This window comes from Candidatus Nanopelagicales bacterium (genome assembly GCA_018003655.1).
GTDB lineage: Bacteria > Actinomycetota > Actinomycetes > S36-B12 > UBA10799 > JAGNDY01.
Map to the genome: position 1 here is coordinate 1 of JAGNDY010000002.1, position 57,671 is coordinate 57,671.

The window sequence follows — 57,671 nt, forward strand, 5'->3', positions numbered from 1 at the left end:
ACATCGTGTTGGCATGTGCGGGTGACGTAGTGACCCAGGAGACGATCGCCGCCGCGCAGATCCTCAAACAACGACTGCCCGCCATGCAGGTCCGGGTGGTCAACGTCGTGGACATCATGGCGCTGCAACGGCCGAAGGACCATCCGCATGGGATGAGCGAGTTGTACTTCGACGAACTCTTCACCGACACCGTCGATGTGATCTTTGCGTTCCACAGCTTCCCGGGCGCAGTGCATTTCCTGGTGCACGGTCGACCCGACGCGGATCGCTTCCGAGCACGCGGATTCATCGAGCAGGGAACCACGACGACGCCTTTCGACATGGTGGTCCGCAACGAGGTTTCGCGCTATCACCTGGTGATGGACGCTCTCAATAACGCCAAGCGAACCGTGAAGGGTGCTGCCGAACTCAAGCAGTGGTGCATCGACCAGTTGGCGCGGCACGAGGAGTACGTCGTGGAGAACTTGATGGACATGCCGGAGGTGCGGGACTGGTCCCTCGACTCGGACATCGCAGGCTGACGGTGACCACGCGCATCGCAGTAGTGAATGCGGGCTCGAGCAGCCTCAAACTGCAGATCCTGGACGGTTCGCAGGAGGTCGCCGCACTGACGCTTGAGCGGTGGTCGGCGGATGCGGCCCCGGAGGAACTTGAGGAGTTCATCGATACCGCTGGTGAGCTCGAAGCGGTTGGCCACCGAGTGGTTCACGGCGGCTCCGTCCACAGCGGACCGGTCGTGCTCGACGACGCTGTGGTCGACTACTTGGAGTCGCTGACGGACCTGGCCCCGCTGCACCAACCCAAAGCCGTTGCTGCCATTCGGGCACTGCGCGCGTTGCTACCCGAGGTACCTCAAGTCGCCTGCTTCGACACGGCATTTCACTCCACGATCCCGGCGGCGAATGCCACCTATGCCGTGCCCTGGGAGTGGACCCAGCGCTGGGGTCTACGCAGGTATGGATTCCATGGGCTGTCGCACGCCTATGCCAGTCGCCGTGGTGCGGAACTCGCGGGGCGCGACGTTGCCGACGCTCGCATTGTCACCTGTCACCTCGGTGCCGGGGCCTCGCTGTGTGCGGTGCGAGACGGCGCCAGCGTCGACACAACGATGGGCTTCACGCCGCTGGAAGGCCTGGTGATGGCAACGCGCAGCGGGTCGGTCGACCCGGGCATGGTGCTGTGGCTGCAGGAACACGCAGATCTGACCGTCGACGACCTTTCGGTCGGCTTAACCCGCGAGGGCGGCTTGGCGGGGGTGTCCGGTGTCGGTGGTGACCTCCGTGATGTCAGTGACGCAGCGTCCGCCGGCTCCGACCGGGCGGGCCTGGCGCTGGCGGTCTACGACCACAGCCTCGCGAGCCTCACCTCGGCGATGATCACGTCCTGCGGCGGTCTGGATGTCTTGGTCTTCACCGGCGGAGTCGGCGAACACTCAGTCGAGCGCCGCGGGCAGCTGGTGGCTTCACTGGCGTACTTGGGCATCGAGCTAGACGATGCCGCCAACCGCGCGACGCAGTCCGACGGCGTGATCAGCAGCACCGCGTCCAGTGCGGCTGTGGTCGTCGTGACAGCACGCGAGGATCTGCAAATTGCCAGCAGCGTTGAGCAGCTGTTGCTGAACGGCTAGCCCTGTTCGTCGCTGCTTCGCTCGGACGAGTCGCTGACGCCCTCGGAATGCTTCGGTTTAATGACTGTTCCTGCGTGGGCAACGGCTGTCGGGTCCTGCCGAGTCTTGATCAGGCTGGCAATCGCCGTGATCGTCAAAATCACCACGATGACCGCCAGCGAGGTCAGTGTCGGAATCTTGGGAACGCTCGCCCAGGTCTCGTGTGCCCAGGTGAGAACCAGCTTGATGCCGATGAAGACCAGAATCACCGCAAGACCCAATGACAGGTAGACCAACCGATCCAGAAGGCCCTTGAGCAGGAAGAACAAGGCACGCAGCCCGAGCAGCGCAAACGCGTTCGCTGCGAACACCAAATACGGATCCTGGGTGACACCAAAGGTGGCCGGAATCGAATCGAGGGCGAACAGGAGATCGGTCGAGCCGACTGCGATGACGACGAGCAGCAATGGTGTTGCTGCTTTGACTCCGTCGATCTTGGTGAAGAACGCGGTGCCGTGATAGTCGTCGGTGACCGTGAAGCGCTTACGCGCCAGCTTGGTCACCAAGTTCTCGGAGGGTTCGGGATCCTCATTGCGGTGTCGGGCCAACTGAATCCCGGTCCAGATCAGCAACGCACCGAAGATCACAAAGGTGAAGGAGAAGTACGCGAGCGCGGCCGCACCAACGGCAATAAAGATGGTGCGGAACACCAGCGCCAAGATGATCCCGAACAGCAGCACCCGCTGTTGCAGGGCGTCCGGAACCAGGAACTTAGCGAAGATGATGGCGAAGACGAACAAGTTGTCGACCGACAGGCTCTTCTCCACCAGGTACGCGGAAAAGAACTCGGTGCCAGCGGTCGTGCCTTGCCACCAGAAGATGACGATGCCGAACACCACCGCCACCGCGATGTAAAACACCGACCACCAGGTCGCCTCTCGGATTCCGACGTGGTGTGGCTTGTGGCTTATCGCAAAATCGAGCGCGAGCAACCCGAGGATCACAACTACGGTGGCGACCCAGATCCAGATGCTCACGTCGAGTCTCCTTCGTCGTTGCGTTTGTCGAACTCATGCTCGCCTTGACTGTCCGTCGGCCTTGCCGGGTCAGACTCGGCACCACCGAGGTGCCGTAGCCCCGAACCCGCGCCTCTGACGGGCCGCTCGGGGTGGGAGCCTGCTGCCGCCTTAGGCGCCATCGTTGGGTGGCGCTTCACTGCGACGATGGAAGTGATCGCGGTGACGGCAAGAATAGCGACAATGACTGCGAGCGATGTAAAGGCTCCTATCTGGGGCACGCTCAAGCTCGTCGTGCCGTGGAGGGCCTCCAGAATCAGCTTGACCGAGATGAAGCAGAGGATGAGCGCAAGACCCTTGTGCAGGTAGATCAAGCGATCGATGAGCCCGTTGAGCAGGAAGTAGAGCTGCCGCAGTCCCATCAGCGCAAAGGCGTTCACGGCAAAGACGATGTAACTCTCCTGCGTCAGACCGAAGACGGCTGGGATTGAGTCCAACGCAAAGAGCAGGTCGGTGGTCCCAATCGCCAGCACGACTAGGGCCATCGGAGTGATCACCCGATGACCAGCCACGCGGGTGATCATCTTGTGACCGTCGTAGTCGGGCGTGGACGGAAGCCGCTTCTCGGCAAACCGAACGATGGCGTTGCCGTCCGGGTCTGGCTCCTCGTCGCCGGAGAACCACACCTTCCAAGCGGTCCACAGCAGGAAGGCTCCGAAGATGAAGAAAACACCGATGAACGCCTCGATGATGGCGGCGCCGATGATGATGAGAATCGTCCGCAGCACCAACGCGATCAGGATGCCGATCAGGAGAACCCGGTGCTGGAGTTCGGCCGGAACGGCGAAACTGGCGATGAGCACGACGAAGACGAACAGGTTGTCCACGCTCAGCGAATACTCGGTGACGTAGCCGGCAAAGAATTGGCCAGCGATCTCCGCACCCTGGACGTAGTAGACGCCAATTCCGAAGACGATTGCGGCGGCGATGTAGATGATCACCCAACGGGTCGCCTCGCGAACGGTGAAGGCGTGCGGGCTGGCGTCGACCAGGATGAGGTCAAGCGCGAAAACTAGGAGGACGCCCCCGATGGTGAGTGCCCAGACCCAGACGGGAACGTTCACCCGTGGCCCGCCTCGCGCATCTGCCGCAGCTCTTTTTTGAGGTCCGAGATCTCGTCCCGGTAGCGACCAGCTAGCTCGAACTGCAGCTCGGCCGCTGCCGCGTGCATTTGTTCGGTCAACCTGGTGATCAGGTCGACCAGATCACGAGCGGGCATGCCGTCGCGGTCAGCGACCGTGACGCTCGTGGCGCTGTCGCTTGCCTTCGCCCGGGATCGCATGTCACCCCCGGCAACGCGACCGCGCGAGCGACTGCGTCCCGATCCCCCGAGCAACTCCTCGGTGTCAGCGTCTTCACGAGCGAGTAGGTCGGTGATGTCGGCGATCTTCTTGCGCAACGGCTGTGGGTCGACGCCGCGCTCCACGTTGTAGGCAGTCTGCTTGGCTCGGCGACGGTTGGTCTCATCGATTGCTTTGCGCATCGAATCGGTGATGGTGTCGGCATACATGTGAACCTCGCCGGAGACGTTTCGCGCGGCGCGACCGATGGTCTGCACCAGGCTGCGTGCAGACCGCAGGAAACCCTCTTTGTCGGCGTCCAGGATCGCGACGAGGCTGACCTCGGGTAGATCCAGGCCCTCGCGAAGCAAGTTGATGCCGACGAGGACGTCGTAGAGTCCCTGCCGAAGTTCGCGCAGCAGTTCCACCCGGCGCAAGGTGTCCACCTCGCTGTGGAGGTAGCGGGCGCGTACTCCGTTCTCCAGCAGATAATCAGTGAGGTCCTCGGCCATTTTCTTGGTCAGCGTTGTGACGAGAACCCGCTCCTTGACGGCGACCCGCGTCTGGATCTCGTCGAGGAGGTCGTCGATTTGGCCCTTGGTTGGTTTGACGATGATCTCCGGGTCGAGCAGGCCAGTCGGTCGGATCACCTGCTCAACAACGTCGTTGTCGACCTTGGCCAGTTCATAGGGACCTGGGGTCGCGGACAGGTAGATCGTCTGGCCGATCCGGTCGACGAACTCCTCCCACCGCAGCGGCCGGTTGTCCATCGCGCTCGGCAGCCGGAACCCGTGGTCGACCAACATCCGCTTGCGCGACATGTCGCCCTCATACATGCCGCCAATCTGCGGCACCGTCACGTGCGACTCATCGATGACGAGCAGGAAGTCCTCGGGGAAGTAGTCGATCAGGCAGTTCGGTGCACTCCCCTGCTCGCGACCATCGATGTGACGCGAGTAGTTCTCGATACCGGAGCAGAAACCGACTTGCTGCATCATCTCAATGTCGTACTCGGTTCGCATGCGTAACCGCTGGGCTTCCAACAAGTGGTTGCCCTTCTCCAGCTCGGCCAGGCGACCTTCAAGCTCCGCTTCGATGGCGGTGATCGCGCGTTCCATCCGTTCCGGACCGGCGACGTAGTGCGAGGCGGGGAAGACGTAAAGCTCACTGTCCTCAGTCAGGATCTCGCCGGTCACCGGCTGCAGGGTCATCAGCCGTTCGACTTGGTCGCCGAAGAACTCAATGCGGACTGGATGCTCCTCGTACACCGGGAACACCTCGAGGGTGTCGCCACGAACTCGGAACGTGCCTCGAGTAAAGGCGAGGTCGTTGCGGCTGTATTGGATCTGTACCAGTCGACGCAAGATCGAATCGCGATCGTATTCTTCGCCGACACGAACCCGCACCATCCGATCGATGTACTCCTGCGGCGTCCCCAGACCGTAGATGGCACTGACGGTCGCGACCACGATGCAGTCCCGACGGGTGAGCAGCGCATTGGTCGCGGAGTGCCGAAGACGCTCGACCTCCTCGTTGATGGAGGAGTCCTTCTCGATGTAGGTATCGGTCTGCGGGATGTAGGCCTCGGGTTGGTAGTAGTCGTAGTAGGAGACGAAGTACTCGACCGCGTTGTCAGGCATGAGTTCGCGGAATTCGTTGGCCAACTGCGCCGCCAGCGTCTTGTTGGGCGCCATGACCAGCGTCGGGCGTTGGAGTTTCTCAACCAACCAAGCCGTGGTCGCGCTCTTGCCGGTTCCGGTGGCACCTAGCAGCACGACGTTCTGGTCATCCGCCTCGATCCGGCGGGCGATCTCCGCGATTGCCGCTGGCTGGTCGCCGGCCGGTTCGTACTCGCTAATCACCCGAAACGGGGCAACGGTTCGTTGAAGGTCGGTAACGGGCCTCGCCATGGCCCAACGCTACCCCGCCAGCCCGGCCGTGCCCCACGCCGTTGGCTCGACAACGTCCGCTGTGGCCCGGGGCCGCTCACCCCTATTCCACTTTGCTACCGGTACACGCCGTGTGGCGTCCCTTTCACAGCCGCCTACCGGCGTGTGCCGGTTGCAAAGTCGGGTGGGTTGTTGCTGCAACGCTGACCGTGACGGTTTCCACAGCTGAGAGATGGGCGGCAGCTGGCACCACACATTCGCTGGACGCTGTTGTGATGCCCTCAGATGCCGCCGCTTTCGCAACCACCGACCTGCTGATCGACCTATTTGGCGGCTTGCCATTCCGCGGGCGCGACGCGCAGCTTCGAGGTGTGCGAAGGAAGCGGCTTGACGCAGCCGCAACCATTGGGCTGTTGGGCCGAATCAGTCGAGACGTCTACGTGGTCAAGCAGCTCACAGACGGTGGGGACGACGACCAACTCCACGAACGGGCGCTCGCGATTCAGTTGGCGATCCCGGGGGCGGTCATCAGCCACGAATCCGCGGCTCGTTTGCACGGCCTGGACTTCCGGAGACGTTGGCGCCGCAGGCACGAAGGAGATCTTGTGACTGCGACGGTCCCGGGAGGGAGCCATCTCGCGCGCGACGGATACCGCACGGTTTCGGCGCGGGTTCCGCAGCAGCAACGCGTCACCATCGACGGGATTGTGACGACGGGCCCGGCACGGACCGCAGTTGATCTTGCCAGACAGTCAAATTTGGGCGATGGCCTTGCCGTCTGCGACTCCGCGATGCGCAAGCTCGTGCTTCGTGCCGCGTTGACCATGAAACTCGACGATCGTGTGGCAGTTCACCGAGATGACCTCCGGACGCGGGCACGGGAAAGCCTCGAACTCGTAGCCAGAGACATGCCCAGGTGGCCGGGCATTCGCCCTGCCCGGCGAGCAATTCTGGAGGCCGACCCGGCGTCCGAGTCACCACTTGAGTCCGCTTCCCGTGCGGTGGCGATCACTGCGGGTCTCCCGGCGCCGAAGGTCGGGTGGCCCATAACGCTACCCAACGGGCGCACGGTTTGGGGTGACCTCGTTTGGCTTGAGGAGCGTGTTGTCGGCGAGGCCGACGGCGCGTTGAAGTACACGTCGCGAGATGACCTCATGCGCGAGAAGCTGCGCGAGGACGCATTGAGGTCCTGCGGCTGGACGGTCGTTCGTTGGACCTGGAACGAAGCAGTCGTGGAGCCCCATCTCCTCGTCCGCAAACTCCACCGGGTGCTTTAGCAGCCGGGTAGCGCTCATCGCAGCCGATGCGTGCCGACGTGACCCCACCACCTTGCTACCGCAACACACCGGAACGGAGCGAGTTCAACCCCAGTCGCCGGTGTGTTGCGGTAGCAAAGTGGAGCAGGGGTGAGCGGGCGAGGACCACCCGACGGGCGTGGGTGGAGGTAGCGTGGCGCGGGTGCGGAGGCTTGGAGCGCAGGAGTGCGAGGCGATGGCCGAGGCGGCCGCTGGTCACTTGCACGCCGCCCACACCGCTCAGGTGATGACCGGTGACCGGATCGCGATCGTGGTGCCAGCCGAGGGAACGCCGCACGAGGAAGCTGCTGAGATCCAGGCACACGTCCTCGGGCTGGTCATGGGTGCTTTGCGAAGCGGGATCATCCCGGTGATGGTGAATCCCGCTCTGCCGCCAGAGGCTCGCGAGCAGATAATCGCCGATGCCGAAGTGTCGTTGGTGATCGACGACGCGGACTCCCTCTTCACACTCACGAGCACCCGGACAGACACCCCACCGGCTGAGCTTGCACCGATACCACTCGGTCGACCGATGCACTACACGTCCGGAACGACGGGACGATCGAAGGGGGTCTGGAGTGGAATCTGGGACGAGCAGACCGCCACCACGGCTTGGGCAGATGAACAGCAACAGTGGGTGTTCACTGGTCAGGATGTGACCCTGGTTCACGGCCCGCTCGCCCACAGCGGGCCCCTGCGGTTCGCCATGCTGGTGCTACTCGCGGGTGGCACCGTGTTGCTGCCCGGAGCTTTTGACGCCCAGCGCATCGCGGACTGCCTCGTCGAGGACAGGCCCACGCACGCGTTCGTCGTGCCCAGCCATATCCAACGGTTGATGGCCTTGCCGGGCGGACCGCCACCGTCCCCGTACCGCCTACTGACCCACGCTGGCGCGGCGTGCCCGGCCCCGCTCAAACAGCAGATTCACGACTGGGCCGGAGTCGACCGAACGTGGGAGTTCTACGGCTCCACCGAAGGCCAGTTCACCGCATGCAGCGGTCGTGAGTGGGAACAACGCCCAGGAACGGTCGGTCGGGCTCGCGCCGGACGAACGCTCACGATTCGCGATGGCGTCATCTGGTGCCAAGTTCCGCGATGGTTCACGTTCGAGTATTGGAACGACCCCGAGAAGACCTTGAGGGCCTGGCACACCAACGACCAGGGTGGTCGTGAGTTCTCCGTCGGTGACCTCGGTCGCCTCGACCAGGACGGCTACCTGTGGCTCGTCGGCCGCCGCGACGACCTCATCATCACCGGTGGTGTCAACGTGTACCCCGCGCAAGTCGAAGACGTCCTCTTGGCACATCCGTCCGTCAGCGAGGTCGCAGTGTTTGGGATCGAGGATGAGCAGTGGGGTCAGCGCGTTTGTGCGGCCCTCGTCCTCCACGAGGACCCCGCCGCGAGGAGCATGGAGACAGCGGCGACCGAAACCGTGTTGCGATCCATCACCAACCACGCAGCAGGGCATCTGGCCGGGTACCAACGGCCAAAGAGCTACTACCCGACGAGCGATCTGCCCCGCACTGAGTCGGGCAAGGTGCGCCGCACCGAACTACCGGAGTTCCTCGGCCTCGGTTAGGAGAACAGCGGCGGCGCAGCGTCAAGACGCCGCCACTGTCGAGATGCGGTCCCACACCCGGTCAACGTGGTCTGCAAGATCCGCCAGCGTGCCGGAGTTGTCGATGACCTCATCCGCGATCGCCAAGCGCTGCTCGCGGGTCGCCTGCGCGGCCATCCGTGCGCGGGCATCCTGCTCCGTCAGTCCCCGAACCAGCAAGCGCTGGACGCGCAGATCATCAGGACAGTCAACGACCACCACTAGGTCGTAGGCATCAGCCAAGTTCAGCTCGGTCAGCAGCGCAACATCGTGCACAATCACCGCGCCATCCGGTGCATCGGCGTACATCTGCAAGGTGCGCTCACGAATCAATGGGTGCGTGATGGCATCGAGTCGCTGACGCGAGGCCTCGTCGGCAAATGCAACGGTGGCCAAGCCTGCGCGGTCAAGCGAACCGTCAGCCTGGATGACGCCGTTGCCAAAGGCCTCGGCCAAGGCAGCAAGACCTTGGGTGCCCGGTGCCACTAACTCACGCGCGATCGCGTCAGCATCGATGACATAGGCGCCCCGCGCCGCCAACAATTGGGCCACCGTCGACTTCCCCGAGCCGATTCCACCCGTCAGGCCGACTCGTACGTTGCCCATCGCTACGACCCGGCTGCCCGCTTGGTCACAACCCGGAAGACCGGCCGTGGCAGATGTCGCAAGGTCGACATCAACGGCCGGACACCCGCGGGTGCCCACACCAGCGAGGAACCCTTTCGCAAGGCTTTGACGGTCTGTTCGGCGACGACCTCCGGCGTGGTGGCCAACGGCGCGACCGGCAAGCCCTCGGTCATCTTGGTGTGGACGAATCCAGGACGAACCACCAAAACCTGAATCCCTGATCCCACCAGCGAATCAGCCATTCCAGACGCCCACGCATCGACGCCCGCCTTGGTGGATGCGTATACGTAGTTGTCCAGTCTCGATCGCTCGGCCGCCACCGATGAGAGCACCACCAACGAGCCATATCCCTGGGTGCGGAAGCGCTGAACCGCGATGGTGCCGGTGAGGATCGCGCCGGTGTAGTTGACGTCCAGCAACTGCCGGACGCCGTCGAGGTCCTGCTCGCAGTCCACCCCGGTACCCAACAGACCGAAGGAACTGATGACGCAATCCACGGAGCCACCGGAGAACGCTGTGTCGAAGGCCGGCTCATATGTCTCCTGCTTGGCTGCGTCAAACTGCACAGCGACCACGTTCAGGCCTGGGTGTTCGTGCGATAACGCCGCTATCGCCTCCGCAGCGGAGTCCACGGAACGAACCGCCAAGAAGACGTCGGTCAACCGTCCGTCCTTCGCCAACTCGCGCACGATCGCGAGGCCAATCTCGCTTGTGCCTCCAAGCAACATGATTCGTTGCATCGCACCCAAACCATCGCGCATGTCGTGTCCCACTCTCATAGCTACCGAGATCCCCTAGATACCGAGCCGAGTGGCCAGGTCTGACTGCATCCGCCTCGACGGGTCGTAGCGGTCCCGCACTGCTTGCCACTGCCGGAGCTGCGGGTACATCGTGTCGACCAGGTCAGGCCGCAGCCGCGAGTCCTTGGTGAAGTAGATCCGGCCACCGGCCTGCGCCACCTGCTCGTCGAGCCGATCGAGTACCCGTCCGAGGCCCGCGACCCGTGCGGGGATGTCGAGCGCGAGCGTCCAGCCGGTCATGGGGAAAGAAAGCGGGGCCTGATTGCCCGGTCCGAAGCGTTTGAGGACGGTCAAGAACGACACGCCCCCGGTCGCCGCGATGGTTCGTAGCGCGCGGCCGATGAGTTCCGAGCCCGAGTCGGGGACGACGAATTGGTACTGCAGGAATCCGGGGGCACCATAGATGCGGTTCCAGTCACCGACCATGTCGAGTGGATGGAAGAAGCTCGCCATCGACGTCAACTGCGCGGCGGCGGTCTTCGGAGTCTTGCGGAACCACAGTTCGTTGAACGCCGCCACCGACAGCTTGTTCAGCGACCTACTCGGAAGGTTGATCGGGAATGCGACTGGATCGCTGATCGACATCGCTAGGGGATCAGCGCGGCCCGGAGTGTCAGCGGCCACCGCGTGATCGCCGTGGCTGATCAGCCCGCGCCCGAACCGCGAGCCCTTCGCCAAGCTATCCACCCACGCGACCGTGTAGGGCACGGACTTGTCGATCTCCATCATCCTCGACATGACGTCGTCGAGGTTGGCTGCGCGCTCGTTCGTGGCCTTGATCAGGGACGACTCGATCGGCTGCAGCTGCACTCGTGCGCGGGTGATCACACCAGTCAGGCCCATGCCCGCCACGGTCGCCCAAAAGAGCTCCGGTTCCGATTCCGGCGAGCAGTTCAGCACGGTGCCTGCCCCGGTCACCACGGTCAGGTCCACGACGTGCTGGCCGAAGCTGCCAACGGCGTGGTGGTTCTTGCCGTGCACGTCGGAGGCAATCGCGCCGCCTACCGTCACATATCGAGTCCCCGGCGTGACTGGCACGAACCAGCCTTTTGGCACAAAGGTTCGGATCAGGTGATCAATCGACACCCCAGCCTCAACGTCGACCACCCCGGTCGTCGCGTCGAATCCGAGGATGCGATCGCACCTGGTGAGGTCAATCGTCGTGCCGCCGGCCACTTGCGCCGCGTCGCCATAGGAGCGGCCCAGGCCTCTGGCGATCACCGAGCCCTCGGCTTGCCCGACGACGTCTGCGACGTTGCGGTAGTCCTCTGGGACGACGACGTCAGAGGTGACTGGCGCTGTCCGGCCCCACCCCGCGATGAGCCTGCGGGAATGTCCGGTGACGGCAATCTCGGTCATCTCGCGGCCACCTGCGCTACGAACAGTCCGACCCAGATCAATCCGAGGATCAACAGCACCGGATCAGCCAGGACAACGTCCTCGGGTGCTTCGGCGAGGGCAGCGTCAGCATCTCGGGCGAATCGCATCATCGCCAGGGTGAACGGAATGATCGACAAGGATGCCCACGGGCCTGCCAGCGGATGGGCACGGTCGATCTCCAGTGCCCAGAGGACATACCCGACCAGGGCCACCGAGCCGGAGATCGCTATCAACGTGCGCAGGTATCCCGGGGTGTAACCAGCCAGTGATCGTCGGGTGATCTGCACCGACTGGTCTTGGGCCATGATCTCCGAGTACCGCTTACCTACCGCCATGAACAGCGCTCCGAATCCGACGACGACCAGGAACGCGTTGGAGATCACCACACCCGTGGCGACACCACCAGCGATAGCTCGTAGGAGAAATCCGGCGGCGACGCTGGCGACGTCGAGCACTGCCTCGTGCTTGAGACGCCACACATACGCTGCCTGAAGCACCAAGTAGCCCGCGATGATCGCGGCCAAGCGTGGGTTGCCAAGTAGCAGCGGCAAGACCAGCGAGATCAGTGCCAGCACCGCGGCAACGACACCGGCGGTCCGCGGCGAGACGATTCCAGCCGCGATTGCACGGTTGCGTTTGGAGGCGTGCTGGCGGTCGGCCTCCACGTCTAACACGTCGTTGGTCATATAGGTCGCGGAGGCGGCGCAACAGAAGATGAAGAAGGCCAGCAGCGTCCACAGCAGTGCCTTGGGCTGCAAGATGACACCAGCCGCCACGGGTGCGGCAAACACCAAGACGTTCTTGACCCACTGTTTGGGTCGGGCTGCAGTGAGCAGTGCGCGCGCGCGAGTCATGACGTCCTTCGGAGGACCATCCAGAGATTCCAGGAGAAGACCTCTCGGAAGCCAGGAACCAAGGTGATCCAATTCGCCCAACTCGGGTAATACCGCGGACGCGCCTCCACCAGTTCCGCGTTGCCGAGGCTTTTTGCCCACTTGAGCCCGTCAGCGACCGAAACGCGGTAGAGGTTCTCGTCGACGCGATGCTTGCCGCGGTGTCCGTGCTTTCGCTCAAAACGGCGAAACGCATGCTCGGCACCGAGGTAATGGTGGGGAGACATCTCGTGCCCACCCCACGGCGATAGCCAATTGGTGTACGAGATGACGGCGTAGCCGCCGATCTTCGTCACGCGCATCATCTCGTTGCCAAATGCCGCTGGATCAGGAACATGCTCAAGCACGTTCGACGCGAGCACAATGTCAGCACATCCAGACCGAAAGGGCAGAGCGAGGCCATCGCCCGCGATTGGCAACGCGCGGTCCGACGTCGCAAACTCCAGCATTGACACGTCGGGGTCGAGTCCCGCGTAAATGCTTCCTGCGTCAACAAAAGCGTCGGCGAACTGAGGTCGGCCAGCGCCAATATCCAGGACGACAGCACCGTCGACGCTCCGGTGGCGCTCGATCCCGCGGATCGTGTCAGCCGCGAGGGTCGAGTAGAACACCTCTGGCTGAGTCTGCTCTAGCCGGAACGCCTTGAATAGATCGACCGAGCGGCGAATGCCGTCGCGTCCTACCGTTTGTCCCGCCACGAGACGCCACCCTAGCCAATCGCCGGCCAAAGCCTGGCAAATCGGCCCTATCCCGCGACCTCGTCGAATCCCAGCAACCAATTCCCATCGGTGCGCGCCTGCTACAGCGAACAATGGGCTAGCGTCTACCTGCGCAGCAAGAAGCCCAGCCGAATGTGAGCCTCATGTCCTTCTCCAGCCCAACGACTGACCTGCCAAAGTCTGGGGCAACGCAGTCAGGCACCGGTCCGACCGCGTCAGCGCTCACCTACGAACCGTCACTTGATGGTTTGCGGGCGGTGGCCGTGCTTGCAGTCATGGGTTACCACTTCACTCTGCCGGGGATCACGGGTGGCTTCCTTGGTGTGGACGTTTTCTTCGTCCTCTCCGGCTACCTGATCACCTCGATTCTGCTGCGTGAACACCAGCGACAGGGCGCTATCAACTACGTCGCATTCTGGGGTCGCCGAGCGCGACGGCTTTTCCCTGCGCTGTCGGTGATGCTCTTGGGCGTTTGCGTCTATGCCGTCTTCAGCCCGGCTCTTGAGCAAGTGACCATTCGCGGTCAGGGAATCGCAACGCTGTTCTACGTCAACAACTGGTGGATCATCCTGTCCGGCCAGTCCTACTTCGATCAGTTCCAAGCTCCCTCCCCACTGATCCATACGTGGTCGCTGGGGGTTGAAGAACAGTGGTACCTGCTTTTTCCCGTGCTTCTCGCCGGGCTTCTCCTGTGGCGTTTGCGCGCGGACGGCCGCCTGGTTGCCGCTCTTGGGACATTGGCCGTCGCCTCGACGCTGTGGACGGGCTTTCTCGCCAACGGCGGCGCGTCGGCAGACCGGCTCTATCTCGGTACCGACACTCGCGCCCAGGAATTGCTGGTCGGGGCAACGCTGGCAGCGTGGGCGCAGTGGCGTCGTGCGCAGGGTCAAACCGTTTTGCCCGGGTGGGCCAGGCACAGCGGCGCGTGGGGACTGGCCTTGCTGGGAGCTGTTGTACTCGCATTCTTCCTCGTCAGCGAAACGGACCGCGGACTGTTCTACGGCGGCATGCTCGCCTTCTCGCTGGTTGTGGCCGGGCTCATCGCCGTGTGCAGCACACCGGGATCCAACCTCACGAACAAGACGCTGTCGTGGGAGCCTCTGCGCAAGATCGGGCTGATCTCCTACGGCCTCTACTTATGGCACTGGCCGCTGCTGGTCATCTTGACCCCGGCGCGCGTCGGTGTGGACGGCCTCTTGCTGTTCGCGGTACGGATGGTGTTGACGTTCATCCTGGCGATCGCGTCATATGTCTTCGTTGAAATGCCTATTCGGCGGGGCGCGTTGAAGCGCAAGTTCGGCAGCCAGGGTCAAATTGGAATCGCATTCGCATCGGTCGCAATCCTTCTCGTTGCGGTCATGGGCTCAACGGCAATGGGTGCCCGCGAGGCAGCCAATAATCCGGAACTGCTGAACAACAAGACCAAAGACATCACCTACACCGGGATCGGTCCCAGAGTCTTCATCATCGGCGATTCAGTGCCGTATGGCTTGCGTGAGAACTTTCCCCAGCAGGGTATGCAGTTCGCAGTCGGTGGCGCGACCGAACTCGGGTGCGGCCAATTCCCGACTACGTACGTGCTGGCCGGAAGTGACGAGGAGTCAGATCCAAAGTGCTACCAGTGGGTAGACAGGCGCGGCGAACTGCTCGACGCTGCCAACGCCGACCTGGCCGTGCTCTTCCTCGGTCACTACCAGCAATACGACATTCGGATCAACGGTCAGGTCGTGCGCCAGGGAACTCCCGAGTACGAAGCCTGGCTGACGGCACAGATCGAACGCGCGATTGCCGATTTGCGACGTGGCGGTAAGAAGGTCGCGCTAGTCAATGTCCCATGCCACCGCACCGTTGAGACTGCGACCAATCCGAAATCCATCGCAATGAATGACGACACCAGGGTCGCGTGGCTCAACGGTGTCATCGCGAAGGTGGCTGCCCAAGACGGCAACGTCCCGGTGGTCGATCTTGACGCGTGGGAATGCGGTGCCGGCAAGGATCCGGAGAACATCGACGGCGTAGCGATGCGTGTCGACGGTCTTCACTACACGCCAGAGGGTGCTGATCTGGTGTGGAGTTTCCTCCAGAGCCAATTCCTCCAGATCATCGGAAGTGAGCCTGTCCCAGCCACGACCCCGGCACCGGACTCAGCCGGTAAGGCTAAGGATCGGGCCAAGGCGAAGAAGAAGACCAAGGCCGCCGCCGCCTCCTGACAGCCAAAATCTCGGCCCATCCTGGACGAGATCACCAGCGAGATAGTGCCCGCCGATTGCTGCTTCGACTACTCAGTCACGGTCTTGCGCCCGCTGCCGTCCTTGGCGAATCCGAAGACGGCCGCACCACCCACGGCGATCACCAGTCCGCCAATGAGCACTGTCACGGCTTGGACCCGGCTCTGCGCTGCCGCCGGGCCGCAGGCGAAGGACTGCACTCCACTGGTTGGTGAAGCCGCACTCCCACAGTCGAGTTTGGCGCCATCCGTTGCCTGGACAGTGACCGGTACATAGAACAGTCCCCCGGCAACGACCCAGAGAACCGCACCAATAAGGATGGCCAATTTCGCCCCACGGCTCAACTCCCTCGGAACCGGTTGCGATCCCGGCACCGGTTGAACGGTTTGGCCTTGTTGGCCTTGCTGGCCAGCGATATCCACGTCCACGGGGCAACCTTACGACGAAATCCGAGTCAGTACCCGCCCCGCGCCGGTTTGAGCCGTAGAGTGCAACTTCGAACGGCGAGAATTGCCAGCAGCACACCAGGAGGGTTCCGCAGTCATGTCCCTCCTGACCCGTCCCCCGATCGACGACGGCTCAGCCCCAGACGAGCAACGCCGGAGCCCGTTCACCGACCTGTTGTCGCGTTTCAAACAGCGGTGGCAGTCCAGGCGAACGATCGGACCGGCAGAGCGGCTCAGCTACTTCCTGTTGGCACTCGCTGTGGCTGCACCAATCATGCTCAGTCAATTGGGCCTTTACACCCCTGACATCAAGATCGAGGTCTACCTCAACCCGTGGCATCGATTCGCGCTGGACCTTTCGACGTGGCTGCCTGACCCGCAGGCTGGGGCGGGCAACTACAACCTCGGGCTTGCTCCAGTCGACTTCGCGATGGGGATCCTGCACAGTCTGGGATTCTCGCCCGAACTGTCGATGCGGTTCACCAAGCTCGTGCTCGTGCTCTTTGGGGCCTGGGGTGCTGTCCGGTTCCTGCGTGATGTCACCGCAGACAGGGCCTCAACGATTACCCGGGTCGCCCTCGCCGTCGTCTACGTCGCGAACCCGTACGCCATTGTCGGTGCCTCCCAACTGGCCATCCAACTGCCCTACGCCCTGCTGCCTTGGTTCCTGATCGTCGTCAACCTCGCTGTCCGGCGGGGCGGTTGGCGCTGGCCCGCGCTGGCCGCACTGATCTTCTTCTCGATGTCGGGAATGAACACCGGTGTTGTCCCGATCATTCAGTGCGTCGTCATCCCAGTTCTCGTGGTGTGGGTCAGTCGGATCTGGGGCATCGACTGGAAGACAACACTGCGGGCGCTCCTTCGGATCCTGCTTCTGATTGCGCTGGTGTCGCTCTACTGGCTGGTTCCGGCCGTATTTGCGTTCGGTGCGGCAACCAACATCGTCGACAACACCGAATCGATTCAGACCATCAATTCGGTGTCCTCGTTCGCCGAGGTTCTGCGTGGCCTGGGTATGTGGACCATGTACGGGCAGAGCCCTGTGACAGGTCCCTGGCAACCGGGTTTCATGCCCTATCTGAACAACCCTTTCGTGATCATCGCGTCATTTGTGTTTCCGCTCATGGCCTTGGTGGGCCTCATTGTCAGCCGCGGGCGCGTGCGACTACTCGCATTCGGGATGGCCCTGAGCGCAGCAATCCTGATGGTCGGCCTCTATCCACCGGATAACCCGACACCATTCGGCAGGGTCCTGAGCGCGGCATTTGATTTCTTGCCGGGTGCGATTGCGTTCAGGACAACCAACAAGGCTGGGGCCGGGCTGGCACTCGGGCTGTCCATCCTGGTGGCGCTCGGAATTGGCACCCTGGCACCGCGTTGGCGAACGTTCGGGCAACGCTCGTTGGCAATCGGAACCTCGTTGGTTCTCGTTGGGCTGGCTGCCCAGCCAGCTGTCGTGGGCGAGTTGTATACCGGTCGCTGGGATATTCCGTCCTACTGGGCCACTGTCGGCGCCCGACTCGACGCCGGGTCGGCCCGCAGCAGGGTCTGGTGGCTGCCCGGGCAAGTGCTGGCACGCTACCGCTGGTCCACCGACAGCTACGACGATCTGCCCTTCAGCATCCTGAACACTCGCCACTCCATGCTGCGAACCGCTCTACCGACGACTTCTCCCCACCTGTCCAATTTCCTCGCTGCATCCGACATCGGACTGCAGTCGGGCTCACTGAGCCAAAGCGCCGTCTCGGATGCTGGTTGGTATCTGGGAGTCAGCGACATACTGCTGCGAAATGATTTCGATTGGGAGGCTTTCACCGGCGGCCGGCCGTCCATCGTCCAGCCCAGACTCGACACCGATCCCGGTCTGACCCAGGACGGGACGTTAGGTCGACCCGGCCAAAACGTCATCAGTCCGCGCGAATTGGCCAACAACCCACTGACCCGATTCGACGCAGACACTCCACCATTGCATTTCTACAAGCAGACCGCGGCGGGGAGCATCGTCCGATCCGAAGATCCGTCACGGACGGCCGTCATCGACGGTGATGGCTTCGCTTTCAGCGGCGCCGCTCAGTTCGGTGTGCTGACTGGTCAGCGCCCGTTCACCTATGCCGGCGACCTGACTTCGGAAGAATTCGCGCGCCAACTCGGCACCGGACACGAGTTGGTCTTCACCGACTCGAATCAACGTCGGAACATCAACCAGACGGTCCTCCTGGGTGCCCTCGGCCCGATCCAGGGCGCTGGCCAGCCGCTCACCAGCGCCACCCGAACCCTGTGGCCATCTACGCCCGCCCGCCAAGCGGTCCTCGATTGGGAGGGTGCGTCTTCGGTCACACCGTTCGGTTTCAATGACCCCACGATGCCGTTCGGCTCCCCCCAGTTCGCTTTTGACAAGGGCCTGAACACCGCCTGGCAAATCGGTGATGGCTTCACCAACACGGTGGGTTCCGGGGCCACTGTGCGCTTCGCTGCGCCCCGAACCATCCGCGGCATATCGATCGCCAACCTTCCCAAATCGGGCGCCGAGAGCTTCCGGATCTCGGCGGGGACGGCATCCCAAACGGCCAAGGTGGACGCGACCGGCTTCGCCAGCGTCGACCTGGGTGGCGTCGAATCTGATCAGGTCAAGATTGAAGTCAATTCCCTCAAGCCCGGACGCACGCCGCCGGTGTTCATCAATCACATTTCAATCGACGGGGCCGATATCCTTCCGGTCACCAAGACGTCGTCGCAGTTGTCAGATCTGGTCGGCGACGCCGTCCAGAAGAACAGCAGCGAGATCGCTCGCACGCCGATGACGGTTCTGCTGGAACGGGACGCACAGGGCCCGCTTGCGGACGACGATCTCGAGCCGACGCTTGAGCGGAACATCATGTTCCCGGCCGTCCGAAAGGTCGAGGAGTATGGCGTTGCCGAAGGCGGAGGCACCGGAAAGCCGGACAAGAAGGGATGCTTAACGGCATCGACCCTCAATGGCCAGCCCATGCGGGTAAAGCCGGTTGGCGGCAAGGCAACGGAGGCACCGTGGTTGTTCACCGGCTGCGACTCGGTCACCCTGAATCCAGGTACGAACCGCCTGCGGTCGGTCAATGGTGTCGTCATCAACTCGTTGGCCATGAGAGACCCAAAAGCGTCCGCCCAACCACTAACTCCCCCCACCTCGGCCACGTCGGTCGTCACCTCGACGGCGACTGAGACCACGGCGAAATTCGATAGCAGCGACAGGCCGCAGTTGGCTGTCTTCAGCCAGACCCTCGGCCCGGGATGGAAGTCGACCCTGGATGGACAGCCAGTCAACCCATTCATCGTCGACGGACACGCTGCGGCCATCGCGCTTCCCGCAGGCGGTGCTCACGAGGTCACCCTGAAGTACGAACCCCAGGGCTCTGCCGTGTGGTCCCGATACATCTCGGTCATTGCGTTGGCGCTGTGCCTCCTTCTGTGGCTGGCTCCAGGCAGGCTGCGCCGCGTGCGCGCAGTGACTGGGGCACCCACCGACCCACCAACCGCTACCGACGCGGCCAACGGCCGGCTTTGGACGTACCTGCGAAACCCATCCCGCGCCGCGATCGCGGTCAGCATTGGCGCTTTTGTGTTCGGCGGCTTGCTCATTGGGGTTGTGACAGCCGCCCTGTGCGCTGCCGCGTTCCTGTTTAACATCGGTTCGCGGCGGATCTTTGCAGCGGCCTTGCTGCTTCTGGCAGCCGCGCCATTCGCGTGGATCGCTGGCAATGTGTCCCAGTGGTCGTTGGCCTCGCCAGTGCTCGTGACCCGAAACCCGGCACCAGCCATCCTCACTGCTGTGGCGCTCGCCTTGGCGTTACTGGGAGTCCTCTGGCGGAAGCACCGGCCGTGACGGTTCGAGCGTGTGAAGTCTGCTCTGGCGAATCCTCGCTGGTAACACTGGACGACCAAGCGCACCTCTATCGGTGTGCAGACTGCGGACACGTCGAGCGGGATCTGGACCTGGCCCCGGCCTATGCCAGAAACGTCGAATACGGCGAAGGTCCAGGAGGCACCGTACGGATCGAGCTGACCTACCGCCGACTTCTGCACCGAGTGCCCGAGTTGTCTCCCCCAGGTGCCGTTCTTGAGGTTGGTTGCGGGCCAGAGGCATTGCTGGCGCGCCGGCTGGCCCGAGCTGGCTTTGACGTGGTCGGCATAGATCCAAACGTGTCGACAGGCGAAGTCGACGGAGTCCGACTCGTTCGTGCGGGCCTTGACGCCAGCACCGCCCGCGTCCTCAGCGAGGTCGCCAGCCATTCCTCAGCGGGCTACCGGGCGGCCACTGCGATCCACGTGCTTGAGCACATCGGTGACCTACACACGGCACTGCGCGTCCTGCGGTCACAACTGCAGAACGATGGATCTTTCTACGCCATCACACCAGCCGGTGACAGCAGTGCACTATCCCGAAATGGTTCCGCCTGGTGGATGCTCGAAGATCCCACGCATATTCGGTTTTTCTCCGAGCAATCACTGCGCATCGCACTGCAACGTGCAGGCTTTGGCAACATCCGCATCCGGCGGCTGGTCACCGACAGCATGGCCACCGACTCAGCGACCCTCATCCGTAAGCTGCGTCCTAGGACTCGACCCAAGGGCGTGCTCGATCAAACCAGCACAAGGGTGATATCAGTTGTAACCTTGCCCTTTGCCCTTGGAGCTCGCGTCGTGTCCAAACGATGGCGATCAGTACTTGAAGTTGTCGCCGACAGCTAGACCAGTCATGACCCAAATACCTGCACCGGGTTTCCGTACACCACTTTGTTCAGGCAGACAGCGTCTTTCGGGCTGGGCACGGAGAAATCCAAGTCCCCACCGAAGGCGCCAACCGAGGCATAGACGTCGTTCCACTGGTTGGCTTTGACGGGGATGTCCGTCGGTGCCGAACCCACGTTCACGGTCAAGACGGTGTCCGTCTTGGAGTAGTACTGCAGATAGACGACTCGCCAGAAGTTGAATGGCGTCGGGGTGATTGGAATCCTCGCCGTGTCGTCTACAAGCGTCCCGCAACCCGGTGACAAGCCCGTCGGAAGCTCCGGACCGTCGACTATTCCGGGCTTGAGGTGCCCGTCCGCTGCAACGACGGTCAACTTCTCGCTCCACGTCGCCCAGTGAGGCTGGCGAGGATAGATCTTGAACATTGACTCCTGCGTATTGAAAGGCAACGGGGCGACCACCAACCCGAAGGCAGCCGGTGGGGAACTGTTGAAGACTTGCGCCTGTGGGTTCGCAGCAAGGTCAGCCTGCAGATTGTCGGAGAAGCTACGCCCGGGGTTCACACTGAAGATGTCGCGATAGGCCGCTGCGGACACCAGCGTGCTGACGCTGAACAGCGCCACGCAGCAGCCGACAGCAACCGGATTCCCCAGGTATCGCCGCAGAGTCAGGGCTGCGGGATTTGATCGTCGCTCGCTCGCCGGGTCAATTCTCAGTCCGAAGAACGCGACTGCCAGCGTGCACGCCAGCAACGGTGCACCATCAGCGAAGTGACGGAATGTGTGGGTGACGCCCCAGCCCACCGTCGAGACTCGGCCAACTACCAGCGGGACGGTGGCAATCCCGACGAAGACAAACCACGGCAGCCAGACACGCAACCGCCGCCGACGCAGCATGGCTGAAATGACGACCAAACCGATAAGCAGGATGATCGAGAGGGCCGTCATGAACACGGGGGCGTTGCCATCCGCGTTCACATTCCCAAAAGCAAACCACCGCCAAGGCCCACCGGCGAGGATCCACCCGATTGTCTGGGTGTAGGTCCCGGCAAACGATCTGCCAGCGTCGACCAATGCAGGTGGTCGCAGAGGCTCCTGCGAAATGAAGGCAAACGCGGTGACGTACACAACGCCCAGCACCGCGAAGGCCGCCCATAGCCGCCGGTAGCTCCGCAAGGTGACGGTCAGTGAGTCAATAAACCCACCTCGGACGAACCAACCTGCGGTGATCAAGAACAGGATGAACGGAATCAGGACTGCCTTTTCAAGGAACAGCAGACCCGCGACTACCGAGAGGAAGGCTCCCAGCCAGGCTGTGTTCGAGTTCGTTCTCAGCAACTTCACCTGGAAGAAGATCGCCAGACCACCGAAAAGCCAGACAGGAATGACGGTCACGGCGACGACGATCCAAGTTGAGCTTGGGTAGGACAGTGCCGAAAGCATTGGCACTAGCAAGGCAACAACCGCCAGCGGACGCGGACCCACCAGACTCCGCAGCGCTAGCCAAGTGGTGACGCCGGCACCGGCGAGCAGCAGCGAGGCAAGAACAACCATTGGTAGCCAAGGAGTGCCACCCCCGATGGCGACGCCGAACCCGAACAGCAGAAGGGTCGCGGGCTGAAGGTGACCGCCATACGCCTCGAACATCCGCGCTGGGTTGACTCCTTCATTGGCGATCCGACTGAGCATGACCCAGTCGTCAGACCAGAAATACCCTCGCACGCCCACATAGATGGAGACAACGACCGCCGCAACTACAACGACTGCAGCAAGCCAATCGGCGAGCTGCAGTCGTTGTAGTTGGCGTCGAACCACGATTGATGGCTACTCGGCGCCGGAGAGTTTGTCGCGAAGCGCCTGGAGCGCCTCGTTGGCATCGCTGTCCAGCGCACCAGCAGCAGCGGCCTCGGACTTGTCTGAGGAGAAGCTGCTCGCGCCCTCGGCAGTGGTTTCGGCGGCCTCGGCATCGGCCTTCTTAGCCTCGCCGATCTGCGTCTTGTGCTGTTCCCAGCGCGCGTACGCGTCGTTGTACTGGCGTTCCCATTCGGTCCGCTGGTCTTCGAAGCCCTCTTTCCACTCACCGGTGTTGGGGTCGAAGCCTTCCGGCCCGATGTAGGCGCCGGCCTCGTCGTAGGAGGCGGGCATGCCGTAGAGGTACGGATCGAACTCGTCTACTGTCTCGGTTCCGCTGTCGTTGGCCTGCTTGAGTGACAACGAGATACGGCGGCGCTCGAGGTCGATGTCGATCACCTTGACGAAGATCTCGTCATCAACGGTGACGACCTGCTCTGGCATTTCAACGTGGCGCTCAGCCAGCTCGGAGATGTGCACCAGACCCTCGATGCCGTCGTCGACGCGGACGAAGGCGCCGAACGGCACCAACTTGGTCACCCGACCGGGGACAACCTGGCCGGTTGCGTGGGTTCGAGCGAACTGCTGCCACGGATCTTCCTGGGTGGCCTTGAGTGACAGCGAGACGCGCTCGCGGTCCATGTCCACGTCGAGAACCTCGACGGTGACTTCCTGGCCCACCTCGACAACCTCGGACGGGTGATCGATGTGCTTCCAGGACAGTTCGGAGACGTGCACCAGACCGTCGACGCCACCGAGGTCCACGAAGGCACCGAAGTTGACGATGGAGCTGACGACGCCGCTGCGGACCTGGCCCTTTTGAAGCTCGTTGAGGAAGTCGTGGCGAACCTGCGACTGGGTCTGCTCAAGCCATGCGCGACGCGAAAGGACGACGTTATTGCGATTCTTGTCCAGCTCGATGATCTTCGCTTCGATCTCGTCACCGACATATGGCTGCAAGTCGCGCACGCGACGCATCTCGACGAGGGAAGCTGGCAGGAACCCACGGAGGCCGATATCGAGGATTAGTCCACCCTTGACCACCTCGATGACAGTGCCCTTGACGACTCCGTCGGCTTCCTTGATTGCCTCAATATCGCCCCAAGCGCGCTCGTACTGCGCGCGTTTCTTGGACAGGATCAGCCGACCGTCTTTGTCTTCCTTCTGGAGAACGAGTGCCTCGACCTCGTCGCCCACGGAAACGACCTCGCTGGGGTCAACGTCGTGTTTGATCGATAGTTCTCGGCTCGGAATGACACCCTCGGTCTTGTAACCGATGTCGAGTAGGACCTCGTCCCGGTCGACTTTAACGATGGTGCCTTCGACAATGTCACCATCGTTGAAGTACTTGATGGTCTCGTCGATAGCGGCTAGTAGGGCTGCCTCGTCGCCAATGTCGTTGATGGCGATGGATGGGATCTCGTGGGCAGCGGTGACGTCAGTTGCGGTCATGGAGGAAAGGACTCCGGGATGGACATGAATCTCGTTGCGGAAAGTGGACAGTTGAAGGCTACCTGACGAGGGGCGGCCCGGGAATCCCGGACCGCCCCTCGTCAGACTTCGTGCAGTTGCCTATGCGGCTGGCGGTGCCCCCGAGGTGGAAACGGCGGTCGCCTCTTTCGACTTGGCTCCGGACTTTGCCATCAGCCAGCCGATGACGACCAGGATGATGCCGAGGATCAGGAACACAATCGGCAGAACGTTCATCACCAGGTTGAGCTGACTTGCCTTGGCGTTGATGTCCTTGGCCGCCTGCTCCAAGTACGCGGGCGAAGCCGATGCCTTGACCGACAATGCTGTCGCCAGGTCGGTCGTGCCGTCTGGGCCACGGAACGTCACGGTCGGCGTTGCGGCCGTGTCAACGATCTGGCCGGTCAGTGGCTCGATCCAGAACGTGGTGGTGTTCTCGTAGTACTGGCTGATCGTGACGTCTCCCGAGCCAGGGAGCTTGACGATCTTGGCCGGGACCTTCATCTCGGAGCCGGGTACCTGGGTCGGCGGGATCGCCTGGGTGAAGCGGTAGGACGCCACTCCAGCGTGGTCCTCCTTGGCCTCGAACACCGCAGGTGCCGTTGCCTGGAGTTGGTCATCCCAGATGTCGTATGTCTGCTCCTTGACGAAGAACGGGAACTTCAAAGGCATGATTCCGCTGAAGTTGACCGTCTTGCCGGCAACGTTGGCGCCGCAGCAGTTGGCCAACTGCGAATCAGTCTGACCGAACGCGTAGCGCGATTGGCTGGCGGTGATGAGACGCCCGTCGTCGGCATTGGTGCGGGAGAAGGTGTCGTAAACCGCGAGTCCGTCGGATTTTGCGGGATCCTGATCCGCGGCCAACACGTCACCTCGCGTGTACCGCGTGTTGGTCACAGGCGTGTTCGCCGGGAAGTAGGGGTCGGCTTTGCCAGCTGCGAACTCGGCGATGTTGAGTTGTTTAACGGCCACACCAACGCCTTCAGAGACGGTGTACTGGTCGAGCGGCGCTACAGCGGCGCTTGGTCCGACATAGAATCGGAACAGCGGCGCGAGGACGATGAGCATGAAGCCCAAGCCCAGCAGAATAAGTCCAAATACACGCTTCACGTCGTGCCTCCAGGTCGGGTCAAGTTAGCGTTGATGAACTTAGCGTAAAGAGTGGCAGTTATGCACCCATAGCGCCACATTCGGGCGTGGTGGATCATTTTTTCGGTGAATCCCTCGTGTCAACGCGCGTCATCTGCACTAGCAGGTCGTCAACCAAATCACTAAGGGCCGCGTATCGCGGCACTGCCTGACCGCCGTCAGGCGCGGAGCCGCCAATCAGAGCTACCCCTGTGCCGGCGGCCATGCCAGCTGCGATATCTGTCATTGCGTCACCAACCATGATCGCGTCGGCCGGATCGATCGCCCACGCCGACAGCGCCTGCTGCAAGAGGCCCGGCAAGGGCTTTCGGCAGTCGCAACTGCCTTCTACATGGGGGCAGGTAAATACGCCATCGACGTGTGCGCCCGACTCGGCCAGCAACGTCTGCATTCGATCGTGTACTTGCGCAACCGCGGCCTCGGTCACGACCCCAGTACCGATTCCCTGCTGGTTGGTCACGACCAGCACAACGAACCCGGCGCGATTGAGCTTTGCGATCGCTGGTGCAACCCCCGCCTCGAGTTCGAAGTCGCGAGGATCACCCACATATCTGGTCCGTTCGGGTGACACGTTGATCGTTCCGTCCCGATCAAGCAATACGCACCGTATCCGGTTCAGCACTGTGTCCCTGCCTTCAATGGGACTCATCCGAACAGGCGAATCTCAACCCACTCGGCCCACAGATGTCCCCAGATTTTGTGGACTTCCTGGATGCGACCGATCACATCGCTCGGAGCTCGCATGACGACGTCGGCGACTGTCTCCATCTGCCCGCCGGTGGTTCCCGTGAGCGCAATCGTGCGCAGCTCGAGTTCTCGCGCCTGCCTGAGGCCGGCCAGCACGTTGGCCGATCGCCCGGAACCGGACAGCCCGAAGACCATGTCGCCCGGCCGCGCGAGCGCCGTGACTTGGCGAGCGAAAACCTGCTCGTATCCGTAGTCGTTCGCTAAGGCCGTCAAAATTGCCGGTGAGTCCGTCAGTGACAGTGCCGGCAACGGGTCGCTCTCGTGGACACAGCGTCCAACAAACTCCGCCGCCATGTGGCCCGCATCGGCCGCACTGCCTCCGTTGCCAAAGAAGAGCAACTTATGACCATTGCGAATGGTGTCTTCAATCTCGCCCGCGACCTCTTCGACAGCCTGCACCGACTCTGGATCCTTCAGTTGGTGCAGCACGGACTCAATGTCAGAGACCCTGTCCAGTAGTAGCCGGTCGAAAGCACGTTGATCTAACTTGTTCACGGCCACGCCCTCCACGTAGTCAGCCCTTGGCGACTGAAACCAAAGTCCGTCACCGTCAGTCCGAGGTTAACCAGCGACTCGGTCACCAACGGTCGCGTTCCCTCGCCGAGGTAGAAGAGCATGTATCCCCCACCGCCAGCACCGGTCACCTTGCCACCAATCGCGCCAGCCTTCTTCGCTGCCTCATAGGCGTCATCGATGTATCCAGTGGCGATCCGGGGACTCATACGGCGCTTCTCGTGCCACGCCTCATCCAGCAGTTCGCCGAACACCCGCGGGCGCCGTTGCAGCAGAGCGTTCTTCATTTCCACGGCCAATTGCTTCTGTCGCCGCAGCGCATCGATGGCACCCGGTTCGCCTCCGAGGTACCGCGAGGTCTGGTCGGCGATGATGTGATCGGACATCCGAGTTCTGCCGGTGTCGACCAGCAACAGGTTGTGTTCGAGCTCGCGGACTGTCTCGTCATCGATCCGCAGCGGGTTGACCACGACGTGGTCTGCGTGGAACTCAATGAAGTTGAACCCACCGAACGTCGCGGCGTACTGGTCTTGCAACCCACCGGCGATTCCGAGGTCCTGTCGCTCCACGAGATATGCCAATTCGGCGATCTCATAGCTGGTCAGCGGAGTCCGATAATGGGCCTGCATCGCCCCGATCAACGCCACGACTACGGCCGAGGAGGCTCCCAGACCCGAACCTGGTGGAGCCGACGAGCGCAGGGTGACGTCAAAACCGCCAGCCTCCTTGTCGATGACACGTCGAACCGCCGCCTTGGCCAAGTCGAGGTTGCCGTCAAAGTGAATCTGGTCGCCCACCTGGAAGGACGCCTCCCGGCCAAGATCGTGGGACGTCACCGTGACCGCCCGGTCATCTCGCGGACTAAGGCTGGCAAACGCGGCCCGGTCTATGGTTGCGCTGAGGACAAACCCACCCTCGTTCTCCGGGAATGGGGGCACATCGGTACCGCCACCCGCGAAGCTCAAACGCAGCGGCGCCTTAGCGCGAATCACTTCTGAGCCCGACTTCAAACCTGCCTCCAGAAATCCAAACGGTCTGCAATCATGCAACTACCCATCCCGGTGTGCACGATGGCCACGGGCACGCTGAAGACTAGCCTGAATTACGCCCCTTGAGGAGGCTTAGCGGCAATGGTCAGTTCAACGACTCACCCGCACAGTACTCCCGCCCATGATGCCCCCCGCCTTGACGGGCTCCGTGCCATTGCCGCAACGCTCGTTGTGCTTACTCACTCCGGCTTCCTTTCCGGGCAGTACTACAACGGCCAAGTTGGCGCCTTCTTGGCCAGGTCAGACGTGGGTGTTCCCATCTTCTTCGCCCTCTCGGGCTTTCTGCTCAGTCGTAGCTGGGCACGCAAGGAACCAGGCCGTCCGGGTCTGCGCCGGTACTTCCGGCACCGCTTCTGGCGCATCGCCCCGGCTTATTGGGTAGCGCTGGTCGCGGTGCTGCTCACAACTGCTCACGGCACCGACTTCGCTGCGATCGCATCCAACTTTTCGCTTACCCAGGTCTACAGCAACGATTTGTTGCCTAGCTTCACCCAGACCTGGAGTTTGTGCGCTGAAGTCGCCTTCTACCTCGCGCTGCCGTTGATTGCGCCCTGGGCGTTGGCCAGTGACGCGGTCAATCCGTTCCGGTCGTCAATCAAACGCTGCCTCGTCCTCTGCCTTGTCGCGTGGACGTGGCTTGGATTCTTCACACTCGTCGGTGCTGGCAACACCGCAGGAGCCCTGACCCAGTGGGCGCCGGGGCACCTGGATTGGTTTGCCGCAGGAATCATCCTCGCGCGGTTTGAGCCGCAGGTGCGCACCCGGTTGCAAGCCCTCCCACGGGGCAGCATTTTGGCTCACCCGGGGACACTCATGCTGGGCGCGATTGCTCTGTTCTGGCTGGCAATGACCCCGCTTGCAGGGCCCAGGGATCTGTCGACGCCGAGTGTCTTCTCAGCGTTAACCCGAGAGATCCTGTACGCCGCAATTGCCGGCCTTGCAGTACTTGCGGCGCTGACCGACGCCAGCGCAGACACTTGGTGGGGCCGCACTCTGCAATCACCGTTTATGAAGTGGGCTGCGGAGATATCTTACGCCGTGTTCCTCTGGCACCTGCTCGTGCTGCAGGGTCTAAGAAACCTGTTCGGGTTTGCCGACTTCACCGGCAATTGGTTCTTCTTGGCTGTCCTCACCCTTATCGTGTCGGCCGCCATCGCGCAACTGTCCGTCTGGTTGGTCGAGCGTCCCAGCATGCGCATCGCGCGCCGGGGTGATCCGCAGCGAAAGAACCAGCCAAGCCAACAGGCCGCCGCAACTCAGTAACTGAATAAGCCCCGCCCAGAATGTGTGCCCGGCTACCTCTGTTGTCACGACTGCGACGGTTGTGGCGACCGCAAGCGCACCCACAAAGATCGCGCTGAGAACCCTGCGCCCGAGGAAACTTGCGATGACGCCCAGCACGGCGCCGACCAGGCCAGCAACGATCGCCCCCAGCAGCGTCGGTACAACCACCTCTACGGCTCTTGGCGCATGAGCACCAGGATCATGCAGGACCTCCTGATCCGCCGATTCAGGCAAAGCCACTACTGGTCCGCGCACGATCGCGAGCAGCGCGACGACGACCAAAGCCAGCAGCCCTGCGAGAAGCCCAAATCGGTACGTGGTTGCCGGCGCAAACGAGGCCTCCACCGTGCTCGGTTGACTAGCTGCCGGCAGCACCCATCCTTGCTTCCAGCCGTCAACTCGCACTGGAGTCAGCGGGGCATCCCCGATGCTGGCTCGCCAGCCGTCGTTGAAGCCCTCGTTGACGGCCAAGATGCTCGCCGCACCTGGTCCCAGTTCGAGTTCCCGCTTGTCAGCTCCCCAACTCTCGATCTGCAGGCTCCGCGGAGGCACGATCGCTGCGCCGCCCTGCGTCGCGGGCCGGATTGCGACCGAATCGACCTTGAAGGCCGCACTCGGAATACCATCGAGAGTGTTGGTCCCGGCTTTGACGTCAGGCACCGGGTCGCACAGTTGAAGCGGCACTTTCGCTCTGCCGACCAGGTCTCGGGCGCTTACTGAGAGCCGTGTGCGGACTGGCTGGCCATTCAGTTCGATCAGGGGGCCTTCACCGCAAGGGAGGGTGATCTTTCCAGTGGTCGGGCTGACGACCGAATCGCCCAGCTTGAACCGCAGCTCTCTGACCGAGATCCCGGAGATGTCACTAGTCTTCTTCTTCGTTTCGGTATTCAGCACGATGAAGAACTCGCGACCGGTCAGCGGTTGGAAAGTGAAGTCGCCGGTTTTCCCACCGGTAACTGACGTTCGAGACTGGTTGCCACTTGAGATCGTCATTCCCAAGACTCGGAATGGCGAGTCTTCACCGAGCACGGCTTGCACGCCGTCGATCGTCAACGGCTTGTCGTAGCGGACGCGCAGCCAGGGAGACACATCGCCCTCGCCGGGGATCCAGCCAGTGCGAGGATCGCCGTCCAGGGCAGCCCCGGGTCGCGCTGCGGGGTCGTCGGAGAATCTGCTGGATGCGTATACCTTCATCCCCGAGCTTGCATCCAGGAGCCGCTCAAGATCCGGACCAGCTATCGGACTCGCGGTAGCCCGCAGATCAACGGCGTTGTCACCGGAGCTGGAGAAGGTGCGTGCAAAACGATCCGGTTCGGGCGAGGCCGCTTGCTCTGTCGCCACACAGGCGAATACTTCGGTGAGGGTGCAGGCGGCGCGCTCCCCCGGCTCCCGTTGGAAGAGCCACTGCGAGGCTGAACCAGGGACAGCCAACCGCTCGACGGCGGTGAATCCGGGCAACGACAAACCCGTGATACCGGTCGGCAGGGTCCTGTCTCGCCAGTTGACTATCTCGACCTCAACGAAGTCCGTCTTTCCGTCGAAGCTGTCGACAACATCTTGCGCCCCTGGGGGCACGACGAATGTGCGGGAGCCCTGCGCAGTCGTGACCCTCAATTCGGTTGGGCGCTCGATACCGCGTGCACGCGGTAGAGTGATTTTCAACGGTCCGGTTTGGGGTCGTTCGAATGTCGTCTTCAACGTCGGGCTCTTATCTCCAATAGCAGAAACCCACGTAGTCAGGTCGGATCCATCGAATGCGGAGAATGCCCGGGCTTTGGGACCCAGGAAGGGAATCTCGTAGGGATCCGAGGCTGAACTGGACGAATCCAGCGTCGCGAGTCCGTCATAGATGACCACGGTCTGTTCCGTCGATTCGGGGAACGGTGAGATGTCGGCAACCGCGCGGCCACCAGAGACATCACTGCCTGCCGTCTGGGTAGGGCCGTAGTTCTTTCCAACCGGGGCTCCCACATTGAGGACCCGTCGCCGCAGCGTGTCGGTAGCCACATCTGGTTGACCACCGTCAATCGGTTGACCATCAGCAGTCGCCACGGAGGCGAAGTCATCGGCCGCTCCAGTTGCGGCCCATGCCTCAGGTCCACCGGCAAACGTCTTCGGAGTCGCTCCGGCCGCCACGTAGGCGCGAGGATCGTCGCGAGACACGCCAGCCGACGTTGGCGGTGACACCGCGAAGACTTCGATCGCCGGCACCTTGCCTTGAGTCCCTACCGCCTCGCCAGGCAGAGTCCTGGCGACGGGAACCTTCTTGCCGAAGCCTGCGACGAGGTTAATGCCCGGGGAAGCTATCAAGGTCGCCCGAGCGGCCGCTGGGGGCGTGGTCGCGCGGAATGTATCCACGTCGTTGCGCAGAATCACGGTTGTCACCCCGGCCCGCGCCAGGCCCCTGGCGAGACCGTCGTTACCGACACCACTGGCCAAGATGGACTCAAAGCCATCCATCAGTCTGGTGGCACCGGGTGCCCCAAGCGGCACGGCGTCGCGGACGGCCCACGGCGAGCGCGCAAGTGCTTGCATCGGCTCGTCTCGGGTGTCACCCCAACTGTAAGTTGCAAACGAAGTACCCGGTACCAGCAAGCTCCGGCCACCCCCGCGAGATGCCTCCTGCGCGGCAGCCGACGCCTTCGACCACGACGGGGGAATCTTCTCGAACGAACCGCTGGGCACAAAGGTCGCCGATAGTGCTGGCGAGACAGCCGCGAGGACCAAGGCAAATACAACGACGACCGGCACTACATGGATGCCCCGCGCGAGTTGGTAGCCGAATCGCCATTCCAGCCAACGATTCAGGGGACGGCGCGCGTAGTTGACGAGCAAGGGGAAAGCGACGGCCAGACCCAGTGCGATCGGTAGCCGGAGTAGGACGTCGAACTTGTGGACGTTTCGCAAGGGTGAGCCTGGACCATCGAGGAATGATTGAACGGCCGAGCCAATCGGCGACCCCAACGCCCCCGCATAGCCAGCGGTAATGATCGCGACTCCGATGACTGTTGATGTCACGAGCCACAGTCGAACCCGGCCGTCGATCTTGCTGACCCCCCACAGACCCAAGATTGCCACGACCGCAGTGCCGGCAATTCCAAGCGCAGAAAGTGCCAACCAGTTGCCGGCAGGTTGCCGGCTCTGACTCGTGTCGCCCAGGAATGCCAACCAGCTATCACTGCCCCTGATCACGTTGAAGGCAGAAGCGGGCAAGGTCGTGAAGTTCGCCGATTCGATGTAGTCCAGGAACGGGAACGAGTACTTGCCCAGTACGAGCAGCGGCACGAGCCACCACAAGCAGGCAACGGGAATCAGGATGAGCCACCACCGCATCAGCACCCGGCGTGCAGTTCCTGTTGCGGAGAACAGCAGGAAGGTGAAAGCCAGCGGCAGCGTGGCCAGCACCGCGACAGCGTTGACACCGCCCATGAGCGCGACCGCGAGCGCCGATCTGGCGGCCCCTCGACGCAGCCGACCACTCGCTTGCGCCGTGATCAGCGGTATGACCGTCCACGGTGCCAGTGCGGTCGGCCACGACTCGATGGAGATTGCAGCCATGCTTCCGATCAGCCGAGGAGACAGCGCGAAGATTATTGCGGCGACGATCCGCGACGCGGGGGTTCCGAGCCCGAGCAGCTTGGCCAGGCGCAGCACCCCGAAATACGCCACCAGTAGGAGCAGGCACCACCACGAGCGTTGAATCAACCACCCCGGAAGGTGCAGCAAATCGCCGAGCAGGAAGAACGGGCCCATCGGCATGAGGTAGCCGTACGACTGGTTCTGCATCTGCCCGAAGGACGCGCTCGGGTCCCACGCCTGCATCGCTCGAGCGAGGAATCCGGCCGGATCGATGAGCAAATCGGTCTTGGTGTCCGCCGTCATGGCCGTGGGGGTCGGTGCCATTGCGACCCCCACGAGGACGACCGCTCCGAGCAGCGCCCACAGACGCTCCGCAGTGATGGTGACCGAGCGGAGCCTTTGCGACAGCGTCACGAAACGGCCTCTGCGCGCACATGACCATCGCTGCGAGATGCGAGTGAGGCGAAGGCCGACGTGAGTTCGTGGACAGATCCGCTGGAGCCGGGTACGAAACTGCGTCCGTGATTTGCGAACTCATCGCGCCCGGACATTGGGCAATAGTATCTCTTGAACTCAGTCCCGAGGGCTAAACTCGGCCCATGCTAGAAGGTGGCACTGCCGCGTCAGTGGATCGGCCGGACCGGCTCCGAATCCTGGTAACTTCATGGCGCGACGAGGGACACCCAGAGGCGGGCGGTGCAGAGGTCTTCCTCGAACGGGTCACCAGTTCACTCGCTGAGCGCGGACACCACGTCACAATTGGTACCGCCCGCTATCCGGGATCGCTGCCCAGCCAAGCAAGGGGTGACCGCCTGTTTGTTCGCGCCGGTGGCCGATACACGGTCTACCCGCGTGGCCTGTTGCATGCGGCGGTCCATCGCAGGCAATACGACGTCATCCTCGATATCGCCAACGGCGTGCCATTCTGGACACCGGTCGCCCTCGCCGCGCCGGTGGTTTGCCTGGTCCACCATGTGCACCGCGAGCAGTGGGCGGAAGTGTTCTCCCCGGCTGTCAGCAGATTCGGCTGGTGGATGGAATCAAAGGTAACCCCGGCCATCTACCGGCGGGCGCAGTTCCTCGCTGTGAGCAACGCAACCGCAGCTGACCTTCAGGGGTTGGGAGTGTCACCGGAACGGATTCGAGTCATCTACTCCGGCGTCGAAACCGCAGTCCCGCAGAAGAGACTCATGGAGGCGCCGCCATTCCCACACCTTGTCTGTATCGGCCGACTTGTCCCCCACAAGCGAATTGAGATCGCCCTGCGGACAGTTGCCCGAATGCGCGAGCAATTCCCGGGCGTGCTGCTGACAATCGCTGGTTCGGGCTACTGGGAAGAGGGACTTCGGGCAGAGGCCGCGCGGCTCGGCATCGAAGACCACGTCCGTTTTGCGGGGGTTATCTCTGATCAGGAAAAAGCGAATCTGCTCGCCGAGGCCACCATCCACCTGATGCCGTCACTCAAGGAGGGTTGGGGTCTGGTCATCATCGAGGCAGCCACCGTCGCTACGCCGTCGATCGCGTTTGGATCTGCTGGCGGCACAAAAGAGTCGGTGGTGCAGAACGAGACGGGGATCCTGGTCGAAACTGAGGATGAGTTCTACGAAGCGGTACTGTGTTTGAGCAGCGACTCAGCCGAGCGCGAACGCCTGGGAGCCCAGGCGCTGCGCCACTCACAACGCTTCAACTGGGGCAACACCGCAGATGGTGTGGAAGACGCCCTTATGCGTGCGGCCGGGAAATTCTAGGCGTGATCGATGGCATGTGGTGGTGTGTCAGTACATGTAAAAGAGCGCACCCGCCTCGATGTGCCGCGAATGCGCTCTGAACCGGACGGAGTGAAGTGTCCGGTTAGTTAGCTGAGCTCGTGCTGCCGTAATCGACCAGTGGCTGGTCGCTCTGCCCGGAGTTACCGGTCACAGCTGATGTGATTCCGAAGGCTGCGACAACCGCAATAACGACGCCAGCGACTGCCGCGACAACCGCGCCCGCCGTACCGGACAGTCCGCCGCCGCCTGCTGCTCCACCAGATGACTCACTCATTGCGTTGTCTCCTCCAGTTAAGTTCGTTTCGCGCGAAACGTACCACCTTGGCTATTGCGAATGCACGGAAGTAGCGCCATTTGGACGAGGAAACTTCCTAGCACCCAACAGCAGCGTAGCCGAGCCCAACAGGATTACCAACCCCAACAGATCAACGGTCACCACGAGTGGCCACCAACCCGGAAGTACGGGGGCCGTCCCGGCCGTCGGTACTTCCCACAATCTGAGGCCCGTCTGATCACTTACCAACCGCAAGCCAGCGAGCTTCGACTGGTCGATCGGGCGCGGCTGGTCAGTCTGTTCGATCACCCAACGCACGCCCATGGTAGGCAGCACGTCGGCCAGTTGCACGTTCCTTTCCAGCGCGTCGGCGACCGCCGCCGAGCGTGGATCGTCGCCTGCCACCCACGTCACCCCGCCGGGCCCGGACACCGGCAACCGATCATCGGCAATGACCGTGCGGGTCATGAACCGCGGAGCAGGGTCCAACACGGTTCGGTTGCCGTTCCATGGATACCGACGAAACGTCGTCCACGGAACGGATACCGCGTCCCCGGGTGGCCCAGCCGCAATCGCGGAGCGCACGGATTCCCACCCCGACGGGTAGGACACTGAGCCAAGTCGCCCCCACACGCCTGCGGCCATATCTGGCAGCAACGCCAACGGGACGACGATGAGGACGGCCATTGCCAGCCGCAGTCGCACCTGCGCGTGGGATCTATCGAAGATTCGGGCTACGCCCAGCGGAAGGGCCAGCGCCATCAGCAGCGCCAGAGGTGCCAGCAGCTTCTGGCCGTCTCGGACGATGCCCCCACCGGGCACCGACTCGACTATCCACCGGATCGTTCCGGCCGTCGGACTCCATGCGCCAGCAACGGCCAGGAGCAACGAGACCGCCGCAAACCCAACGAGCCACCACCCCGTAGCCCGGCCGAGTCTCGCCACCAGCGGCACAAGACCGATCACCGCCAGTGCTGCTAGCACCACTGCGGCGATCGGCATCCACGGCAGGTCGCGTGTGGCCGGGATGACCTGGGCGTTCCATGCCCCGCCGAGGCCAAGCGCAGTCAGCAGCGGCCCGCCCCAGGCCTCGCTTCGCAGCGCAAAAACGGACGCGCCAGCAGCATCCGAGCTTGCGACGTTCGGATTGAGCATTGCCGGCAACCACCAGGTGGCGTTGAGCAGAACGAGAGCGCCGAACACGGCGGCCCGCCACTTGATCGCCAACCTGCTGGGAATCAGCCACACCGGTGCGGCGAGCACCAGGCACCAGACACCCCCAGTGGGAACCAACGACCCGAGTCCGCACCACAGCGCCAACTGGGCGCAACCAGTCAGTTCGCCCCGCCGTGCCTTTATGACCGCCGCAACGATCCACGGCATTGCCCCGTAGGTGAGCAGCACGGCCCAGTTGCCCAGGACTAGGCGCTCGGCGACGAATGGGTTCCAGATCGCCAGCGTGGCGGCGGCGAGCTGGACCAGCAGATGAGTGCCGCGCAACAGCCGGGCAGCGCCGATGCCCGCTAGCAACAGCGCCGCCATCAGGACGACCTTCTGCAGAATCTGGCCGGGCAACGGACCTGCAATCAGTGACACAACGATGTCCTGCGGCGTCGACCGAGGCAGACCGCCGGATATTCCCAACATCCACGGGAGCAGTGTTTGGCGAGGGACGAACACCATGTCGTAGGACAGCGTGTAACCAGGCAGTAGCGCAGGCCCGAGCGCGAGCACGGAGAGCGCAAAAGACCAAAGCGGAATCAACCACCGGCGGGAGCGCGGCACAGCAAAAATTGCTTCGCCTTCTCCCACGACTTGGCGCTCGTCCACCGGACTCCTCATTCACTCGATGCTCGACACCCAGATGTACTCCACAGATCCGGCTAACCCGCATAGGGTGTCAGCCCGGAGGACTAATGGCCACGAGCAACACCAAAGCGGGCAAGCCGCAAATCAAACCGCAGCGCAGCGCGCTCAGCGGCGCGATCTTGGTTGGCATCGGTCTGGCCATCGCCCAAGTCACCTCCTACCTGCTGAGCTTGATCTCCGCGCGCGTGCTCGGCCCTACGGGCTACGGCGTGATCGCCTCGATGCTCGCCCTGCTCCTGGTCGGAAGCGTCCTCGCTTTGGGCATCCAGGCCGCCGGAGCTCGCAGGATCGTCCTGCTGCCATCGGGCGAACGACGCCACGGCGCATCCGGCGTGCTGCGCAGCGCCTACCTGGCGGGCGTGGCAGTCGCGATCGTCACGGCAGCGCTGGCCGCTCCGTTGACCTGGTTGCTGCACCTTTCCGGGCCTGTGCCGGTGCTACTGGTGGCCCTGAACCTGCTGCCGCTGACCGTCATGGGTGGCCTGCTCGGAGTCGCCCAAGGCCGCGAGGCATACCTGCGTCTAGCGGTTCTGTGCGCTCTGAACGGAGCAGGTCGGGCGATGGGCGGCATCATCGGCGTCATCGTCTTCAAGTCGATTCTCGGCGCGCTCATCGGCATGACCATCGGCACCTTCGCCTCGGTCGCCTTGGCTTGGCTACTGACTCAGAAACTGATCCATCGACCAGCGACGCGCCTCAATCACTTCATGTCCGAGGCTCTGCACGACACCCATGCGCTGTTCGTGCTTTTTGTGCTGACCAACATGGATGTGCTGCTTGCCCGCCACTTCTTGACCGCTTCGGCGGCGGGAATGTACGCAGCGGGCGCTGTCGTCGCCAAGGTCACCTTTTGGCTGCCGCAATTCGTGGCGACAGTGGCCTACCCCCGATTAGCCGACAAGCGACGGTCGCGAACCCTCGGACTCGGCGCGCTGATTGTCGCTGTCATCGGGATCGCAGCTACGGCGGTCATCGCGGCGATCCCGAATGTCGTGGTGCAGTTCGTCGGTGGTTCCGCCTACAACGAGTTGTCGAGTGAGGTGTGGATCTTCGCAGCATCGGGATCGGCGTACGCGCTCGCGCAGTTCCTGCTTTACGGCCAACTGGCGGCGAGCAAGAACTCGGCCATCATCGTTTTGTGGCTGGCGGTCGTCAGCCTGGTCACATTGGTGATTCTGTTTCATGACTCAGTGCTGCAAATCGTTTTGTCGGTCCTGGGCGTTGCCCTGTCTGTCTCCGTGGTGGGCGTGATCGAGCTCCTATTCGAACGACGCAGAGACCGCGCGATGGAACTGGAAGTCAATGCGGTCTAAGAACTCTGCGGCGATGCTGCGAACACGAACCGTCTCCCCTGGCCGCCAGTGCAGTCGCTCAGATTTCAGCGGCTGGGGACGAACCACCTCATCGGTGGCGGAGGACTGCGTGGTCTCAGGCTACGCCGAATTGACCGAAGCAATCACGACCGCGAGTACGCGGGGAGTCATCGCCCGTGGATTCGGACGGGCCGCCGGCGACGCGAGCCAAAACGCGGGCGGACGAGTAGTTCGACTCGAAGGCGAGTTCAGCGAACCGGCAGTCCACTGGATCGATTGGGAACGCCGCGTAGCGCGGGTGAGCGCAGGCGCGTCATTCGCGGCGGTGATGCGGGCGCTGCTGTCACAAGGGTGGTTCCTGCCCACACCTGGGACCACCGGGCACATGACCATCGGCGGCGCGTTCGCCAGCGACCACCTCACCGCCGCCCAGTCACGCCGTGGGTCACTGGCGGCCAACACCGAGGCCGTCGGGTTGGTGGACGGCAGAGGTCGCGAGTTGCGCCTGGAACCCCGAGGCAAGTCCGCGCCAGAGTTCTGGGCAACCGCAGCTGGGCTCGGCATGACCGGAGTCATCACCAGCCTCGACGTCCGTGTAGTGCCGGTTACCTCCGCCTGGATGGTGGTGGAATCGGCTCGACACGACCGCATCGATGATGTGCTCTCCGACTTGGAGAGAGCGTCGTCGCTTTACCCGTACAGCTACGCCCTGCTGGATACCTCAGCATCCGGTGATTGCCTTGGCCGCGGCACCGTGTCGGCCGCCCGTCATGCTGTCGTGTCCGAACTGCCAGAACACCGACAACACGAGGCATTGGACTTCGATCAGGTTGGTGGCCGGGCTAGGCGTCGGCAAGTTCCCGACCAGTTGCTCAGGCCTGCCACGTCACGACTGGTGCAGGGTCTTGCTTTCCGAGCCGCTCCTCGCCGCGAGGTGGAGCAACTGCAGCCGGCGTCCATGTTCTTCCATGTCGACGACCGCTCGAGCTGGACGGCACCGGTGAGCGAGCACGGCCTGCTCACCTACCAGGTGTCAATCCCGCAGGACAGAACGGACCTCATCGCCCATTTACTCGAGGGCCTCGCCAACGAGCGGATCGTCAGCCAACGCTGTCTGCTCATAAAACTGGCTAACCATCAATCCGGTGCCCTGTCGTTCGAAACACCGGGGTGGGCATTGTCGATCGAGTTCCCGCAACAATGCCAACAGCTTTCGGCCACGCTGGATACCTTCGATGAGCAACTCGCGGCCGCCGGTGGCCGCGCGGCATTGTCCAACGATGCCCGACTACTGGCCGACGTGGCTCCGGCGATGTATCCGAACCTGCCGGTCTGGCAATCTGCGCGCTCGCGGCTCGATCCAGAGCACCGATTCAGGTCTGACCTCGTTAGCAGGCTCCAACTGTGATCGACGGAATGGGCAACCTGCAAAGCATCGCGGTTCTCGGTGGCACGGACCCAGCCGCACTCGCTGTCGTCGACCATTTGATCGGTCCTCGCCTTGCCCGGGTCGCGATCGCGGGGCCACCGACCGCGCGTCTGGCCGACGCCGCCGTCCGGATCGAGGCGCTTGGGGTCAGGCACGTCGCCACCCACGCGTACGACCCGTTGCGCCCTGGCGGAAACCGGCCCCACATTGACGAGATCTTCGATGCTGGGGACATCGACTTGACCATCGTGACGGGATCGGTGACCCACCTCCTCGAAGCCATCGGCCCGGAACCCACAGATGACCAGGTGGCTGACCTGGTAACAGCGAACCTCACCTCACCCATGGTCAGCTCGCTGCAGGTCGTCGATCGACTGCGTCGACAAGGCCACGGTCTGCTCGTGGTGGTCAGTCGTACGACCGGTTCAGCATCGAGCCGACTGAACCTGGTGAACAGCGGCATCCAGACCGGGATCGACACGTTCGGGCTACGCGCCGTCGAGGCTCTACGAGGCAGCGGAGCGCGCGGCGTCGTCGCACGACTCGACGATCCGGCGAGCACATCGAGCACACTCGCCGCCGACGACGAGATCACGCGGATGTTCTACGCCGAGGCCGCGTCCGAGATCGCCAAGGCGATTCGGTCAAAACGCCAGCGCGTCGTCTACTACCCGGGGTCTGCCAAGGCAGCTTTCGCCAGCGCCGGTCGGTTACCGAGCCGACTGAGCCGTCACTAGCAGCCGTCGCTAGGGGCAACCACAGCTGTCGGTATCAGTGCGCGGCGTCGTGCCAAGTTCGACCTATGCCCACCGAGACTGCCAGCGGAACGGACAAGTCGGCCGCGGCCATCATCTGCACGCGAACCAACTCGGTGGCGGCAGCGATCTCGCCCGAGCCGACCTCAAGGACCAGTTCGTCGTGAACCTGTAGCAACAGTCGCGTCGACATCTGTTCGGCCTTCAATGCCCTGTCCACGTTGAGCATGGCAACCTTCACGAGATCAGCCGCCGAACCTTGGATCGGAGCATTCAACGCCATCCGCTCTGCCATCTCGCGGCGTTGCCGATTGTCGCTGTTGAGGTCCGGCAGATACCGCCGTCGACCCAAGATGGTCTCCGTGTAACCCGTCGCCCGAGCCCGCACAACCGCCTCGGCCAAGAAGTCCCGCACGCCACCGAACCGTTCGAAGTAGGTCTCCATCATCGCGCGGGCCTCCCCCGCGGAGATGCCGAGTTGGGCCGACAGGCCGAACGCGCTCAACCCATAAGCCAAGCCGTAGGACATCGCTTTGATCCGTCGCCGCTGCTCCGGGTCGACATCCTCGGGGGCCACCCCAAAGACCTGCGCCGCCATGGTGCTGTGCAGATCCTCGCCGGAGTTGAAGGTTGCGATCAATCCCTCGTCGCCGGACAGGTGGGCCATGATCCGCATTTCAATCTGGCTGTAGTCCGCGGTCAGCAACGCCTCGTAGTCGGGCCCCACGACGAATCCCGCGCGAATCCTGCGGCCCTCTTCGGTCCGGATGGGAATGTTCTGAAGGTTCGGATCGGTGCTCGACAGGCGCCCGGTGGCCGCGATCGTCTGTTGGAACGTGGTGTGGATGCGGTGATCGGCATCGACTAGCGGTAACAATCCAGCCACGGTCTGGCGCAGCTTCGACACGTCCCGCCAGCGGAGCAGGACCGGAGGCAGTGGATCGTCGGTGGTTGCTGCCAAGTTGATCAGCGCATCGGCGTCGGTGGTGTAGCCGGTCTTGATCTTTTTTGTTTTGGGCAGATCGCGCTCAACAAACAGGATCTCTTGCAGTTGCTTGGGTGAGCCGAGGTTGAAGGGATGGCCGACGATCTCGTGGGCCAGATCCTCGGCCTTGGCGATCTCACGGGCGTAATCCGCCTCGACCTTGCGCAAGTAGTCGACATCCAGGCAAATCCCGTCTCGCTCCATCTGCGTGAGCAACGTGACCAGCGGCAGTTCAACATCGCGAAGCAGGTCTGTTCCACCCCGCTTGCCCAGTTCCTCGTCGAGGGTGCCTGATAAGTCCAGCACGGCTCGCGCGGTAGCCGCTAGCCGCACGCGATCTGCGTCGTCATCAGCTCCGGTCAATGACATTTGGCCCGACGAGCTGTCGCTGGTGGGCAGGCGCTTACCGAGGAAGCGTTCGGCCAGATCGGCAACCGTCAGTGCGCGCTGTCCCGCCAGAACCAAATAGGCCGACAACTCGGTGTCTGCCGCGAGACCGCGCACCTGCCAACCCCGAGCCGCCAGCGCGAGCATCTGTCCCTTCGCAGCATGCATGACCTTGGGCCGCTGCGGATCCGACAGCCAGGCGCCGAGTGCATCCTGGTCCGTGGATCCGAGCTGGTCGGGGTCCAGCCACAGTGCTTCACCGTCCGACGCGGCAATCGCCAACGCCCAACAATCACCCGTTCCGGCGCCCCACTTGCCGTCCAGGGACAACGCCATCGGATCGCCTGCCTCGGCGGCGTCACGCAACCAGGCCGCCGCCTCGCCATCGGCTGTCACCACCGTCAGATCGCCAGCGAAGTCGTCGGTCGCCGCCGGTGAATCGGTGGTTGTGCCGACCAGTTCAAACAGCCTGTCGCGCAACACCCGAAACTGAAGCGAGTCGAATACCTCGTGGACCTTCTCCGAGTCGAACTCAGCCCGGAGCAAATCGTCAGGACTGACCTCCAGCGGAACGTCGCGAATCAGTTCGGTCAGCTCACGATTCGTCGCGACCTGGTCAAGGTGGTCGCGCAGCGCATCACCGACCTTGCCCTTGACCGAGTCCGCCTGGGCGAGCAGTTCCTTGAGGCTGCCGTACTCGCGAATCCACTTCGCCGCCGTCTTCTCCCCCACACCCGGAATGTTGGGCAGGTTGTCCGACGGGTCACCGCGCAGAGCGGCGAAGTCGGGGTACTGGGTTGGAGTGAGGCCGTAGCGCTCCTCGACCTGGGCGGGGCCCATCCGCGCCAGATCGGAAACTCCGCGCTTGGGATACAGCACGGTGACGTGGTCGTTGACCAACTGGAAGGCGTCGCGGTCTCCGGTAAGGATCAGCACATCGAAGCCTTCATCGGTGGCGGACGTGGCCAGGGTCGCCAACAGGTCATCGGCTTCGTAGCCATCAATTGCCAAGCTGATGACATCCATCGCGTCAAGTACCTCGCGAATCAGCGCGACCTGGCCTTTGAATTCCTGGGGTGAGGCAGATCGGTTCGCCTTGTACTCCGGGAAAACTTCAGTCCGGAAGGTGGTTCGGGAGACGTCGAAGGCCACCCCGATGTGAGTGGGCGCCTCGTCCCGCAAGGTGTTGATGAGCATCGAGGTGAAGCCATAGACGGCATTGGTGGGTTGCCCGGTCGTGGTCGAGAAGTTCTCCACCGGTAGCGCGAAGAACGCTCGGTAGGCCAACGAGTGGCCATCGACGAGGAGTAAACGGGGACGGTCAGCGGACGCAGGCACGGCACTGATCCTAGGCTGGACTCGTGACTTCCAACGACAGCGAACCCAAGTCAACGCCAGATTCGCCCACGGACTACCCAGGCGGTCCACTCAATGACTACATGGGTATTGAGATCCTCGAAGCCAGCACCGAGCGGGTCGTCGCCCGCATGCCGGTGGCGGGCAATACTCAGCCTTACGGTCTCTTGCACGGCGGTGCGTCCGCGGTGCTGGCCGAGACGGTGGGGTCCATCGGTTCAGCGCTGCACGCCGGGCTGGGCGAGCGGATCGCCGTCGGCATCGAACTGAGTTGCACGCACCATCGGTCAGCGCGTGACGGCCACGTGACTGCGGTAGCGACACCGCTGTCGCTGGGTAACACGCTGGCGACTTGGGACATTGCCATCACCGACGACCAGGATCGCCGTATCTGCACGTCCCGGCTGACCTGCCTGCTGCGAGATGCCCCGCCGTCAGGGTCGTGAGGGCGATTCGGCGATCACGACCTCAGCGACGGCTTGCATCGACATTCGTCGGTCCATCGCCGCTTTCTGCAACCATCGGAAGGCATCGGCCTCACCCATCCCGAATCGCTGTTGCAAGATCGCCTTTGCTCGGTCGACGGCCTTGCGGGCAACTAGCCGTTGATTCAGATCCTCAACTTCGGATTCAAGCGCTACCTTCTCGGCGAAGCGGGCGCGGGCCAACTCCAGCGTCGGGGTGAGGTCCGATGCGGTGACTGGTTTCACCAAGAACGCCATGGCGCCGGCAGCCCGCGCACGATCGATGAGTTCCCCCTGGCTGAAGGCAGTCAACATCACCACTGCCGTGCCGCCCACCTCACCGATTCGTTCAGCTGCGGTCAGTCCGTCCATCTTGGGCATCTTGATGTCCAGCAACGCGATGTCCGGGGCTAACTTGGCGACAAGCTCAACCGCCGCCTCACCGTCAGCCGCCGTGGCCAGGACGTCGTATCCGAGTTCGGTGAGCATCTCAGCGAGATCGATCCGAATCAGCGATTCGTCCTCGGCGATGACGATGCTGGCGTGCTTGCCGGACTGCAATTGGGTCACGGGCTGCTGCCAGGGCTGACGTCGTGGGCAGGCTCAGCGACCGGGTCATCGACGCGCTCGGGCGCGATGCCCAGGCCGGCGCTGTCGTCATCAGCAGCACTGTTGTCATTGGCAGCGCTGAAGTCCTCATTCGCCTGCGCCGCCCTGGCTGCGTTGACCAGATCTATTGTGGCCATGGTTTGGAACGTGGTGATTGTCCGCTCGGCGCGACCACGACCCAGGAACGCAACCGTCCAGTGGCCGAGCGTCGAGACTCGTTGCTGGAAGCCCACCAAGTAGAGGATGTGAATGAACAACCACATGAGCCAGGCGATGAAGCCGGACAGTCGGAGCTTTCCGACGTTCGCCACCGCCTTGAACCGTGAGATGGTCGCCATGCTGCCCTTGTCAAAGTAGTTGAAGGCATCGGCGTCCTTGTCGCCTTCGACCCGACGACGAATCTGCTCAGCCGCGTACTTTCCGCCCTGCATGGCGACTTGGGCGACACCGGGATAGTTGTTCAACGAAGCCATATCGCCGATCACGAACACCTCGGGATGGCCCGGCAAAGTCAGATCCGGCAGTGTGCAGACACGACCCGTCTTGTCGACCTCGGCAGCGGTCTGATCACCGAGTTGTTTGGCCAGCGGTGACGCGGCTACCCCGGCGGCCCACACTTTCACCTTCGACTCAATCCGCTCGACGGTTCCATCCTGGTGTTTGATGGTCACGCTGTCTGCATCGACGTCGGTCACCATCGCTTGCAGCTTGACCTCTATGTTCATCTTCTCCAACTGGGTCTTGGCTCGTTCGGACTGCTTATCACCAAACGCGGCGAGCACATTGTCGCCGCCGTCGACCAAGATCACACGGGTCTTTGTCGGGTTGATCCGCCGAAAGTCGCCGCGCAGGGCTCGGCCCGACAACTCGCGAATCTGACCGGCCATCTCCACTCCGGTCGCGCCGGCTCCGACCACCACAAAAGTCATCCACGACTCAACCTCGGCTGGATCCTCAGACAACTCGGCGATCTCGAAGGCGCCAAGGATGCGTCCTCGCAGTTCCAAGGCATCATCGACAGATTTCAATCCTGGTGCAAACACCTCGAACTCGTCATGGCCGAAGTAGCTGCCACCGGCACCGGCCGCGACGATTATCGAGTCGTACTCGGTGATGGTTTCCAGTTGCCCCACTCGGGAGTGAACCCGGTTGGCGTCAACGTCGATCGAGGTCACCTCGCCCAGCAGCACCTCGGTGCTCTCGTGTCGTTTGAGTATCTCCCTGGTTGGCGGTGCGATCTCGCCCTGCGAGAGGATTCCGGTGGCCACCTGGTAGAGCAGCGGTTGAAACAAGTGATGGTTGGTCTTGGCGATGAGCGTCACTTGAACCGGCGCTTTGCGCAGAGCCTTCGCGGCGAACAAGCCGCCGAAGCCCGAGCCGATGACGACGACGCGGTGCAGGCGGTCGGTGACTGGTTGCGCTTGCGACATATTTGACTCCCATCAAGTCGTTGATCGATCGTAGGGGCAAGTGCACTACGGGGGCCCGGTCACGGGTAGATTGTGCGGGCAGCACAACCGGGCCCTCGTAATCCAACCGGCAGAGATAGGCGACTCAAAATCGTCCCAGTGTGGGTTCGACTCCCACCGAGGGCACCACCCATTCACGACATTTCCGCAGGTCGGAGCGCCTTCAGTCCGTGGCTCAACCGAACTTGTAGCAATCTCCAAAGAATCGCGAGCGTGCGGTCGCCGAACCCATTGAAGGGTCTGCTTGAGCAGATGAAACTACCTCGGCACGGAGGCGCAAACAGACATATCAGCGCCGCTGACCCATTCCCTCAGGTGGATTCGCTTACCGACGCTCGAAGAATAGTCACCGTGGCATGCTGGATTCTTCTGGCCGCGGTGGGCCTGACGGGGTGCAGTTTTGCCGACGATTCGGGCGGCGTTCCGGTAACGGCTCAACCGGCCTCGCCCCGATCAGCCGAAGGACTCAACGCCCCAATCGCGTGGACCGGCTGCGGCGAACGGCTTGAGTGCGCACGAGTCCGCGTGCCGCTCGACTGGGATCGACCCCACGGACGGAAGATGGGCCTCGCGGTCATACGTCACCTCGCAAGCCGACCCGCCCAGCGCATCGGCTCGATGTTCATCAACCCAGGCGGCCCCGGTGAATCCGGCGTCGGATTTGTGCGAGGTGCAGGGCAAGACCTGGATAGTTGGGGCGATGGCCGTTTCGACATAGTGAGTTGGGATCCCCGGGGCACCTACGCAAGCTCCCCAGTCCGGTGCTTCCGATCCGGACGAAGCGAAGCCAAATTCTGGCGGGGAGCGTCGATCCCCAACACCATTGCCGCCTCGCGGCGATTTCGGACGAAGACTGCCAACCTGGCCCGGCGCTGCGGTGAAGTCAGCGGTTGGCTGCTGCCCCATATCTCGACCGCCGATACCGCACGTGACCTTGACTATTTGCGCGGTCTGGTCGGTGAGCGCAAGCTGACCTACGTCGGTCTCTCATACGGCACATTTCTCGGCCAGACCTACGCCAACATGTTTCCGCGCCGGGTCAGGGCGATGGTGCTCGACGGCATCGTCGATCCGGTCAAATACTCGAAGGGGGCTGAGGCAAGGGTTGGTGGATCCGTCAGCAGCAGCGACCAGGTCTTCGAGAAGTTCCTATCATTGTGTGAAGGCGCCGGACCGACGCGCTGTGCGCTGGCTGGACGGCCCCGACGCCCAGCCAAGCTCGTCAAAGCACTGTTCCGACTGGTGAAACGCGCGCCGATTCCGGCTCCATCAGCAAGACCGCCCGGAGAGCTTAGTTACGGCGACCTGCTGCTCTCTCAATTCGAACCGATTCGCTCGCCGGAGTCGTGGCCAAAGGACGCGGCATCGCTCAACTCAGCGCTGGGCGGCAACGGATCAGCGCTTGAAACCGAGGCACGTAAACTCCTGACGGCGCAGGCCTGGTCGGGTGTTACCACGTCGGCGGCGATCTCATGCGCTGACGCACCAGCTGTCAGGGGCTCCCACAGCTGGCCGCAAGTGATCGGTCGGCTCAACCGGATCAGCTACCTACAAGGGGAAATCCAAGGCTGGTGGCTCTGGGCTCCCTGCGCTTCGTGGCCAGTGCGCGGATCGGACAGCTACCGGGGACCGTGGGGTGCCTCGACGCCAAACCCGATCCTGCTGATCGGGACGCGCTATGACCCCAACACCGGATACGCCAATGCGGTCCGCTCCCAGCACCTACTAGGCAATGCGGTACTGCTAACCAATGAGGGCTACGGGCACCTCAGTATTCAGGATCCAAGTGAGTGCGTCGACCAGGCGCGAACCAAGTACCTGGTTGACTTGATTGCCCCTCCGGAGGGCACCGTCTGCCAGTCGGATCAGCAGCCCTTTGACCCTGGTTTCGGGTCAGTTCCCTAGCGTCACCGCGGAGATGATCAACTGTCCGTGCGCAGCTTTGCGGCATGCGCGCAGCCAGGCTAGCTACAGCACCAAATGCGGCTTGATCTCGGCAACCTTGGCCAGCACCCCGTTGACGAACGACGGGGATTCCTCGGTCGACAATGAGCTGGCTAATTCCACGGCCTCGGAGATCGCGACGACGTCGGGTACATCGGACCAGAGAATCTCCCACGCCCCGATGCGCAGAACATTGAGGTCGACGGTCGGCATGCGCTCCAACGTCCAGCCCGATGAGTACGTCGCGAGCAACTCGTCGATGCGGGCCTGGTTCAGCTCGACGCCCTCCACGATCGTGCGCGTGTGGGAATTCAGCGGACCATCAGTTCGTGCCTCCAACGCGGCCAACGCGGTGGTGACCGGAACACCCTGGACCGACGCCTCGAACAAAACGTCGAGTGCCCGCTTGCGGGCTTTGCTGCGCGCTGACACCGATTCGACTCGCGCGATCAGCTAGAGACGCGGCTGATGTAGGAGCCGCCTTCGCGGGTGTCGACCTTGATCTTCTCGCCCACCTCAAGGAAAAGGGGCACGGCAATCTCCGCGCCAGTCTCCAGCCGCGCGGGCTTGGTGCCACCGGTCGACCGATCGCCCTGCAGGCCCGGCTCGGTGTATTCGATGAGCAACTCGACGCTCGCCGGTAGCTCCACGTAGAGCGCAATGCCCTCGTGGATCGCCACAACTACCTCTTGGTTCTCCAGTAGGAACTTGGCGGCATCGCCGACCACCGCTACCGAGACAGGCAGTTGGTCGTAGGTCTGGGTGTCCATGAAGATGAAGTCGTCGGCGTCCATGTAGGAGTACTGCATGGTGCGCTTGTCGACGCTGGCGGTCTCTACCTTGACGCCTGCGTTGAAGGTCTTGTCGACAACCTTGCCGGACATGACGTTCTTGAGCTTCGTCCGAACAAATGCCCCGCCCTTGCCCGGCTTGACGTGTTGAAACTCCACGACAGTCCACAACTGGCCATCGAGATTGAGCACGATGCCGTTCTTGAGGTCGTTAGTACTGGCCACAAGGTCCTCTTTCGTTAGTCGAGCCTGATCAGTTCGCGTGAGGCCGTGGTCAACGGGACGGGACCACCGTCGGCAACCAGGCAGGTGTCTTCGATTCGGACGCCGCCACGGCCCGCCAGGTAGATCCCGGGCTCGATGGTCGCCACCACGCCTTCGGCAAGGGTACCGACGGAAGCTGCCGCGAACAGCGGCGCCTCGTGGATCTGGAGCCCAACGCCGTGTCCCAGCCCGTGACTGAACTGCTCGGCGTAGCCAGCTTCGGCAATCACACCTCGCGCCACCGCATCGACCGCGGCAACCTCGGCACCCGGTTGCAACGCGGCTCGTCCGGCAGCGGCAGCGCGTGCGACCACGCCGTGAATCTCCAACTGCCAGTCCTGTGGGTCGGCCCCGACCACGAAGGTCCGGGTGCAGTCGGCGTGATACCCAGCCACGCGAGCACCGAAATCAATCTTGAGTAGGTCACCGGACGCGACCGCGCGATCGGTGGGTTCGTGGTGGGGAATGGCGCTGTTCGATCCGGTCGCGACGATCGTGGGGAACGCTCGGTCGTCGGCGCCTGCCTGCCCCATCAGCTGCTCAAGTCGGCGTGCCAGCGACAACTCAGTCATTCCGACGCGGACCTCGTCGACCAGTGTCGTGAGCGCTACCGTCGAGATCCGGCAGGCCTCACGCAGAGTCTCGATCTCCCGGGCGTCCTTGACCACCCGAAGCGCATCCACAACTGGCGCGATCGCAACCACGTGCGCCAATTGCGCGCCCGCCTGACGCCATGAATCCATCATCGCCAAGGTCACGAAATCCGATGCCACCGCGACGGCAGCGACTCCGAGTTCGCGCGCTTTGGTCAGCAACGCCACGTCGGTCCGGCGATCGATGAGCAATTCGACGCCGGGACTCTGTGTTGCGGCCTGTTCGCGGTACCGACCGTCGGTTGCCAGCCAACTCTGCGCACCTGTCAGCAGCACCGATCCGTTACTGCCGGAGAAGCCGGTGAGCCACGCCACCCCTGGACCATCGGTGACCAACAGTGCCTGGTAGTCCGTTCCCGCACCGAGTCTGGTGAAGGCCCGGGCGCGCCGGCTGGTGAAGTCAGGCACGTGGGGCAAGTCCGGCGACCGCGCGCAGCGCAAGAACGTAGGACTCGGTGCCAAAGCCAGCGATAGTCCCCGAGGCCACCGCCGAGATAACCGAGGTGTGCCGAAACTCCTCGCGCGCCGCGGGATTGCTCAGGTGAACCTCAACGAGCGGCGCGGTGTGCTGGGCACAGGCGTCACGCAACGCGTAGGAGTAGTGCGTGAAGGCGGCCGGGTTGAGCACCACGGGCAGTTCGGCATCAACCGCCTCGTTGATCCAACTGATCAGTTCGGCCTCGGAGTCCGTCTGGCGCACATCGGCGGCAAGTCCGAGTTCGGCAGCAGCGACCTGACACAACGTGACCAGATCGGAATAGCTCGCCGCGCCGTACACGTCGGGCTCACGAGTACCCAGGCGCGCGAGGTTTGGCCCATTGAGCACGAGCACAGTGCTCAACGGGGCTTCGTCAGTCACGCTCTTGGCCTCAGTCACTATTGTTCCCCGGTTCTGTTGCGGCTGAATCGATCAAGCGCTGACCTGGTCGTAGGCCGCGACCAGTATGACCGGATCCGGGCCCTCCATGACGGCTGCTTTCGCGACATCCTCAAGGACGATGAATCGGAGCATGTCACCGCGAGTCTTCTTGTCGCGCTTCATCGCCGCGAGAAGTTCATCCCACCGGCCGCCCTGGTAGGTGATGGGCAGCCCCAGTGACGTCAGCACCGCCCGGTGCCGATCGACGACCCGGTCGGGGAGGCGGCCGCCAAGGTTCGCAACCTCGGCGGCGTAGACCATTCCCACGCTGACCGCTGCGCCATGCCGCCAGCGGTAGCCCTCCACCCGTTCGATCGCGTGGGCAAGGGTGTGGCCGTAGTTCAGCAATTCGCGACCAATCCCCCCGCCGGTTGGCCCGCCCACGACCTCGCGGAAATCAGCCGACACCACGTCAGCCTTCACTTGGATTGCCCGGGTCACGAGCTCGAACACCACGTCCGCGTTCGGATCTGCCGCCGCAATTGGATCTGCCTCGATCAGGTCCAGGATGGCGGGGTCCTTAATAAAGCCTGCCTTCACCACCTCAGCCATGCCGCTGATGTAATCGAGCGCTGGCATGGTCGCAAGAGTCGCCAGATCGCAGATAACCAGCTCCGGTGGATAGAAGGCGCCCACCAGGTTCTTGCCCTCTTCGGTATTGATTCCGGTCTTGCCACCAACGGCGGCATCGACCATCGCCAGCAGCGTGGTGGGCACCTGAATCAGTGGCACGCCGCGCAGCCAGGTGGCTGCGACGAAGCCCGCCAAGTCGGTCGTGGCCCCGCCGCCGAGGCCGATGATCAGGTCAGTGCGGGTAAATGACGACTGGCCAAGCACCGACCAGCAGTAAGCAGCAACGTCAGAGGCCTTCGCCTTCTCCCCGTCGGGGATCTCGATCGTGATCGCGTCCTTGCCAGCGGCCGCGAGATCCTCCCGCAGGACGTCCGCCGTCGCTCTCAGTGTCGGTGGATGAATGATCGCCACCCTCGCGACCGCATCGTCAACGGCACTGAGCAGTCTGGGCCCTAGGCCCGATCCAACGATGACGTCGTAGCTTGTCTCCGCGTCAACCCGGATGGTCGCCTCGCCGGACATACTGCTGGTCACTGGTCCTCCAGGGCGAGCCCATCGATGATGGCCTGCACGACGTCATCGATGGCCAACTCATCGGTGTCAACGGCGATGTTGGCAACCTCCTCGTAGAGAGGCACGCGCTCCTTGAGCAAAGACACCATCCGACCCCGCACATTTCCGAGTAAGACCGGCCTGGCCGCGTTCAGGCCTACCCTGCTCGCGGCAACGTCGGACGTGACCCGAAGCCACACGGTCGTGATGTTGGCCAGCTCAGCCCGCAGGTCGGGATCCATTACCGCGCCGCCACCCAGCGCCACAACGCCAACCTGCTCGACGAGTGCCTGGCGGACCACGGCTCGCTCACGTTCCCGGAAGTGGTCCTCGCCGGATTGGATGAAGATATCGCCGACGGTCTGACCCTCGGCCAACTCAATGAGTCGGTCGGTGTCCGCAAATGGCACACCTAACCGCGTAGCAAGAGCATCGCCGACCGTGGTCTTGCCAGCACCGGGAGCACCGACCAGGACCACCGCAGGACTCATCGGATCGTCAGTCCGTCCAAGTAACCGCGGGAATTGCGACGGGTCTCACTGAGGCTGTCGCCCCCGAACTTCTCCAATGCGACATCGGCAAGTACGAGCGCGACCATCGCCTCGGCAACGATGCCGGCCGCGGGGACCGCACACACGTCGGAGCGCTGATTGTGCGCCCGCGTTTCCTCACCGGTGGCCGTATCAACCGTGCGCAACGCGCGGGGGACGGTTGAAATGGGCTTCATCGCCGCGCGCACGCGCAGCCGTTCACCGGTGGACATGCCGCCTTCGGTTCCACCAGATCGACCCGACGCGCGCCGGATACCGTCAGCGGTGCGGATGATCTCGTCGTGCGCCTGCGAACCGCGCGAGGACGCTAGGTCAAATCCGTCTCCCAGCTCAACGCCCTTGATTGCCTGAATCCCCATGAGTGCGCCCGCCAACCGCGAGTCGAGGCGACGATCCCAATGAACGTGTGAACCCAGGCCGGGCGGCAGGCCATCGACAACGACCTCCACGACGCCTCCGAGAGTGTCCCCCTCGCGACGAGCGGCCTCGATCTCGTCCTGCATCGCAGCACTGGCCGCAGGATCGAAGCACCGGACCGGGTCTGCATCGAGGGCGGCCAGGTCGGCGAAACCTGGCTGGCGGTCCGATGGTGCCTCCACCCTCCCCAGCGAAACCACATGACTGACCAGGGTGACATCGAGTGCCTGGCGCAGAAAGTTGCGAGCGACGGCGCCGAGCGCGACACGGGCTGCCGTCTCGCGGGCACTGGCACGCTCCAAGATCGGGCGCGCGTCATTGAAGTCGTACTTCTGCATACCAGCCAAGTCAGCATGACCCGGACGCGGTCGGGTCAGTGCCGCGTTGCGGGCAATGCCCGCAAGTTCGTCGGCGTCGACCGGATCGGCAGCCATGACCTTGTCCCACTTGGGCCACTCACTATTGGCGATCTCAATGGCAATCGGACCGCCCTGGGTCAGACCATGACGAATTCCACCAACGACGCGAACCTCGTCGCGCTCGAACTTCATCCGGGCACCGCGCCCGGCGCCGAGGCGTCGACGTGCGAGCTCGTCGACGATGTCAGAACTGGTGGTCGCGACGCCCGCAGGCATTCCTTCCAGAATCGCTACGAGTGCGGGGCCGTGCGACTCACCTGCGGTCAACCAACGAAGCATTCGGCCATTGTTCCATGTCTCTTGCAATTAGCTGACCGGCGTGGATACGTATAACTCGGTGATTCGTTCGGCGTACAGCACGGCGACCAGGGCTCCGGCCAGCATGAACGGGCCAAATGGGATCGCGGTCTTGCGGTTCGCACGCCGCAGAGCCAACAGAACGAGACTGACCAGGGCGCCGATGAAGAAGGCCGCGAACAAGCCGATCACCACGAACTTCCAGCCCAGGAAGCCCAGTCCCAGCCCGAGCATGGCCGCGAGCTTGACATCGCCCATACCCATCCCAGCCGGATAGATCAGCGCGAGGATGAAGTAGAAACCGAACATTGCCAGCGCTCCGAGCCACGCCCTGCCATAGCAGGACCACGATCCGGCAACAACGGCCGGAAGGAACAACAGCAGGCCAACGGCGGGGATCGAAGTGAGGGTCAACCGGTCGGGCAGTCGGTGATGTTCGACATCTATCACGGCCAACAACGAGCCAACGACCGCTATCCATAGGAATGCCGGCAGCTCCCACGTCGCCCCGATCCCCCATGCGGTCAGCCCCGCGACCAGCCCCACCACCGGTGCCGTGAGGACAGGTGCTGCGGATATCGGAACTCCGACAAATCGCGCGCAGATCGTTCTCGCGAACCAACCGACCAGCATCCCGGACAGCACGGAAACAACGACCACGATCATCACAACGCCAACCCTAGGGTTCTGTCACGTCATCCGCGCCCTGTCGCGACCACCCCTGTGGAAAGCTCACTAACGATGCGCCTAGTTGGCTTCCAGGGCGCGTCGACCGGCGGTCAGCATCGCGTCTATTGGCGCGTCCTGCCCGGTCATCAACCGGACCTGCTCCGCAGCCTGTCCAACCAGCATCGCCAACCCGCCAATTGCCGTTCCACCCTGGCTTTGCCAGGATTCCGCGAGGTCGGTTGGCCAGGGCGAATAGACCACGTCCAGCAGGACTCCCGGCTCATTGGGCACGTCGAGCGACAACCGGTCGGCGGCGTGAGCTGGCAGCGTGCTGACCAGAATGTCGCTGAGCAGAAGCTCATCGGCGCGCTCCCACGGCACAATGACCAAGTCGAGTCCAGCATCCTGGGCGAAAGGTGCCAGTGCATGTGCCGCCTGTGTCCGGCGAGCACTCACCGTCACCGATGCCACGCCCAACTGCCCGAGTGCGACCAATGCCGAGCGAGTCGTTGCCCCCGCCCCCAGCAGTGCCACGCTCTGGCCCGCCAGCACCGAGGCGTCAGCCTTCACACCACCTTCGACCAGTGCCCAGGCAATCCCGGCCACGTCGGTGTTGTACCCGCATGTGATTCGACCGTCTGCCCGATCCTCGAATACCACCGTGTTGACGGCGTGGGTTCGCGCTGCGACGGCAGAGACCTCATCGAGCAAGGGAATCACTGCCTCTTTGAGCGGCATCGTCAGCGACAAACCGACCCAGTCAGAGTCCAGCGACCCGAGGAATGCGGTCAGCTGATCCGCGGTGACTTCCAGAGCGTCGTACCGCCAATCCAGACCCAACTCGGCGTACGCAGCACGGTGCAAGGTCGGAGACAGCGAGTGGGTGATCGGCGAGCCCAACACAGCAGCGCGTCGGGTGGTGGGTGCGTCAGACACTGCTACTGACCGCTGGACTGCTTATCGAACGCAGCACGCATGTCCTCTTGGTCCTTAAGGAACTGCTTGTAACTGTTGGTGAAGCGCATCTCCTTGGTGCCAGGGATGGACAGGAAATACGTCCAGTCACCCGGCGCAGGGTCAAGTGCGGCCACCAGCGCGGCCTGACCAGGGCTGTTGATGGGGGTTGGGGGCAGTCCGTCGTGCAGGTACGTGTTGTACGGGGTGTCCTGCTTGAGTTGCGCTCCAGTCAGTTCTTCCTGGCTGGTGCCCAGTCCGTAGTTGACGGTGGAATCCAACTGCAACCGCATGGGGGCGGCCAGGCGGTTGTAGATGGTTCGCGAGATTTGGGCGAAGTAGTTCTCGTAGCCCTCCTTCTCGAGAATGCTCGCGACGGTGACGATGTCATGCGGGCTTTGGCCGATCGCGGCCGCACGCTTGACCAAGTCGATCTCCGTGGCGACGGACTTGAACTTGTCGATCATCGCCTTGAAGATGCTTGTCGCGGTCGCATCGGGACCGAAGTCGTAGGTTGCGGGGTACAGATAGCCCTCGACGTCATTCCTTGCGTACGCGGGCAAACCCAGGTCGCTGGGGTCTTTGATCAGCGCATTGAACTGCTCGACCGAAATCTTTGTCGCATCCGCGGCAGCTTGGGCGATGTCGGTTGCCGTAGCGCCTTCTGGAACAACAACGACGCTCTGGATCAGATTGGCAGGATCGGACAGGATGCCGAGCGCGCCGGAAGCGGTCATTTGTTCCTTCATCTTGAAGAAGCCTGTCTGGATCCCACGAGCACGATCATCCCCACTGGCCGCATCAACGAACGCCTCAGTGGACAGCACCACGTCCTTGGCCTTCAGTTCATCGGCGATGGCAGGAATCGATTGCCCCTGTGACACCTGCACCGTGACTTCGCCTTGCCCTGGACCCGGGTAATCGGGTGCGGGCTTCAAAACGAAGATGTAGGCGACGACAGCGCCACCGGCGACCAGAGCGAAAACAGTGACTAGCGCAATCCAGATCGCCACGCGTGAACGTCTGCGTCCCGGCGTCGGGTCTTCGCTTTCAGGATGATTCGTCATGGTCAGGCCAAGCTGGCTCATGGCGTCCTTACATTCGTGCCGAGGGGCTCTCCGGTGGCCCGTTCGGCGTCAAGGGCGTGCTGAACGATGATGACAGCCGCAGCCTGATCCACCACGGATCTGCCCTGGCGAGTCGTTCTGCCAGCTTCATGCAGGCCACGCTGGGCCTGGACGGTGCTCAGCCGCTCATCGACCATCAGGACCGGGGTGGGCGCGATCGCCGCAGCCAACGCCTCGGCGTACCGTGTCGCCAACGCAGCCGCCTTGCCAGGCTGGCCAGACATGGACAGCGGCATGCCAACTAGCACCTCAAGGGGTTCGTACTCGGCCACCAACGTCACCAACGCGGCAAGATCGCCCTTGCCGCGGCGCAGGGTCGCGACAGGCACGGCCAGAGATCCACTGGCATCGCTTCGGGCAACTCCTACGCGCACTGACCCCACGTCAACGCCGAACCGGATGCCCGGGCGCACTTCTAACCTGCGACCGATCGTACGTAGTCGGTGACCGCTACGAACGCATCGTTCAGACCTGCCGGGCGGGTGCCCCCGCCTTGGGCGATGTCCGCTTTGCCGCCACCACGACCGTCAATCGACGGTAGCGCTGCCTTGAGTACGTCCGAGGCGTTAATGCCTCGATCCCTACCCAAATCGTTGACTGCCGCAACGAGTGACAACTTGCCGCCAGCTTCTGACGACCCCACCATCGCGACCGGGATATCGGGACGGGTCAGGCCGATGCCCCGCTGGATCAGGTCCCGTAGCTCGCCGCCACCCAAATCATCCGGAGCACGGAAGGTCCAGAGTCGGACGTCGCCGATGTCGATGTGACTTCCCAAGATCGAGGTCAGGTTGGATGCCAAATTCGCTTGCTTGGTCTTGGCTAGCTCCCTTTCGGCGTCCTTCAACCGTGCGACCATCCCGGCGACCCGCTCCGGTAGCACGTCAGCGGACACGTTGAGCATCTCGGCAAGTTGCGCGACCATGTCCCGCTCCCGCGCGAGGTATGCGAACGCCGGCAGTCCGACCGTCGCCTCGATGCGGCGGGTTCCAGAGCCAATCGACGATTCCCCCGACACCGCGATCGGGCCGATCTGCGAACTCGCTGAGACGTGCGTTCCCCCGCACAGCTCACGGGACCAAGGACCGCCGATCTCCACCACCCGAACACTGTCGCCGTAGGTCTCGCCGAACAGAGCCAGGGCGCCAGCTTTCTTTGCCTCGGCCAACGTCATGTACTGCACCCCGACCGGCAGATCGTCGCGTACAGCGCGGTTGGACACCTCCTCAACCGAAGAGCGAAGCTGGCGGGTCAGCGGCGCACTCCAGGCGAAGTCAAGTCGCAAATAGCCCGGGCGGTTGAACGAACCCGACTGCAGCGCAGTCGGGCCCAGCACCTCACGCAGTGCTGCGTGCACAATGTGGGTACCGGAGTGGGCTTGCCGGGCATCGCGGCGCCAGGCTGGGTCGACCTGGGCGTGCACCTGCTGATCAAGGGCTACTTCCCCGCGCAGCACCCGAACCTTGTGCGCGACGAGTCCCTTGACTGGCCGCTGCACGTCGATGACCTCGATCTCGACACCGTCACCGGTGAGAACTCCGGCATCGGCATGTTGTCCGCCGGACTCCGCGTAGAAGGTGGTGCGGTCGAGCACCACCGTGCCCACCTCACCCTCGCCAAGCGCGGGGACAGCCTGTGCCTCCTTGATGATTCCGACTACCCGGGATTCGCAGTCCAGTCCCTCGTAGGCCAACCAGTCGGTAGCCCCATCGGAGTCCAGAATTGCCCGGAAGACACTCAGGTCGGCCAGGCCGGACTTCTTACTGCGCGCATCCTCCTTGGCCCGGAAACGCTGATCCTCCATGAGCGCCCGGAATCCCGCTTGATCGACATCCAGACCCGCTTCGCCCGCCATCTCCAGCGTCAGATCAATGGGGAACCCATAGGTGTCGTGCAGCAAGAACGCCTTGGATCCCGGCAACGTGGTGGAACCGGACTTGTGCAAATCGTCGACGGCGGTCTGGAAGATCGCGGTTCCTGACCGCAACGTCTCTAGAAACGCCCTCTCCTCAGTGGTGACAATCGCTTGGATGCGCTCCTTGTCCGCTATCAACTCTGGGTACTGTGGGCCCATCGAGGCAACGACCGCCTCGACGAGGTCTGCCATCACCGGCTGAGTGGCCCCGAGCAAACGCATCTTGTTGATCACCCGGCGAGTGAGTCTGCGCAAGACGTACCCGCGACCCTCGTTCCCCGGCAGAACGCCATCGCCAATGATGAACGTGCATGTGCGCGAGTGGTCGGCGATGACCCGCAGCGCCACGTCATCAGCCTCGTTGTCGCCGTAATGCTTGCCGGTAATCGCAGTGGCCTTGTCCAGCACTACCCGAGAGGTGTCGATCTCGTAGATGTTGTCGACACCCTGCAGTAACGCCGCTATCCGTTCCAGGCCCGCTCCGGTATCGATGTTCTTGGCAGGCAGATCTGCCAGGATCGGGTAGTCCTGTTTGCCCTGGCCCTCGCCGCGTTCGGATTGCATAAAGACCAGGTTCCAGATCTCCAGATAACGGTCTTCGTCAGCAATCGGACCGCCCTCCCGGCCGTGCTCGGGACCGCGGTCGTAGTAGATCTCGCTGCACGGTCCGCAGGGCCCGGGCACGCCCATGGACCAGAAATTGTCGGCTTTACCGCGTCGCTGAATCCTTTCGGCAGGGACGTCG

The 57,671-nt window shown here is 63.0% G+C and carries 45 protein-coding genes, 1 tRNA gene and 1 pseudogene (1 of these 47 running past the window's edge); 14 read left to right on the forward strand and 33 right to left on the reverse strand.

Translation table 11 applies throughout. The features are described from left to right. Together KAZ48_00665 and KAZ48_00670 are read left to right on the forward strand one after the other, a co-directional pair. Window positions 1–521: phosphoketolase (locus KAZ48_00665; GenBank protein MBP7971282.1), on the forward strand; the 521-nt coding region annotated here is incomplete at its 5' end. Window positions 522–523: 2 nt separating this feature from the next. Then, the gene (locus tag KAZ48_00670; protein MBP7971283.1) at window positions 524–1,627 is read left to right on the forward strand and encodes an acetate/propionate family kinase; all 1,104 of its coding nucleotides are present in this window, start codon (window positions 524–526) and stop codon (window positions 1,625–1,627) included. Here KAZ48_00670 and KAZ48_00675 read toward each other — a convergent pair. The 3 genes from KAZ48_00675 to uvrB are packed head-to-tail and all read right to left on the reverse strand — an operon-like array spanning window position 1,624 to window position 5,872. Continuing rightward, complete coding sequence (locus KAZ48_00675) at window positions 1,624–2,643, reverse strand: TerC family protein (GenBank protein MBP7971284.1); 1,020 nt, start codon at window positions 2,641–2,643, stop codon at window positions 1,624–1,626. The two genes, KAZ48_00670 and KAZ48_00675, sit on opposite strands and share 4 nt — an antisense overlap. After that, complete coding sequence (locus KAZ48_00680) at window positions 2,640–3,746, reverse strand: TerC family protein (GenBank protein ID MBP7971285.1); 1,107 nt, start codon at window positions 3,744–3,746, stop codon at window positions 2,640–2,642. The genes KAZ48_00675 and KAZ48_00680 overlap by 4 nt, the downstream gene beginning before the upstream one ends. Beyond that, window positions 3,743–5,872 carry an excinuclease ABC subunit UvrB gene (gene uvrB, locus KAZ48_00685; protein ID MBP7971286.1) on the reverse strand — a complete coding sequence of 710 codons (2,130 nt, stop codon included), beginning with the start codon at window positions 5,870–5,872 and terminating at the stop codon, window positions 3,743–3,745. The genes KAZ48_00680 and uvrB overlap by 4 nt, the downstream gene beginning before the upstream one ends. A gap of 188 nt (window positions 5,873–6,060) precedes the next feature. Between uvrB and KAZ48_00690 the strand changes: the two genes are divergently transcribed. Together KAZ48_00690 and KAZ48_00695 are read left to right on the forward strand one after the other, a co-directional pair. Next, a complete protein-coding gene (locus KAZ48_00690; GenBank protein MBP7971287.1) occupies window positions 6,061–7,128 on the forward strand; it encodes a hypothetical protein in 1,068 nt (355 codons plus the stop codon). 181 nt (window positions 7,129–7,309) lie between these two features. Then, entirely contained in the window at window positions 7,310–8,725 is a 1,416-nt protein-coding gene (locus KAZ48_00695) for an acyl--CoA ligase (protein MBP7971288.1), read from the forward strand. A 21-nt stretch (window positions 8,726–8,746) separates the two neighbouring features. On the opposite strand, the gene KAZ48_00700 is transcribed toward KAZ48_00695, so the two are convergent. Genes KAZ48_00700 through KAZ48_00720 form a run of 5 tightly spaced genes read right to left on the reverse strand, consistent with a single transcriptional unit; the run spans window position 8,747 to window position 13,141 of the window. Next, window positions 8,747–9,349 carry a dephospho-CoA kinase gene (locus KAZ48_00700; protein ID MBP7971289.1) on the reverse strand — a complete coding sequence of 201 codons (603 nt, stop codon included), beginning with the start codon at window positions 9,347–9,349 and terminating at the stop codon, window positions 8,747–8,749. 2 nt (window positions 9,350–9,351) lie between these two features. After that, window positions 9,352–10,131: an SDR family NAD(P)-dependent oxidoreductase gene (locus KAZ48_00705; GenBank protein ID MBP7971290.1), complete on the reverse strand. Its 780-nt coding sequence runs from the start codon at window positions 10,129–10,131 to the stop codon at window positions 9,352–9,354. Between the two features lie 33 nt (window positions 10,132–10,164). Beyond that, on the reverse strand, window positions 10,165–11,529 hold the full coding sequence (locus tag KAZ48_00710; GenBank protein MBP7971291.1) for an FAD-binding oxidoreductase: 1,365 nt from the start codon (window positions 11,527–11,529) through the stop codon (window positions 10,165–10,167). Next, entirely contained in the window at window positions 11,526–12,404 is an 879-nt protein-coding gene (locus KAZ48_00715) for a decaprenyl-phosphate phosphoribosyltransferase (protein MBP7971292.1), read from the reverse strand. The genes KAZ48_00710 and KAZ48_00715 overlap by 4 nt, the downstream gene beginning before the upstream one ends. Next, window positions 12,401–13,141 (reverse strand): class I SAM-dependent methyltransferase, encoded by a 741-nt coding sequence (locus KAZ48_00720; protein MBP7971293.1) that lies wholly within the window; start codon window positions 13,139–13,141, stop codon window positions 12,401–12,403. Before KAZ48_00720 ends, KAZ48_00715 begins: the two co-directional genes overlap by 4 nt. Before the next feature lie 164 nt (window positions 13,142–13,305). On the opposite strand from KAZ48_00720, the gene KAZ48_00725 reads away from it, so the two are divergent. Further along, window positions 13,306–15,372: an acyltransferase family protein gene (locus tag KAZ48_00725; protein ID MBP7971294.1), complete on the forward strand. Its 2,067-nt coding sequence runs from the start codon at window positions 13,306–13,308 to the stop codon at window positions 15,370–15,372. Between the two features lie 68 nt (window positions 15,373–15,440). Here KAZ48_00725 and KAZ48_00730 read toward each other — a convergent pair whose 3' ends face one another. Next, a complete protein-coding gene (locus KAZ48_00730) occupies window positions 15,441–15,818 on the reverse strand; it encodes a hypothetical protein (GenBank protein ID MBP7971295.1) in 378 nt (125 codons plus the stop codon). A gap of 115 nt (window positions 15,819–15,933) precedes the next feature. Here KAZ48_00730 and KAZ48_00735 point away from each other — a divergent pair, with 115 nt between their 5' ends. Then, complete coding sequence (locus tag KAZ48_00735; GenBank protein MBP7971296.1) at window positions 15,934–19,695, forward strand: DUF3367 domain-containing protein; 3,762 nt, start codon at window positions 15,934–15,936, stop codon at window positions 19,693–19,695. Continuing rightward, on the forward strand, window positions 19,692–20,561 hold the full coding sequence (locus tag KAZ48_00740; protein ID MBP7971297.1) for a class I SAM-dependent methyltransferase: 870 nt from the start codon (window positions 19,692–19,694) through the stop codon (window positions 20,559–20,561). The genes KAZ48_00735 and KAZ48_00740 overlap by 4 nt, the downstream gene beginning before the upstream one ends. 5 nt (window positions 20,562–20,566) lie before the next feature. Here the strand turns inward: KAZ48_00740 and KAZ48_00745 are convergent, their stop codons facing one another. The 7 genes from KAZ48_00745 to KAZ48_00775 form a co-directional block, all read right to left on the reverse strand. Next, on the reverse strand, window positions 20,567–22,375 hold the full coding sequence (locus KAZ48_00745; protein ID MBP7971298.1) for a hypothetical protein: 1,809 nt from the start codon (window positions 22,373–22,375) through the stop codon (window positions 20,567–20,569). A gap of 9 nt (window positions 22,376–22,384) precedes the next feature. Then, a complete protein-coding gene (rpsA, locus tag KAZ48_00750; GenBank protein MBP7971299.1) occupies window positions 22,385–23,863 on the reverse strand; it encodes a 30S ribosomal protein S1 in 1,479 nt (492 codons plus the stop codon). Window positions 23,864–23,983: 120 nt separating this feature from the next. Then, the gene (locus tag KAZ48_00755) at window positions 23,984–24,991 is read right to left on the reverse strand and encodes a DUF3068 domain-containing protein (protein MBP7971300.1); all 1,008 of its coding nucleotides are present in this window, start codon (window positions 24,989–24,991) and stop codon (window positions 23,984–23,986) included. Between the two features lie 94 nt (window positions 24,992–25,085). Beyond that, window positions 25,086–25,679, reverse strand: coding sequence for an HAD family hydrolase (locus KAZ48_00760; protein MBP7971301.1), 594 nt, complete (start codon window positions 25,677–25,679; stop codon window positions 25,086–25,088). Further along, the gene (locus tag KAZ48_00765) at window positions 25,676–26,272 is read right to left on the reverse strand and encodes an SIS domain-containing protein (protein MBP7971302.1); all 597 of its coding nucleotides are present in this window, start codon (window positions 26,270–26,272) and stop codon (window positions 25,676–25,678) included. Before KAZ48_00765 ends, KAZ48_00760 begins: the two co-directional genes overlap by 4 nt. Next, the gene (locus tag KAZ48_00770; protein ID MBP7971303.1) at window positions 26,269–27,282 is read right to left on the reverse strand and encodes a GHMP kinase; all 1,014 of its coding nucleotides are present in this window, start codon (window positions 27,280–27,282) and stop codon (window positions 26,269–26,271) included. Before KAZ48_00770 ends, KAZ48_00765 begins: the two co-directional genes overlap by 4 nt. A gap of 1,128 nt (window positions 27,283–28,410) precedes the next feature. Then, window positions 28,411–32,616 (reverse strand): DUF3367 domain-containing protein, encoded by a 4,206-nt coding sequence (locus KAZ48_00775; GenBank protein ID MBP7971304.1) that lies wholly within the window; start codon window positions 32,614–32,616, stop codon window positions 28,411–28,413. Between the two features lie 185 nt (window positions 32,617–32,801). On the opposite strand from KAZ48_00775, the gene KAZ48_00780 reads away from it, so the two are divergent. Continuing rightward, entirely contained in the window at window positions 32,802–33,950 is a 1,149-nt protein-coding gene (locus tag KAZ48_00780; protein ID MBP7971305.1) for a glycosyltransferase family 4 protein, read from the forward strand. Window positions 33,951–34,053: 103 nt separating this feature from the next. Here KAZ48_00780 and KAZ48_00785 read toward each other — a convergent pair whose 3' ends face one another. Further along, entirely contained in the window at window positions 34,054–34,245 is a 192-nt protein-coding gene (locus KAZ48_00785; protein MBP7971306.1) for a hypothetical protein, read from the reverse strand. Window positions 34,246–34,296: 51 nt separating this feature from the next. Continuing rightward, window positions 34,297–36,087, reverse strand: a complete 1,791-nt coding sequence (locus tag KAZ48_00790; protein ID MBP7971307.1) for a hypothetical protein — start codon at window positions 36,085–36,087, stop codon at window positions 34,297–34,299. Between the two features lie 74 nt (window positions 36,088–36,161). Between KAZ48_00790 and KAZ48_00795 the strand changes: the two genes are divergently transcribed. From KAZ48_00795 to KAZ48_00805, 3 genes are all read left to right on the forward strand, one after another. Further along, the gene (locus KAZ48_00795) at window positions 36,162–37,427 is read left to right on the forward strand and encodes a hypothetical protein (GenBank protein ID MBP7971308.1); all 1,266 of its coding nucleotides are present in this window, start codon (window positions 36,162–36,164) and stop codon (window positions 37,425–37,427) included. A gap of 109 nt (window positions 37,428–37,536) precedes the next feature. Next, complete coding sequence (locus KAZ48_00800) at window positions 37,537–38,835, forward strand: FAD-binding oxidoreductase (protein MBP7971309.1); 1,299 nt, start codon at window positions 37,537–37,539, stop codon at window positions 38,833–38,835. Next, window positions 38,832–39,593, forward strand: a complete 762-nt coding sequence (locus KAZ48_00805) for a hypothetical protein (protein MBP7971310.1) — start codon at window positions 38,832–38,834, stop codon at window positions 39,591–39,593. The genes KAZ48_00800 and KAZ48_00805 overlap by 4 nt, the downstream gene beginning before the upstream one ends. A 34-nt stretch (window positions 39,594–39,627) precedes the next feature. Here the strand turns inward: KAZ48_00805 and polA are convergent, their stop codons facing one another. Further along, entirely contained in the window at window positions 39,628–42,330 is a 2,703-nt protein-coding gene (polA, locus tag KAZ48_00810) for a DNA polymerase I (protein ID MBP7971311.1), read from the reverse strand. Window positions 42,331–42,422: 92 nt separating this feature from the next. Here polA and KAZ48_00815 point away from each other — a divergent pair, with 92 nt between their 5' ends. Next, complete coding sequence (locus KAZ48_00815; GenBank protein MBP7971312.1) at window positions 42,423–42,785, forward strand: hotdog fold thioesterase; 363 nt, start codon at window positions 42,423–42,425, stop codon at window positions 42,783–42,785. Here the strand turns inward: KAZ48_00815 and KAZ48_00820 are convergent. Together KAZ48_00820 and KAZ48_00825 are read right to left on the reverse strand one after the other, a co-directional pair. Continuing rightward, window positions 42,774–43,340, reverse strand: a pseudogene (locus KAZ48_00820) (response regulator). The gene KAZ48_00815 and the pseudogene KAZ48_00820 sit on opposite strands and share 12 nt — an antisense overlap. A gap of 29 nt (window positions 43,341–43,369) precedes the next feature. Next, complete coding sequence (locus tag KAZ48_00825; GenBank protein ID MBP7971313.1) at window positions 43,370–44,842, reverse strand: NAD(P)/FAD-dependent oxidoreductase; 1,473 nt, start codon at window positions 44,840–44,842, stop codon at window positions 43,370–43,372. 91 nt (window positions 44,843–44,933) lie between these two features. On the opposite strand from KAZ48_00825, the gene KAZ48_00830 reads away from it, so the two are divergent. Both KAZ48_00830 and KAZ48_00835 read left to right on the forward strand, forming a co-directional pair. Beyond that, window positions 44,934–45,010, forward strand: a tRNA-Leu gene (locus KAZ48_00830). Window positions 45,011–45,232: 222 nt separating this feature from the next. Beyond that, on the forward strand, window positions 45,233–46,786 hold the full coding sequence (locus KAZ48_00835) for an alpha/beta fold hydrolase (GenBank protein ID MBP7971314.1): 1,554 nt from the start codon (window positions 45,233–45,235) through the stop codon (window positions 46,784–46,786). A gap of 63 nt (window positions 46,787–46,849) precedes the next feature. On the opposite strand, the gene nusB is transcribed toward KAZ48_00835, so the two are convergent. From nusB to alaS, 12 genes are all read right to left on the reverse strand, one after another. Continuing rightward, a complete protein-coding gene (gene nusB / locus KAZ48_00840; GenBank protein ID MBP7971315.1) occupies window positions 46,850–47,257 on the reverse strand; it encodes a transcription antitermination factor NusB in 408 nt (135 codons plus the stop codon). Between the two features lie 17 nt (window positions 47,258–47,274). After that, window positions 47,275–47,841 carry an elongation factor P gene (gene efp / locus KAZ48_00845; protein ID MBP7971316.1) on the reverse strand — a complete coding sequence of 189 codons (567 nt, stop codon included), beginning with the start codon at window positions 47,839–47,841 and terminating at the stop codon, window positions 47,275–47,277. Between the two features lie 14 nt (window positions 47,842–47,855). Beyond that, window positions 47,856–48,941 carry an aminopeptidase P family protein gene (locus KAZ48_00850; protein MBP7971317.1) on the reverse strand — a complete coding sequence of 362 codons (1,086 nt, stop codon included), beginning with the start codon at window positions 48,939–48,941 and terminating at the stop codon, window positions 47,856–47,858. Then, on the reverse strand, window positions 48,934–49,365 hold the full coding sequence (gene aroQ, locus KAZ48_00855; protein ID MBP7971318.1) for a type II 3-dehydroquinate dehydratase: 432 nt from the start codon (window positions 49,363–49,365) through the stop codon (window positions 48,934–48,936). The genes KAZ48_00850 and aroQ overlap by 8 nt, the downstream gene beginning before the upstream one ends. 78 nt (window positions 49,366–49,443) lie before the next feature. Further along, the gene (gene aroB / locus KAZ48_00860) at window positions 49,444–50,547 is read right to left on the reverse strand and encodes a 3-dehydroquinate synthase (protein MBP7971319.1); all 1,104 of its coding nucleotides are present in this window, start codon (window positions 50,545–50,547) and stop codon (window positions 49,444–49,446) included. Window positions 50,548–50,555: 8 nt separating this feature from the next. Further along, complete coding sequence (locus KAZ48_00865; GenBank protein MBP7971320.1) at window positions 50,556–51,068, reverse strand: shikimate kinase; 513 nt, start codon at window positions 51,066–51,068, stop codon at window positions 50,556–50,558. After that, window positions 51,065–52,243 (reverse strand): chorismate synthase, encoded by a 1,179-nt coding sequence (aroC, locus tag KAZ48_00870; protein ID MBP7971321.1) that lies wholly within the window; start codon window positions 52,241–52,243, stop codon window positions 51,065–51,067. Before aroC ends, KAZ48_00865 begins: the two co-directional genes overlap by 4 nt. A gap of 27 nt (window positions 52,244–52,270) precedes the next feature. Continuing rightward, a complete protein-coding gene (locus tag KAZ48_00875; GenBank protein ID MBP7971322.1) occupies window positions 52,271–52,930 on the reverse strand; it encodes a prepilin peptidase in 660 nt (219 codons plus the stop codon). 78 nt (window positions 52,931–53,008) lie between these two features. Continuing rightward, window positions 53,009–53,866 (reverse strand): shikimate dehydrogenase, encoded by an 858-nt coding sequence (locus KAZ48_00880; GenBank protein ID MBP7971323.1) that lies wholly within the window; start codon window positions 53,864–53,866, stop codon window positions 53,009–53,011. Between the two features lie 2 nt (window positions 53,867–53,868). Then, a complete protein-coding gene (gene mltG / locus KAZ48_00885; GenBank protein MBP7971324.1) occupies window positions 53,869–54,972 on the reverse strand; it encodes an endolytic transglycosylase MltG in 1,104 nt (367 codons plus the stop codon). After that, window positions 54,969–55,442, reverse strand: coding sequence for a Holliday junction resolvase RuvX (gene ruvX / locus KAZ48_00890; GenBank protein ID MBP7971325.1), 474 nt, complete (start codon window positions 55,440–55,442; stop codon window positions 54,969–54,971). The genes mltG and ruvX overlap by 4 nt, the downstream gene beginning before the upstream one ends. Further along, a protein-coding gene (alaS, locus tag KAZ48_00895; GenBank protein MBP7971326.1) for an alanine--tRNA ligase crosses the window boundary here: on the reverse strand, window positions 55,427–57,671 show its 3' portion. 428 nt of this gene lie beyond the right edge of the window; the window shows 2,245 of its 2,673 coding nt (coding positions 429–2,673); its start codon lies off the right edge, out of view; the stop codon is at window positions 55,427–55,429. Before alaS ends, ruvX begins: the two co-directional genes overlap by 16 nt.

Excerpts from the sequence above, each read along its gene's own strand:
- KAZ48_00700 (MBP7971289.1), bottom strand. The coding sequence starts at position 9,349 with ATGGGCAACGTACGAGTCGGCCTGACGGGTGGAATCGGCTCGGGGAAG.
- KAZ48_00760 (MBP7971301.1), bottom strand. The coding sequence starts at position 25,679 with ATGAGTCCCATTGAAGGCAGGGACACAGTGCTGAACCGGATACGGTGC.
- aroB (MBP7971319.1), bottom strand. The coding sequence starts at position 50,547 with ATGTCCGGCGAGGCGACCATCCGGGTTGACGCGGAGACAAGCTACGAC.
- KAZ48_00735 (MBP7971296.1), top strand. The coding sequence starts at position 15,934 with ATGTCCCTCCTGACCCGTCCCCCGATCGACGACGGCTCAGCCCCAGAC.
- KAZ48_00865 (MBP7971320.1), bottom strand. The coding sequence starts at position 51,068 with ATGAGTCCTGCGGTGGTCCTGGTCGGTGCTCCCGGTGCTGGCAAGACC.
- KAZ48_00715 (MBP7971292.1), bottom strand. The coding sequence starts at position 12,404 with ATGACTCGCGCGCGCGCACTGCTCACTGCAGCCCGACCCAAACAGTGG.
- KAZ48_00780 (MBP7971305.1), top strand. The coding sequence starts at position 32,802 with ATGCTAGAAGGTGGCACTGCCGCGTCAGTGGATCGGCCGGACCGGCTC.
- uvrB (MBP7971286.1), bottom strand. The coding sequence starts at position 5,872 with ATGGCGAGGCCCGTTACCGACCTTCAACGAACCGTTGCCCCGTTTCGG.
- rpsA (MBP7971299.1), bottom strand. The coding sequence starts at position 23,863 with ATGACCGCAACTGACGTCACCGCTGCCCACGAGATCCCATCCATCGCC.
- aroC (MBP7971321.1), bottom strand. The coding sequence starts at position 52,243 with ATGCTTCGTTGGTTGACCGCAGGTGAGTCGCACGGCCCCGCACTCGTA.
- KAZ48_00785 (MBP7971306.1), bottom strand. The coding sequence starts at position 34,245 with ATGAGTGAGTCATCTGGTGGAGCAGCAGGCGGCGGCGGACTGTCCGGT.
- KAZ48_00815 (MBP7971312.1), top strand. The coding sequence starts at position 42,423 with ATGGGTATTGAGATCCTCGAAGCCAGCACCGAGCGGGTCGTCGCCCGC.
- KAZ48_00710 (MBP7971291.1), bottom strand. The coding sequence starts at position 11,529 with ATGACCGAGATTGCCGTCACCGGACATTCCCGCAGGCTCATCGCGGGG.
- KAZ48_00795 (MBP7971308.1), top strand. The coding sequence starts at position 36,162 with ATGGCCACGAGCAACACCAAAGCGGGCAAGCCGCAAATCAAACCGCAG.
- KAZ48_00725 (MBP7971294.1), top strand. The coding sequence starts at position 13,306 with ATGTCCTTCTCCAGCCCAACGACTGACCTGCCAAAGTCTGGGGCAACG.
- KAZ48_00705 (MBP7971290.1), bottom strand. The coding sequence starts at position 10,131 with ATGCGCGATGGTTTGGGTGCGATGCAACGAATCATGTTGCTTGGAGGC.
- KAZ48_00790 (MBP7971307.1), bottom strand. The coding sequence starts at position 36,087 with ATGAGGAGTCCGGTGGACGAGCGCCAAGTCGTGGGAGAAGGCGAAGCA.
- KAZ48_00825 (MBP7971313.1), bottom strand. The coding sequence starts at position 44,842 with ATGTCGCAAGCGCAACCAGTCACCGACCGCCTGCACCGCGTCGTCGTC.
- mltG (MBP7971324.1), bottom strand. The coding sequence starts at position 54,972 with ATGAGCCAGCTTGGCCTGACCATGACGAATCATCCTGAAAGCGAAGAC.